The 56,794-nt window shown below is 71.1% G+C and carries 53 protein-coding genes (2 of these 53 only partly in view); 20 read left to right on the top strand and 33 right to left on the bottom strand.

From position 1 onward, the window contains the following. The 4 genes from AB0O28_RS12910 to AB0O28_RS12895 form a co-directional block, all read right to left on the bottom strand. Positions 1 to 1,330, bottom strand: partial view of a serine/threonine-protein kinase gene (locus tag AB0O28_RS12910; RefSeq protein WP_363639456.1) — the 5' portion only. Its footprint begins 29 nt before the window's first position; the window shows 1,330 of its 1,359 coding nt (coding positions 1-1,330); the start codon lies at positions 1,328 to 1,330; the stop codon falls past the left edge of the window. Between the two features lie 43 nt (positions 1,331 to 1,373). Next, a complete protein-coding gene (locus AB0O28_RS12905) occupies positions 1,374 to 2,564 on the bottom strand; it encodes an amidohydrolase (protein ID WP_363639831.1) in 1,191 nt (396 codons plus the stop codon). A gap of 291 nt (positions 2,565 to 2,855) precedes the next feature. Next, complete coding sequence (locus AB0O28_RS12900) at positions 2,856 to 4,028, bottom strand: glutamate--cysteine ligase (protein ID WP_363639454.1); 1,173 nt, start codon at positions 4,026 to 4,028, stop codon at positions 2,856 to 2,858. Between the two features lie 35 nt (positions 4,029 to 4,063). Continuing rightward, positions 4,064 to 4,294, bottom strand: a complete 231-nt coding sequence (locus tag AB0O28_RS12895) for a hypothetical protein (RefSeq protein ID WP_363639452.1) — start codon at positions 4,292 to 4,294, stop codon at positions 4,064 to 4,066. Between the two features lie 94 nt (positions 4,295 to 4,388). Between AB0O28_RS12895 and AB0O28_RS12890 the strand changes: the two genes are divergently transcribed. Next, positions 4,389 to 5,657 carry a D-alanyl-D-alanine carboxypeptidase gene (locus tag AB0O28_RS12890; protein ID WP_363639450.1) on the top strand — a complete coding sequence of 423 codons (1,269 nt, stop codon included), beginning with the start codon at positions 4,389 to 4,391 and terminating at the stop codon, positions 5,655 to 5,657. A gap of 22 nt (positions 5,658 to 5,679) precedes the next feature. On the opposite strand, the gene AB0O28_RS12885 is transcribed toward AB0O28_RS12890, so the two are convergent. Continuing rightward, positions 5,680 to 6,540: an SDR family oxidoreductase gene (locus tag AB0O28_RS12885; RefSeq protein WP_363639448.1), complete on the bottom strand. Its 861-nt coding sequence runs from the start codon at positions 6,538 to 6,540 to the stop codon at positions 5,680 to 5,682. A 128-nt stretch (positions 6,541 to 6,668) separates the two neighbouring features. On the opposite strand from AB0O28_RS12885, the gene AB0O28_RS12880 reads away from it, so the two are divergent. Beyond that, the gene (locus AB0O28_RS12880; RefSeq protein ID WP_363639446.1) at positions 6,669 to 7,274 is read left to right on the top strand and encodes a TetR/AcrR family transcriptional regulator; all 606 of its coding nucleotides are present in this window, start codon (positions 6,669 to 6,671) and stop codon (positions 7,272 to 7,274) included. Positions 7,275 to 7,284: 10 nt separating this feature from the next. Here AB0O28_RS12880 and AB0O28_RS12875 read toward each other — a convergent pair whose 3' ends face one another. The 3 genes from AB0O28_RS12875 to AB0O28_RS12865 form a co-directional block, all read right to left on the bottom strand. Then, positions 7,285 to 8,247 carry a YihY/virulence factor BrkB family protein gene (locus AB0O28_RS12875; RefSeq protein WP_363639444.1) on the bottom strand — a complete coding sequence of 321 codons (963 nt, stop codon included), beginning with the start codon at positions 8,245 to 8,247 and terminating at the stop codon, positions 7,285 to 7,287. A 125-nt stretch (positions 8,248 to 8,372) separates the two neighbouring features. Continuing rightward, the gene (gene trpS / locus AB0O28_RS12870) at positions 8,373 to 9,386 is read right to left on the bottom strand and encodes a tryptophan--tRNA ligase (protein WP_363639442.1); all 1,014 of its coding nucleotides are present in this window, start codon (positions 9,384 to 9,386) and stop codon (positions 8,373 to 8,375) included. A gap of 218 nt (positions 9,387 to 9,604) precedes the next feature. Further along, on the bottom strand, positions 9,605 to 10,918 hold the full coding sequence (locus AB0O28_RS12865) for a hemolysin family protein (RefSeq protein WP_363639440.1): 1,314 nt from the start codon (positions 10,916 to 10,918) through the stop codon (positions 9,605 to 9,607). Between the two features lie 164 nt (positions 10,919 to 11,082). On the opposite strand from AB0O28_RS12865, the gene galE reads away from it, so the two are divergent. Next, entirely contained in the window at positions 11,083 to 12,036 is a 954-nt protein-coding gene (galE, locus tag AB0O28_RS12860) for a UDP-glucose 4-epimerase GalE (protein WP_363639438.1), read from the top strand. Positions 12,037 to 12,117: 81 nt separating this feature from the next. On the opposite strand, the gene AB0O28_RS12855 is transcribed toward galE, so the two are convergent. Beyond that, complete coding sequence (locus AB0O28_RS12855) at positions 12,118 to 12,993, bottom strand: CARDB domain-containing protein (RefSeq protein WP_363639436.1); 876 nt, start codon at positions 12,991 to 12,993, stop codon at positions 12,118 to 12,120. Between the two features lie 128 nt (positions 12,994 to 13,121). Continuing rightward, the gene (locus AB0O28_RS12850; protein WP_363639434.1) at positions 13,122 to 14,549 is read right to left on the bottom strand and encodes an MDR family MFS transporter; all 1,428 of its coding nucleotides are present in this window, start codon (positions 14,547 to 14,549) and stop codon (positions 13,122 to 13,124) included. Between the two features lie 56 nt (positions 14,550 to 14,605). Between AB0O28_RS12850 and AB0O28_RS12845 the strand changes: the two genes are divergently transcribed. After that, positions 14,606 to 15,142, top strand: coding sequence for a PadR family transcriptional regulator (locus AB0O28_RS12845; protein ID WP_363639432.1), 537 nt, complete (start codon positions 14,606 to 14,608; stop codon positions 15,140 to 15,142). 243 nt (positions 15,143 to 15,385) lie between these two features. Here AB0O28_RS12845 and AB0O28_RS12840 read toward each other — a convergent pair whose 3' ends face one another. From AB0O28_RS12840 to AB0O28_RS12825, 4 genes are all read right to left on the bottom strand, one after another. Then, positions 15,386 to 17,872, bottom strand: coding sequence for a transporter substrate-binding domain-containing protein (locus AB0O28_RS12840; RefSeq protein ID WP_363639430.1), 2,487 nt, complete (start codon positions 17,870 to 17,872; stop codon positions 15,386 to 15,388). A 177-nt stretch (positions 17,873 to 18,049) separates the two neighbouring features. Next, positions 18,050 to 19,267, bottom strand: coding sequence for an NADP-dependent isocitrate dehydrogenase (locus AB0O28_RS12835; RefSeq protein WP_363639428.1), 1,218 nt, complete (start codon positions 19,265 to 19,267; stop codon positions 18,050 to 18,052). Positions 19,268 to 19,374: 107 nt separating this feature from the next. Continuing rightward, on the bottom strand, positions 19,375 to 19,659 hold the full coding sequence (locus AB0O28_RS12830) for a DUF3017 domain-containing protein (protein ID WP_363639426.1): 285 nt from the start codon (positions 19,657 to 19,659) through the stop codon (positions 19,375 to 19,377). A gap of 99 nt (positions 19,660 to 19,758) precedes the next feature. Then, a complete protein-coding gene (locus AB0O28_RS12825; protein ID WP_363639424.1) occupies positions 19,759 to 20,928 on the bottom strand; it encodes a citrate/2-methylcitrate synthase in 1,170 nt (389 codons plus the stop codon). Between the two features lie 180 nt (positions 20,929 to 21,108). Between AB0O28_RS12825 and AB0O28_RS12820 the strand changes: the two genes are divergently transcribed. Beyond that, positions 21,109 to 21,768: an FHA domain-containing protein gene (locus AB0O28_RS12820; RefSeq protein WP_363639422.1), complete on the top strand. Its 660-nt coding sequence runs from the start codon at positions 21,109 to 21,111 to the stop codon at positions 21,766 to 21,768. A 303-nt stretch (positions 21,769 to 22,071) separates the two neighbouring features. Here the strand turns inward: AB0O28_RS12820 and AB0O28_RS12815 are convergent, their stop codons facing one another. The 3 genes from AB0O28_RS12815 to AB0O28_RS12805 all read right to left on the bottom strand — a co-directional run bounded on the left by AB0O28_RS12815 (position 22,072) and on the right by AB0O28_RS12805 (position 23,880). Then, a complete protein-coding gene (locus AB0O28_RS12815; RefSeq protein ID WP_363639420.1) occupies positions 22,072 to 22,275 on the bottom strand; it encodes a hypothetical protein in 204 nt (67 codons plus the stop codon). A 553-nt stretch (positions 22,276 to 22,828) separates the two neighbouring features. Continuing rightward, on the bottom strand, positions 22,829 to 23,662 hold the full coding sequence (locus AB0O28_RS12810) for a hypothetical protein (RefSeq protein WP_363639418.1): 834 nt from the start codon (positions 23,660 to 23,662) through the stop codon (positions 22,829 to 22,831). Positions 23,663 to 23,676: 14 nt separating this feature from the next. Further along, positions 23,677 to 23,880, bottom strand: coding sequence for a hypothetical protein (locus tag AB0O28_RS12805; protein ID WP_363639416.1), 204 nt, complete (start codon positions 23,878 to 23,880; stop codon positions 23,677 to 23,679). A gap of 214 nt (positions 23,881 to 24,094) precedes the next feature. Here AB0O28_RS12805 and AB0O28_RS12800 point away from each other — a divergent pair, with 214 nt between their 5' ends. Continuing rightward, positions 24,095 to 24,703, top strand: a complete 609-nt coding sequence (locus tag AB0O28_RS12800; protein WP_363639414.1) for a hypothetical protein — start codon at positions 24,095 to 24,097, stop codon at positions 24,701 to 24,703. A gap of 42 nt (positions 24,704 to 24,745) precedes the next feature. Here AB0O28_RS12800 and AB0O28_RS12795 read toward each other — a convergent pair whose 3' ends face one another. Continuing rightward, a complete protein-coding gene (locus AB0O28_RS12795; RefSeq protein ID WP_363639412.1) occupies positions 24,746 to 26,587 on the bottom strand; it encodes a phosphatidylglycerol lysyltransferase domain-containing protein in 1,842 nt (613 codons plus the stop codon). A 158-nt stretch (positions 26,588 to 26,745) separates the two neighbouring features. Between AB0O28_RS12795 and AB0O28_RS12790 the strand changes: the two genes are divergently transcribed. Next, a complete protein-coding gene (locus AB0O28_RS12790; protein WP_363639410.1) occupies positions 26,746 to 27,996 on the top strand; it encodes an alpha/beta hydrolase-fold protein in 1,251 nt (416 codons plus the stop codon). A gap of 105 nt (positions 27,997 to 28,101) precedes the next feature. Then, a complete protein-coding gene (locus AB0O28_RS12785) occupies positions 28,102 to 28,338 on the top strand; it encodes a hypothetical protein (protein ID WP_363639408.1) in 237 nt (78 codons plus the stop codon). 66 nt (positions 28,339 to 28,404) lie between these two features. On the opposite strand, the gene AB0O28_RS12780 is transcribed toward AB0O28_RS12785, so the two are convergent. The 4 genes from AB0O28_RS12780 to purN form a co-directional block, all read right to left on the bottom strand. Then, the gene (locus tag AB0O28_RS12780) at positions 28,405 to 29,250 is read right to left on the bottom strand and encodes a bifunctional methylenetetrahydrofolate dehydrogenase/methenyltetrahydrofolate cyclohydrolase (protein WP_363639406.1); all 846 of its coding nucleotides are present in this window, start codon (positions 29,248 to 29,250) and stop codon (positions 28,405 to 28,407) included. Between the two features lie 25 nt (positions 29,251 to 29,275). After that, on the bottom strand, positions 29,276 to 29,443 hold the full coding sequence (locus AB0O28_RS12775) for a hypothetical protein (protein ID WP_363639404.1): 168 nt from the start codon (positions 29,441 to 29,443) through the stop codon (positions 29,276 to 29,278). Between the two features lie 127 nt (positions 29,444 to 29,570). Further along, positions 29,571 to 31,112, bottom strand: a complete 1,542-nt coding sequence (gene purH, locus AB0O28_RS12770) for a bifunctional phosphoribosylaminoimidazolecarboxamide formyltransferase/IMP cyclohydrolase (RefSeq protein WP_363639402.1) — start codon at positions 31,110 to 31,112, stop codon at positions 29,571 to 29,573. Further along, the gene (gene purN / locus AB0O28_RS12765; RefSeq protein ID WP_363639829.1) at positions 31,109 to 31,765 is read right to left on the bottom strand and encodes a phosphoribosylglycinamide formyltransferase; all 657 of its coding nucleotides are present in this window, start codon (positions 31,763 to 31,765) and stop codon (positions 31,109 to 31,111) included. Before purN ends, purH begins: the two co-directional genes overlap by 4 nt. A gap of 167 nt (positions 31,766 to 31,932) precedes the next feature. Between purN and AB0O28_RS12760 the strand changes: the two genes are divergently transcribed. Continuing rightward, entirely contained in the window at positions 31,933 to 32,337 is a 405-nt protein-coding gene (locus AB0O28_RS12760; protein WP_363639400.1) for a hypothetical protein, read from the top strand. Positions 32,338 to 32,389: 52 nt separating this feature from the next. Here the strand turns inward: AB0O28_RS12760 and AB0O28_RS12755 are convergent, their stop codons facing one another. The 4 genes from AB0O28_RS12755 to AB0O28_RS12740 form a co-directional block, all read right to left on the bottom strand. Next, positions 32,390 to 34,051 carry a DUF6350 family protein gene (locus AB0O28_RS12755; RefSeq protein WP_363639398.1) on the bottom strand — a complete coding sequence of 554 codons (1,662 nt, stop codon included), beginning with the start codon at positions 34,049 to 34,051 and terminating at the stop codon, positions 32,390 to 32,392. 299 nt (positions 34,052 to 34,350) lie between these two features. Beyond that, positions 34,351 to 35,223: a succinate--CoA ligase subunit alpha gene (gene sucD, locus AB0O28_RS12750; RefSeq protein WP_169985337.1), complete on the bottom strand. Its 873-nt coding sequence runs from the start codon at positions 35,221 to 35,223 to the stop codon at positions 34,351 to 34,353. Next, positions 35,223 to 36,404: an ADP-forming succinate--CoA ligase subunit beta gene (gene sucC / locus AB0O28_RS12745; RefSeq protein WP_363639395.1), complete on the bottom strand. Its 1,182-nt coding sequence runs from the start codon at positions 36,402 to 36,404 to the stop codon at positions 35,223 to 35,225. Before sucC ends, sucD begins: the two co-directional genes overlap by 1 nt. A gap of 157 nt (positions 36,405 to 36,561) precedes the next feature. Continuing rightward, positions 36,562 to 36,963, bottom strand: coding sequence for a cobalamin B12-binding domain-containing protein (locus tag AB0O28_RS12740; protein ID WP_363639393.1), 402 nt, complete (start codon positions 36,961 to 36,963; stop codon positions 36,562 to 36,564). Positions 36,964 to 37,320: 357 nt separating this feature from the next. Between AB0O28_RS12740 and AB0O28_RS12735 the strand changes: the two genes are divergently transcribed. Together AB0O28_RS12735 and AB0O28_RS12730 are read left to right on the top strand one after the other, a co-directional pair. Next, positions 37,321 to 38,208, top strand: a complete 888-nt coding sequence (locus AB0O28_RS12735) for a hypothetical protein (RefSeq protein ID WP_363639391.1) — start codon at positions 37,321 to 37,323, stop codon at positions 38,206 to 38,208. 206 nt (positions 38,209 to 38,414) lie between these two features. Then, positions 38,415 to 39,314, top strand: coding sequence for a hypothetical protein (locus AB0O28_RS12730; protein ID WP_363639389.1), 900 nt, complete (start codon positions 38,415 to 38,417; stop codon positions 39,312 to 39,314). A gap of 210 nt (positions 39,315 to 39,524) precedes the next feature. Here AB0O28_RS12730 and pcrA read toward each other — a convergent pair whose 3' ends face one another. After that, positions 39,525 to 41,798, bottom strand: coding sequence for a DNA helicase PcrA (gene pcrA / locus AB0O28_RS12725; RefSeq protein WP_363639387.1), 2,274 nt, complete (start codon positions 41,796 to 41,798; stop codon positions 39,525 to 39,527). Positions 41,799 to 41,862: 64 nt separating this feature from the next. Between pcrA and AB0O28_RS12720 the strand changes: the two genes are divergently transcribed. The 4 genes from AB0O28_RS12720 (at position 41,863) to AB0O28_RS12705 (ending at position 45,362) form a co-directional block, all read left to right on the top strand. Continuing rightward, positions 41,863 to 42,582, top strand: coding sequence for a PIG-L deacetylase family protein (locus AB0O28_RS12720; RefSeq protein WP_363639385.1), 720 nt, complete (start codon positions 41,863 to 41,865; stop codon positions 42,580 to 42,582). 273 nt (positions 42,583 to 42,855) lie between these two features. After that, positions 42,856 to 43,350, top strand: a complete 495-nt coding sequence (locus AB0O28_RS12715) for a hypothetical protein (RefSeq protein ID WP_363639383.1) — start codon at positions 42,856 to 42,858, stop codon at positions 43,348 to 43,350. Between the two features lie 9 nt (positions 43,351 to 43,359). Continuing rightward, on the top strand, positions 43,360 to 44,526 hold the full coding sequence (locus AB0O28_RS12710; protein WP_363639381.1) for a histidine kinase: 1,167 nt from the start codon (positions 43,360 to 43,362) through the stop codon (positions 44,524 to 44,526). Next, positions 44,523 to 45,362 carry a response regulator gene (locus tag AB0O28_RS12705; protein ID WP_363639379.1) on the top strand — a complete coding sequence of 280 codons (840 nt, stop codon included), beginning with the start codon at positions 44,523 to 44,525 and terminating at the stop codon, positions 45,360 to 45,362. Before AB0O28_RS12710 ends, AB0O28_RS12705 begins: the two co-directional genes overlap by 4 nt. Here the strand turns inward: AB0O28_RS12705 and AB0O28_RS12700 are convergent. From AB0O28_RS12700 to AB0O28_RS12680, 5 genes are read right to left on the bottom strand one after another with little or no spacing between them, the layout of a single operon-like run. Continuing rightward, positions 45,326 to 46,093, bottom strand: a complete 768-nt coding sequence (locus tag AB0O28_RS12700) for a CPBP family glutamic-type intramembrane protease (RefSeq protein ID WP_363639377.1) — start codon at positions 46,091 to 46,093, stop codon at positions 45,326 to 45,328. The genes AB0O28_RS12705 and AB0O28_RS12700 overlap by 37 nt on opposite strands. A gap of 54 nt (positions 46,094 to 46,147) precedes the next feature. After that, positions 46,148 to 46,834 carry a neutral zinc metallopeptidase gene (locus AB0O28_RS12695; RefSeq protein ID WP_363639375.1) on the bottom strand — a complete coding sequence of 229 codons (687 nt, stop codon included), beginning with the start codon at positions 46,832 to 46,834 and terminating at the stop codon, positions 46,148 to 46,150. 59 nt (positions 46,835 to 46,893) lie between these two features. Continuing rightward, positions 46,894 to 48,354 carry a glutamate--cysteine ligase gene (locus AB0O28_RS12690; protein ID WP_363639373.1) on the bottom strand — a complete coding sequence of 487 codons (1,461 nt, stop codon included), beginning with the start codon at positions 48,352 to 48,354 and terminating at the stop codon, positions 46,894 to 46,896. A 43-nt stretch (positions 48,355 to 48,397) separates the two neighbouring features. Continuing rightward, positions 48,398 to 49,036, bottom strand: coding sequence for a response regulator transcription factor (locus AB0O28_RS12685; protein ID WP_363639371.1), 639 nt, complete (start codon positions 49,034 to 49,036; stop codon positions 48,398 to 48,400). Beyond that, positions 49,033 to 50,217, bottom strand: a complete 1,185-nt coding sequence (locus tag AB0O28_RS12680) for a PspC domain-containing protein (protein ID WP_363639369.1) — start codon at positions 50,215 to 50,217, stop codon at positions 49,033 to 49,035. Before AB0O28_RS12680 ends, AB0O28_RS12685 begins: the two co-directional genes overlap by 4 nt. A 134-nt stretch (positions 50,218 to 50,351) precedes the next feature. On the opposite strand from AB0O28_RS12680, the gene AB0O28_RS12675 reads away from it, so the two are divergent. Next, the gene (locus AB0O28_RS12675; RefSeq protein ID WP_363639367.1) at positions 50,352 to 52,322 is read left to right on the top strand and encodes a PspC domain-containing protein; all 1,971 of its coding nucleotides are present in this window, start codon (positions 50,352 to 50,354) and stop codon (positions 52,320 to 52,322) included. Then, the gene (locus AB0O28_RS12670) at positions 52,312 to 52,530 is read left to right on the top strand and encodes a hypothetical protein (protein ID WP_363639365.1); all 219 of its coding nucleotides are present in this window, start codon (positions 52,312 to 52,314) and stop codon (positions 52,528 to 52,530) included. Before AB0O28_RS12675 ends, AB0O28_RS12670 begins: the two co-directional genes overlap by 11 nt. Before the next feature lie 165 nt (positions 52,531 to 52,695). Here AB0O28_RS12670 and AB0O28_RS12665 read toward each other — a convergent pair whose 3' ends face one another. Next, a complete protein-coding gene (locus tag AB0O28_RS12665) occupies positions 52,696 to 52,857 on the bottom strand; it encodes a hypothetical protein (RefSeq protein WP_363639363.1) in 162 nt (53 codons plus the stop codon). Positions 52,858 to 53,172: 315 nt separating this feature from the next. Between AB0O28_RS12665 and AB0O28_RS12660 the strand changes: the two genes are divergently transcribed. The 3 genes in view from AB0O28_RS12660 to AB0O28_RS12650 are tightly spaced (each overlapping or abutting the next) and all read left to right on the top strand, a layout consistent with a single transcriptional unit that may run on beyond the window. Further along, entirely contained in the window at positions 53,173 to 53,709 is a 537-nt protein-coding gene (locus AB0O28_RS12660; protein WP_363639361.1) for a PadR family transcriptional regulator, read from the top strand. Further along, positions 53,706 to 54,521 carry an ABC transporter ATP-binding protein gene (locus AB0O28_RS12655; RefSeq protein ID WP_363639359.1) on the top strand — a complete coding sequence of 272 codons (816 nt, stop codon included), beginning with the start codon at positions 53,706 to 53,708 and terminating at the stop codon, positions 54,519 to 54,521. Before AB0O28_RS12660 ends, AB0O28_RS12655 begins: the two co-directional genes overlap by 4 nt. Further along, positions 54,518 to 56,794: the 5' portion of an FtsX-like permease family protein gene (locus tag AB0O28_RS12650; protein ID WP_363639357.1), read on the top strand. Its footprint extends 351 nt past the window's final position; 2,277 of the gene's 2,628 nt are visible here — the first part of the coding sequence; the start codon lies at positions 54,518 to 54,520; its stop codon lies beyond the right edge, outside the window. The genes AB0O28_RS12655 and AB0O28_RS12650 overlap by 4 nt, the downstream gene beginning before the upstream one ends.

The raw sequence follows: 56,794 nt of genomic DNA, 5'->3' as shown, positions 1-56,794 counted from the left end.
ATCGGGTGGCCTGTTCCCCGTCGCGCGTCACCTCGAAATCGGCCGCGCCCTCGCCCCGCCAGGTGATCGAGACGCTTCCCGGATGACAGGCGTCGCCCTTCACCTGGTCGAGGGTCAGCACGAGCACGTCGCCCGATTCGCGCGCCGGGGTCAGGCGGCCGGAGCAGTGCAGGTCGGCGCCCCACCTCATCCCCGCCGGATCGCCCAGACGGATTTCGACAGGGAAGACCCGTCCGGCCGCCGGATAGCGGGCGACGCCCGTCCACGTGCCGTCGAAACGCCCGGATTCGCGGGCCGTCAGCACCCGCGCGACGCCCAGCACGAGGCCCAGCACGACGAGAACGGCGAGCGAGGCGACCACCGCGACCCGGCGTGCCCGACGCGGTCCACCGGCCCTGACGTGCTCCGCCCGATCACGCTCCGTCAGCCGGTCGTCCGTACCCGGCGCGGTCGCATCGGGCACGGTCGAATCAGGCGCGGCCGGATCGGGCGCGGCCGAATCAGGCACGGCCGGGCCCGCGTGTCCCTGACCGCGGTCGAGCAGCGCGCTCAGCACCTGTCCGGCGTCCGGCCGCTCGTCCGGATCCGCGGCCAGGCACGCCACGACGAGGTCTTTGAGCAGGCCGGAGAGGGGCCCGAGGTCGGGCCTGCCGTACAGGATGCGGGCCATGACGGCCGCATGCGTGTCACCGGTGTAGGCGTGCCGGCCGCTCGACGCGTAGACGAGTGTGAGCGCCCAGCAGAACATGTCCGCCGCCGGCCCGGCCGGCCGCCCTTCGAGCTGCTCCGGAGCGATGTAGGCCGGGGTGCCGACGGGATGCCCGGTCGTCGCGGTGGCGTCGGCCAGGCGGGAGATGCCGAAGTCGACGACCCGCAGCCCGTCCGAGCCGAGGAGCACGTTGCCCGGCTTGAAGTCGCGGTGGACGACCCCCGCCCGGTGGATCGCGGCCAGCGCGGTGGCCGTTCCCACGGCGACCCGATCGAGGTCGCCGCCGGTCCGCGGGCCCGCCGCCCGCACGTGCTCGTGCAGGGACGGACCGTCGACGTACTCGCTCACGAGGTACGGCCGGTCGCCGTCCAGGTCGGCGTCGAGGACCTGGGCGGTGCAGAAGGGCGCGACCCTGCGCACGGCCTCGATCTCCCGGGCGAAGCCACGCCGGGCGGAGGCGTCGTCGAGCCGCGCGTGCAGGAGCTTCACGGCCACCGGCCCGCCCGACACGCCGGCGCCGAGGAAGACCACCCCCTGGCCGCCCGCGCCCAGGCGGCCGTTCAGGCGGTAGTTTCCGAGGCGCCGGGGATCCTCCGGACGCAGGGGGGAGACGTCGGGCATGGCGGCGTACGGCTGGCAGGCTCGGCCGGTCTGTAGACTCGGCTCAGCGGGCGCCGCCCCACAGCGCGGTCAGCGCGGTGGCGGCGAGGACCTTGACGCCGATCCCGATGGCCCGCTCGTCCACGTCGAACAGCGGCCGGTGGATGTCGACCTCGTCGACGGCCCCCGGCGGCCGGGTGCCCAGCCGGGCGAGCGCGCCGGGCACCGACTCGAGGTACCAGGAGAAGTCCTCGCCACCGAGGCTCTGCGGCGTCGGCACGGCCGCTCCGTCGCCGATGATCTGGGTGACCGCGTCGTGCAGCATCTGGATGCTGGTGGCCTCGTTCACCGTGGGCGGCGTGCCGCGCCGGTAGTCGATCTCGGCGTCCACGCCGTACGCGCCCGCGACCGAGTCGAGCAGTGTCTTGACCAGGTCGGGGGCCTGGTGCCAGGCCTCCTCGTCGAGCGACCTGACCGTGCCCTGGGCGACCCCGACGTCCGGGATCGCGTTGGCCACCGAGCCGGCCGAGATCTGGCCCCATACGAGGCTGAGGCTGGAGCGGGGGTCCACGCGACGCGACAGGGCGGCCGGCAACTCGGTGACGATCTTGCTGAGCGCGTAGACGAGGTCCACGGTCAGGTGCGGCCTTGCGGTGTGCCCGCCCGGACCCGCGACGCGGATGCGCAGGCTGTCGCACGACCCGGTGATCGGGCCGGTCCGCAGGCCGACGCGACCGACGTCGAGGCGCGGGTCGCAGTGCAGCGCGAAGATGCGGTCGACCTCGTTCAGGCCGCCGTCGCGCATGACCTCCAGCGCGCCGCCCGCGACCTCCTCACCCGGCTGGAAGATCAGCCGTACCCGGCCGGGGAGGGCTCCCGCGTCGGCCTGCGACGCCAGGAACAGCCCCGCGCCGAGGACGATCGCCGTGTGCACGTCATGACCGCAGGCGTGGCACGCGTTCGGGTTGGTGGAGCGGTAGGGAACGTCCTTCTCGTCCTCCATCGGCAGCGCGTCGATGTCCGCGCGCAGGGCGACCGTGGGACCCTCGTCCCGCCCGAAGTCCACCCACAGGCCGGTCCCGCGCGACAGCGGGTGCGGGGTGAGCCCGGCGTCCGTCAGCCGCTCAGCGATCTTCTCGGTCGTGCGATGCTCGCTGAAGGCGATCTCCGGGTGCGCGTGTACGTCGCGCCGGAACTCGATCAGCTCATCGTTGTGCTCGCGAAGGAATTCCGTCAGCTGCCCTGCCAGGTCGATGCTTCCCGGCACGGCCGCGTCCGGCGTTGCGAGCTTCGATGAGGTGCCCACGGGTCTTCCCTTCTCCGGCGAGCCGTCCCGCCACGGAGCACCGGATCGTCTATATGATCACAAAAAGTCATGAAAAAGCCCAAAGAGGGTCAAGCGGGCATGTCTCGCCACCACTGACCCTCCATTCACAATCCTTCCATGCCGCAGCCCTCCGATACGGCGGATTGCCCAGTATTTACGCCAGACTCCGCACGTATTCAGAACTGAGGCGCTGTTACCGGACATATCAGGCCTACCCCATCAGGTCGCCGATTGCCCGATCTCGCGGTTGGGGTTCGAGGTGACGAACCTGTCCTCGGCGAGCTCGATGACCGTGGCGTCGACCACGTCCTGGAGGGTCCCTCCGTCGGCGAGGATCGCCCGCTGGCGCTCGGATGAGCTCCCCTGCTCCAGCACCTCCGTCACGACCGCCAGTTCGTCGGCGCAGCCGAGCCGCTCGGCGACCGGTTCGAGTTCCCGCTGGAGTTCATACAATACGTCGCGCACCGGCGCCGTGGATCCATGGTCGTCGGTGATGACGTCCGCGTCGAGGCCGTACCGCGTGGCGCGCCACTTGTTGTCGCGCACCACCCACGCGGCCGGATGCGGCAGTTTGTAACCCCGGTCGAGCTGCTGGTCGAACTGCTGGACGAGGCACTGGGACAAGGCGGCCACCATCCCCACCTCGCGCGGCGTCGGGATGCCGTCGAACATCCGGATCTCGATCGTGCCGAAGTCGGGATGCGGCCGGATGTCCCACCACACCTCCTTTATGCTGCGGATCGTGCCAGCCCGCAGCAGCGTGTCCATGTACTCCTCGAACTCCGCCCAGTCGGCCAGCAGGTGCGGCGGGCCCGCCGTGGGCAGCGAGCCGAAGACGATGGCCCGGCTCGACGCCAGTCCGGTGTCCTGCCCGCCCCAGTAGGGGCTGGAGGAGGTGAGCGCGAGGAAGTGCGGCAGGTACGCCGCGAGGGCGTTGACGATCGGAATGACCTTGTCCCGCTCCTTGACGCCCACGTGGACGTGCACACCGAACGTCTGGATCCGCCAGGCGAGCCACTGCATCTCCTCGACCAGCTCCACATAGCGCTGGTTGGGCGCGTAGACCGCGTCGCGCCAGTCGCTGATCGCGTGGGTCCCCGTGCAGGCGAGCGCGATGCCGCGCGGCTCGACGGCCTCGGTCAGCCGCCCGATGCTCTTCCTCAGGTCCTGCACCGCCTCCGCCACGGTGTGACAGACATCGGTGACGATCTCGATCTGCGACTGCATGAGCTCGTGCATGGCCTTGGGCCGCTGGCCCTCGCTGAGGTCGGGAACCGCGGCGAGCACCTCCTTGGCGTCCTGACGGAGATGACGCGTGTGCCTGTCGACGAGCTGAAGCTCCCACTCGACGCCGAGCGTCGCGCCACGCGAGGGATTGAAGTCGATCGCCAAAGCCTGCCTCCATCACGTTCGGTCCCCCGTGACACTCAGGTCACATCGGACATGGTCGTTTCCCGGTCAGCCCTACCCCTCATCCATCCCCGCACGCCGACGGCCCCGAGCACCAGTGCCAGGACGATGTTCACCGCGATGAGCACGCCGTGGACGACATAGAAGGACGTTTCGTGCCCGTCGGCGAGGTTGAAGCCGAGGTTGATCCACTCGAAGATCATGAAAGCGGCGAGTGCCACGAGAAAAATCGATACGCGCCTTGTCATGACTCACAGTATCGGCGGCCTCCCGCGTGGCCCTGTGGCTTATGGGGCATATGTCGCTTCATGCGAAGGCAGTCGAGGCTAGGCTGAGCCATCTATGCGGACGAACCATCGGGTCCTTGCCGCGACCGCGACGACGGCGGGGGTGCTGGCGACGGCGCTGCTCGGCACCCCTCCCGCCGCGGGCGCGCGGGCCGTACCGGAACTGGCGTCGCGGGCGACCGGCACGGCCGTGACCGGGAACGGCACGGGGAACGGCACCATCGGCGGGGACCTGCTCGCCGGCCACGGGATCATCGCACCCGCCGGGGTCAAACCCCCGCCCAAGACCGAGGCCTCGTCGTACGTGATCGCCGACGCCGACACCGGCCAGGTGCTCGCGGCCAAGGACCCGCACGGGCGGTACCTGCCCGCCAGCACGCTCAAGACCCTGACGGCCGTGACGCTGATCCCCAGGCTCGACAAGAACCGCAAGGTCAAGCCGAGCGAGGAGGCCTGCAACGTGGAGGGCAGCGCCGTCGGCATCGTCCCTGAGCCGATCTACAAGGTCGACGACCTCATGCGGGCGCTCCTCATGGTCTCCGGCAACGACGCGGCGGTCGCGCTCGCCGAGGCGAACGGCGGCCTGAAAAAAACGCTCGCGGACATGAACAAGGAAGCCCACAGGCTCCAGGCGAACGACACGGTGGCCAAGACGCCGAACGGCCTGGACGCCCCCGGCCAGCGCAGCTCGGCCTACGATCTCGCCCTGATCGCGCGGGCCGGGCTGGCGCTCCCCGACTTCCGTGAGTACATCAGCACGAAGGTCGCGAAGTTCCCCGCGCCCAAGGACGACCCCAAGAAGAAAAAGAAGAAGCGCCGCGACGATTCCGACGCCAGCGAGTCACCCCGGCCCGCCTACTACGAGATGGCCAACCACAACCGGCTCCTGGGCCGCTACAAGGGCATGCTCGGCGTCAAGAACGGCTGGACCTCCAAGGCCCTGGGCAGCTTCGTGGGCGCGGCCAAGCGCGACGGTCACACGGTCATCGTCGTGATCATGCATCACCCCGGCGGTTTCTGGGAGGAGGTCTCCAAGCTTCTCGACTGGGGCTTCGCCGCGAGAGGCAAGGCGGCCCCGGTGGGCCGGCTGGTCGGGCCCGTGCCCGACCCCACGCCCTCGTCCTCCCCCCTGGCCGTGAGGCCCTCCCCGTCGGCGAGCGCGGACGGAGTGGGCGCGGCCCGGGCACGCGGGGAGGACCCCGCCTCGAAGGGCTCGGGCCCGACCACTCCCCTGCTGATCGGCGGCGGCGCCCTCGTGGTCCTCGCCCTCGGCGCGTACGGCCTGCGCCGGCGCCGTAAGACCACCGGCGACACCGCCGACTAGACAGCGCCATCAGACGGCGCCATCAGACGGCGGGAGGGGCGGGGATGGCGTGCTCGGCGGCGCGGCTGACCTCCTCCCAGCGGGCCCAGGTCTCCATCCGCCGGCGTGAGACGTCGAAGGCCAGGTCGTAGGCCGTGCCGCCCAGCAGCAGCCGCAGCGGCGGCTCGTCGCTGCCGACGAGCCGCAGCACGGCCTCGGCGGCCAGCCGGGGGTCGCTGTCCACCGACCCCTCGGCCCACTGCTTCTCGAGCTCCGCCCGCAGGGGTGCGTAGCCGGGGATCGGCGTGGTCGCGGTCATGCCGCTGTAGAGATCGGTCCAGTAGCCGCCGGGCTCGACGATGGTGAGCCTGACCCCGAACCGCGCGGCCTCCATCGCCAGGGCCTCGCTCATGCCCTCCAAAGCGAACTTGCTCGCGCTGTACAGCCCCGTGGTGGGGAAGCCGCCGAGCGCTCCGATGCTGGAGATCTGCACGATGTGCCCGGACCCCTGGGCGCGCAGCCAGGGCAGGACGGCCTGACTGACCCACAACGCGCCGAAGAAGTTGGTCTCCATCTGGGCCCGGGCCTCGGCTTCGGTGAACTCCTCGATCATCCCCATGGACATGATCCCGGCGTTGTTCACCACGACATCGAGCCGGCCGAAGTGTTCGGCCGCCCGGGCGACCGCGGCGAAGACCGCCGCGCGGTCGGTGACGTCCAGAGGGAGCACGAGCAGCCTGTCCTCGTGTTCGGCGGTCAGGTCCTCCAGTGGCGCGACGGTCCGGGTCGCGGCCACCACCCGGTCGCCGTTGCCGAGCGCGGCCCGGGTGAACGCCCGGCCGAGGCCCCGCCCCGCACCGGTGATGAACCAGACCCGTCCCGAATCGGCGGTCGTCGTATGCATGGCGGCTCCAATCGGGTTGCCATTACTAAACGAGACGTCTCGTCTCGCTTTGTGCGGCAATCATGGCGTCGGCGACGTGCCTATGTCAAGACGGATCGTCTCGTCTCGTTTTTGGTAGGTTCGGCGGCATGACGGCACAGCACGGGACGACCCCCGGCACGAGACGCCGCAGCGAGGCGTCACGACGGGCCATCCTCACCGCGGCGTTCGAACTCGTCGGCGAGGTCGGCTACGCGAAGCTGAGCATCGAGGGGATCGCCGCCCGGGCCGGGGTCGGCAAGCAGACCATCTACCGCTGGTGGCCCTCCAAGGGAGCGGTGCTCTTCGACGCGTTCCTCATGCTCACCGAGGGCGAGGGAGATTCGCCGGCGCTGCCCGACACCGGCGACCTGGAGGCCGACCTGAAGACGGTCCTGCGCGCCACGGTCGCCGAGCTGAACGACCCGCGGTACGACGAGCCGATGCGCGCGCTCAACACGGAGATCCTGCACGACCCCGAGCTCGCCGCGGCCTACGCCGAACGACTCGACGGGCCGATGAAGGAGCTGAAGAAGCAGCGGCTGCGCAGCGCGCAGCGGGCCGGGCAGTTGTCCGGCGACCTCGACCTGGACGTCGCGATCGAGATGCTGTGGGGACCGCTGCTCAACCGGTGGCTCCAGCGCGGCGGCCCGCTCACTCCCCAGTACGCCGACGCGGTCGTGGAGACCGCGCTCAACGGGTTGCGCCCGCGATAGAGGCGCGCGGTCAGGCGGGACCGGTCGTGGGGGTGGTCGCCGGCGACGGAAGCGGGGTGGGCTCCGGCGGCGGGCCGAGCATGGCCGTCGCCGTCCACGCGGCGGCGTAGAGGATCACCCGGGCCGACAGGTTGATCCACAGCAGCAGTCCCACAACCACCGCGAACGTGCCGTACACCGGATTGCGCAGGGTGCCGGACAGGATCAGCGCCGCGAGCTGCTTCAGCACCCCGAAGCCGACCGCGCCCAGCAGCGCGCCCTTGAGCACGACCAGGAACGGCTGTGACGGCTTGGCCAGCCAGCCGAGGATGACCAGGAAGAGCAGCAGGTCGGCGACGAGGCTCGCGGCGACCCCGGCGGCCCAGACCCCGAATCCGGCCAGTGGTGAGGAGCCCAGGCCGAGCCAGCCGGCGACCGTGCTCGTGGCCCCGGTGGCGAACCCGCTCGCGATCGCCGAGACCAGCATGGCCAGGCCCATGAGCACGAGCGCGACGAGGTCGCGGAGCTTGCCGACGAAGTAGTTGAGCGGCGGCTCGCAGGTCATCCAGATGGTGCGCAGGGCCCCGCGCAGGGCGTCCATCGCGCCCAGCCCTGCGTAAAGCAGGCCGAGCAGGCCGATCAGCCCGGCCCGGGCGCGGGCCCCGGCGAGCTGGTCGATGTGGAGCTGCCCGGCGAGTCCTGGCAGCTGGCTGTTGATCGCCTCGGTGAGCGTGGCGAGCGCATCCGGGCGGATCGTCACGACGTAGCCGAACAGGGCGAACGCCAGCGCGATCAGCGGGAAGAACGACAGGAACGCGAAGTAGGTGAAGGCGCCCGCCAGCCGGTCCCCCGCCTGCACCTGGTAGCGCTGCACCGTCCGGATGAGGTGGTCGAGCCAGGGGAAGCGGATCCGGTCGCGCTCGACCCGCATCCGGCCCCATGCCCTGACCTCGTCGACACGCCGCGTGACCCGGTCGACCACAGCCATCCCCATCGGCATGGTGTACCCGGAGAAGACGTGTCGATGCCTGCCGCGAACGCGACCTCACGGCCTCGCCGCGGCGGGCTCCGAGACCGGCGCGGCCGTGCGGTGACCACTACCCTCGGCTCAGGCGCGCTTCAGTCGATGCGCGGCGCGGGGAGAAGACCGAGGCGCTCGCGGACCTGCTCCATCGTCTCGCGGGCCACCGCGCGGGCGCGGGCGGCGCCCGCGACCAGCATCCGGTCGAGCTCGGCCTCGTCGGCCAGCAGCTTCTCCGTACGCTCCCTGATCGGGGAGAACGTCTCGATGACCGCCTCGGCGACCTCCTTCTTGAAGGTGCCGTAGCCCTGACCGGCGAACCGCGTCTCCAGCTCGGGGATCGGCGTGCCGGTCAGCGCGGACAGGATCCGCAGCAGGTTGGTGACGCCCGGCTTGTTCTCCTCGTCGGCGACGACATCGCTGCCGGTGTCGGTCACCGCGCGCATGATCTTCTTGCGCAGGGCGTTCGGCTCCTCCAGCACGTCGAGGATGCCCTGCGGGCTCGACGACGACTTGGACATCTTCGCGGTCGGGTCCTGAAGGTCGGTGATCTTCTCGACCTCCTTGAGGATGTACGGGCTCGGCACCTTGAACGTCTGGCCGTAGCGGCTGTTGAAGCGCTGGGCGAGGTCGCGGCTGAGCTCCAGGTGCTGCTTCTGGTCCACCCCGACAGGCACCTGGTCGGCCTGATAGATCAGGATGTCGGCCGCCTGGAGGATCGGGTAGGTGAACAGGCCGACGCTGGCCGAGCTCTCGCCGTACCGCGCGGACTTGTCCTTGAACTGGGTCATCCGCCCGGCCTCGCCCATGCCGGTCTGGCAGATGAGATACCAGGCGAGCTCGCTGTGCTCGCGCACCTGGCTCTGCGCGAAGACCGCGGCGCGCTCCGGGTCGAGCCCCGCGCCGAACAGCTGGGCGGCGGCGACCCTGGTGCGCCGGCGCAGCTCCTCGGGCTTGGGTGCGACGGTCAGCGCGTGCAGGTCGGCGATGAAGAAGAATGCCTCATGGGTGTCCTGCAGCGCGACGTACTGACGGATGGCGCCGAGATAGTTGCCCAGGTGAAACGAGTCGGCGGTGGGCTGTATACCGGACAGCACGCGAGCAAGAGCCATACGGCAATTCTGTCAGCAGTCGCGGGCTGCCCGTGACAGACGCGGCGGGACGGACGGCTCGCCCCGGCGAGAGGGATCTGTCCGGGCAAGCGGCATGAGAACCCCGCGCGGGTGTCTCGCGACGCCCCGCCGAAGGGCCGCCGCGCAGACATGCCCTCGGCGCACGCCGCCACTCAGCCGGTCGCCACTCAGACGGTCGCCACTCAGCCGGTCGCCGCTCAGCCGGTCGCCGCGGTGGCCGCGTCTTCCGGGGGATTGCGGGTGACGCGGACGCGGGAGACGCGGCGGCCGTCCATCTCCGTCACGGTCAGCGTGACGCCCGGCGCCTCGGCGACCTCGCCGCGCTGGGGCAGGTGGCCGAGGAAGGCCATGACGTAACCGCCCAGCGTCTCGTACGGCCCGCTGGGCAGCCGCACGCCCGTCTGCGCGTGGAACTCGTCCAGGTTGACCAGCCCCTCGACCTCCACGTCACCGGCGATCACGCGTACGGCGTCGCCGCTCTCGTCGTACTCGTCGCGGATGTCGCCCACGAGCTCCTCGACCAGGTCCTCCAGCGTCACGATGCCGTCGGTGCCGCCGTACTCGTCCACGACGATGGCGAGATGGTGGCCCTCGTCGCGCATCTCGGCCAAGGTGGCGAGGACCCGCTTGCTCGCCGGAACGAGCTTGACCGGGCGGATCGGCACGACCTCGCTGATCGGCTCCAGCCGCCCTGTGCGTACCGGGTCGAGCAGGTCCCGCACGTGGACGAAGCCGATGACGTCGTCATAAGAGTCGCGGTAGACGGGGAACCGGGAGTGCGGCATGGCCGCGGCGAGCACGGCCGCCTCGGCGAGCGGGGTGTCCGCCGCCATGAACTCGACCTCCGTGCGGGGCAGCATGACCTCCCTGAGCTGCCGCTTGCCGGCCGCGAACACCTCGGCGATCACGTCGCGCTCGTCCTGGGTGAGCTCCGTGTGGCCCACCACCATGTCACGCAGTTCCTCGGTGGTCATGGCCGCCCTGTCGGCGGAGGGGTTGCCGCCGAGCAGCCGCACGATGCCGTTGGTCGACCTGGACAGCAGCCAGATCACCGGCCTCGACAGCGTCGCGATCCGGTCGAGCAGCGGGGCGGTCATGAGCGACAGGCTCTCCGCCCGCTGCCGGCCGAGCCGCTTGGGAGCCAGCTCGCCGAGCACCAGGGTCACGTACGAGATGGCCAGCGTGACGGCCACGAACGCGACGGGCGCGGCCACGCTCGGCCGCAGGCCCCACTGCTCCAGCACCGGGGCGAACCGCGGGCCCAGCGCGTCGGCGCCGAGCGCGGCCGACAGCACGGTGGCCACGGTCACCCCGACCTGGATGGCCGACAGGAAGCGGTTCGGGTCGCGGGCTAGCTTCTGCACCCGCGCGCCGCGGCGTCCCTCGTCGCGGCTCAGGCGGCGGATCTGGCTCTCCCGCAGCGAGACCATCGCCATCTCGGCCGCGGCGAAGAATCCGCCGATCAGGATGAATATCAGGACCAGGGCGATGGTCACCGCGACGTTGCTCACGTCATCTGTCCGTTCGGGTGTCAGGCAGGCCAGGCCGGTCGTCGCAATCCCCCTGCGACTCGCTGAGATTGCGGCACTGGTGGCATTTAACCCGCTCCTCATGGGAAGCGCGTAAGCTAGGCCTCGTACATACATAATTCAACAGTTTTGAACAGGAGCAAACAGTGAAGCTGCTGGTTACTGGTGGAGCCGGGTACATCGGCAGCGTCGTGGCGGCGCAACTGCTGGAGGAGGGGCACGAGGTCACGGTGCTCGACGACCTGTCGACCGGGCACGCCGACGCGGTTCCGTCCGGGGCGTCGTTCGTGCAGGCGTCGGTCACCGAGGCGGGCGGCGTGCTGTCCGAGGGGTTCGACGCCGTGCTGCACTTCGCGGCCAAGTCGCTGGTGGGCGAGTCGGTCGAGAAGCCGGGGCTGTACTGGTCGCACAATCTCGGCGGCACGCTGGCGCTGCTCGACGCCATGCGGCAGGCCGGGGTGCACCGGATCGTGTTCTCCTCCACCGCCGCCACGTACGGCGAGCCGGAGCGCACACCCATCCTGGAGACCGACCCGACCCGCCCGGGCAACCCCTACGGCGCGTCCAAGCTCGCCGTGGACACCGCGCTCACCGCCTTCGCCCGGCTGTACGGCCTGGGCGCGGTCAGCCTGCGCTACTTCAACGTGGCCGGGGCCTACGGCGAGTTCCGCGAGCGGCACATGGTGGAGACCCATCTGATCCCCAACATCCTGAAGGTGGCCCTGGGCGAACGCGAGTCGGTCAGCGTCTTCGGCACCGACTACCCCACTCCGGACGGCACCTGCGTCCGCGACTACGTCCACGTCGCCGACCTCGCCCGCGCGCACCTGCTCGCCCTGGACGCCTGCACCCCGGGCGAGCACCGGATCTACAACCTCGGCAGCGGCACGGGCTTCTCCGTCAAGGAGGTCGTGGACGTCTGCCGCGAGGTGACCGGGCACCCCATCCCGACCACCGTCGCGCCGCGCCGTCCCGGCGATCCGGCCGTCCTGGTGGCGTCGTCGGAGAAGATCCGGCGGGAGCTCGGCTGGAAGCCGGTCCACACCACGCTGCGTGACATGGTCGCCGACGCCTGGACCGCCGGCACGGAGTCCGCCTGACTTCGAACCCGCCGGGCCCCCTACCCGCCGTGACCTGACGCCGGTGTGAACGGGCGGCCCGGCAGGTGCGGCATCGCCAGGTCAGGCGCGGCGCAGGGCCACCCGCACGCTCGCCTTGTTGTTGGCCGGGCGGCGGTCGCCGTAGCGGCGCGAGTAGACGGTGGCCATCGTCGCCACGGCGTGCGAGGCCCGCGACGGCACCCGGAACACGAGTTCGAGCAGCCCGCGCGACCCCGACCTGATCGGCGGCAGCGAGCACCCCACGAACTGGCGGTTCCCCCGGCAGCGCCCGCCCCTGGCGGACAAAAGCCGGGCCTCGCGCGGCTGGAAGAACACGTAGGCGTCCCGCACGACGCGCGGTCCCCGGTTGCGCACCTCCGCCCTGACCGAGAACCAGTTCCCCGGCCGGACGAACCTGGCCGAGGAGCGGAACCGCATCGCCAGGTCGGCCCCCTCGTCGACCCTGGTGACGGCCTCGGCCGTGTTGTCGGTGACGTCGCCGTCGAGCACCTCGGAGGTCAGGTCGGCCCGCGCCCGCAACGGGCCGTGCGCGCCCGGCGCGATCACCCCCGTGATCGTCATGTCGCCCGAACCGCCGGCCAGGACGTCGTCGGACGAGCGGCAGACGACCTGGTTGCGCGCCCGGCCGGGCTCGCACTCCGCCACACCGACGTTGACGACCTGGAAGTCCTTGGGCAGCCTGACCCGCAGCGTCGGCAGCACGGCGTCCCCCGGGCCCTTGTTGTGCACGGTGACGTGATAGGTCAGCGGCTGCCCCGGCTGCGCCACCTTCGGCGAGGCGCTGATGGCGACCGCGAGGTCGGCCGTGCCCCACGGATTCTCCAACGGTTCCTTCACCGGCACCGGGCGGGGCGCCTCCCCGGTGAAGGCGAGCGCCGGTTGCGGCACTCCGGCGACGAACACACAGACCAAACCCGTGACGACCCTACGACCCACTGCCGCTCCCCCGAACGCTTGAGATCAATTCAACCGTGCCGGGCGGGCCCCGCGCACCGTCCGACACGCCGCGCGGAGCGTCGCCGAACCGCCGTCCCGCCCCGTCTCACGCCCGTCCCACGCTCGTCTCAGGCCGCGACGAGGTCCTGTTGCGGCGCCGGCCTGTCGAGCCGCACGCCACCCCGGGGCAGCAGGGCGAGCGCGAGGAGGGCGACGACCGCGCCCACGACCCCCAGCCAGGGGATGACGGTCGCGGTCGCGGCGGCGTGGGCCGCGGGCAGACCGTGCACGGGCGCCTCCCGCGTCACCACCGACGTGTACGCCGTGCCCGCGACCGCCAGCGCGACCGAGCCGCCGATCTGTCGGAAGAACGTCAGGTTCGCGCTGGCCGTGCCGATGTAACGCGGCGGTACGGCGGTCTGGATCGCCACGGTGAGACCGGACAGCATGGGCCCCATTCCGAGGCCGATCAACGCCATCCAGGTGACGAGCAGCGGGGTCGAGGTGCCGGCCTCGAGGTTCGCGCACAGCGCCGTACCCGCGACGAGGAAGAACGGCGCGATCACCAGCCAGGGCTTGTATCGGCGGGTACGCGAGATGAGGGCGCCGGTCACCGCGCTGCCCACGACCATCGCGAGCATCAGCGGGTAGATGTGCAGCCCCGACGAGGTCGCGCTCAGGCCGTGCGCCTCCTGGAAGTAGCGCGGCAGGAACACCACCCCGGCGTACATGCAGAACGCCGTGAAGAACGACGCGACGTTGACCAGCGAGTACGTGCCGTTCGCGAACAGGTGGAGCGGCACGATCGGCTCCGCGGCCCGCCGCTCGACGAGGACGAACACCACCAGCAGCGCGAGCGCCGCGCCGATCGGCCCGGCCACCGGCCCGCTCGTCCAGGTGTGGCCGTCGATCCCCTTCTCGGTCAGGCCGACGAGCAGGGCGCTGATCGCGGCGCTGAAGACGGCGATGCCGAGATAGTCGGGCCGCGCCCCACCGTGCCCCGGACGGTGCGGCAGCCGCCACACGATGATGGCCACGAGGACGGCGCCGATCGGGACGTTCACGTAGAAGGCCCAGCGCCAGCTCGCGTGGTCGGTGAACAGGCCGCCGAGGAACGGGCCCGCGATGTAACTCAACGCCATCACACCGCCGAGGGCGCCCTGCACCCGCCCGCTGCGCTCCGGCGGGAACAGGTCGATCACCAGCGCCAGCGACAGCGGCAGCAGCGCGCCCGCGCCGAGCCCCTGCACGCCGCGGAAGGCGATGAGCTGCCCCATGCTCTGCGCGACCCCGGACAGGATCGAGCCGAGCAGGAACAGGACCACCCCTACCAGCAGGAGCGGCTTTCGCCCGTACGCGTCGGAGAGCCGGCCGTAGAGCGGGACCGTGACGGTCGAGGTGAGGAGATAGGCGGTCACCACCCAGGTGTAGAGGCCGGTGCCGCCCAGTTCGGCGGTGATCCGTGGCAGTGCGGTGCCGACGATCGTCTGGTCGAGCATCGCCAGGAACATGCCGCCGAGCACGGCGAACAGAAGGAGTCCGTTTCTGGATCGCATATGTCGAAGGTGACATGTAAGAGCAGACATGTCAATCCAGAGGTATAGTGACGGGCATGTCCCTGCGGATCGCTCTTCTCGGCCTGCTCCAGGCCTACGGCTCGGCGAGCGGCTACGACCTGGCCAAACGCTTCGAGAGGTCGGTGGCCCACGTCTGGCAGGCCGGGCACAGCCAGATCTATCCCGAGCTGGCGAAGATGGCCGCCGACGCCCTGGTGACGGTGGAGGCGGAGGGCGTACGGGGGCGCAAGACCTACTCGATCACCCCGGAGGGCCACGCGGAGTTGCGCGCCTGGCTGCTCGGACACGACCCCACGGGTCCGGCGCGCAGCGAGATGGCGCTGCAGGCGTTCCTCGTCCCGCTGCTCGGGCGCGAGGAGGCGCTGGTCGTCCTCAGGCGGATGCGCGAGCACGGGGAACGCAAGCTCGCCGAGTTGGAGGCCCTCCGGGCCGCCAAGCACGCGTCGTCCGTCCCCACGGGGACGGGCAGAGTCAGGTTCGGCGACCTCGCCCTGGATCTCGGCATCCGGCAGACCCGCACGGCACTCGAGTGGGCCGACGACGCGATCGCCGAGATCGAACGTCAGACCTGACTCTCGCGCCCTGACTCTCGCGCCCTGACTCTCGCCGCCCGGCCGCGTCACGACCGCGACGAGGGCCGCCGGAATCAGCAGCGCCGGAATCAGCAGGGCGCGGCAGGGAAACCCGGAGCGCCCAGGCCGACAGAGACCGGCGGGGGGCTCAGCGGCGGGGTTCGGCGGCGGGGCGGGGCTCAGTCGCGGAGCTGGGCGGCAGCGCTCGGAGGCAAGCCTGGGGGGCGGGGTTCGGCGGCGGGCTCAACGGCAGGCGAGCTTGGGCGGAGTGTCCCGCTCGGGGTCGAAGTCGACGTTGCCGAAGTGCTTGCGCAGCAGGTTTTGCATCGTGCCGTCGTCGTACATGCGGCTGATCGCGTCCTCCACCGCCCGGCAGGTCCGCGTGTCCTTACTGGGCAGGCCGACGGCATAGCGCTGATCGGTCAGCCGCAGGCCGAGCACCGACAGCTTCAGGCTCGCCACCCGATTGGCGAAACCGGCGATGATGAGGTCGTCGCCCGGGACGGCGTCGACTTCGCCTCGCGTCAGCAGGTTCATGCACTGGGCGTAGTCGCCCACCGGGAACTGCTCGACGTCCACCTTGCCGGCGACGAACCGGGCGGTGGTGCTGCCGGCGGGCGCGCACATCCGGCGCCCGGCCAGGTCCTTCAGCTTCTTGATCCGCGAACCGGCGAGCACCAGCAGGTCGGCGTGCGCCGTGTAGTACGGCCCGGCGAAGGTGACGGCGTCGTCGCGGTTGTCGTCGTAGGAGTACGTCGCCACGACCATGTCCACCTCGCGGTCGGTGAGCGCGCGCACACGGTCGTTGACGCCGACCCTGCGGAAGGTGATCCCTGTCGCCGGGACATTGAGGCTCCTCGCGATGGACGTCGCGACGTCCACATCGAACCCGCTGAACCCGCTCGCCTGCTCCAGACCGACCCCGGGCACGTCCCACCGCACGCCGATCGTCAGCCGCTTTGTCCGCAGCGCCTTCTCGTACACGGAGGCGTACGTCGTCGTCGACCGCGGGGAGCGCCCCGATGAGACGACGTCGCCGGTGCCGCCGTCCGCGGGCGCGCCACCGAACGGGAAACCGGTTTTGGTGGCGATGATCGCGCCCGCGGCGGCCAGGACGGCGAGCACGGCGGCGAGCACGCCGACGAGAGGACCCTTCCGGCGGCGCCGCACCGGGCTCGGCCCGGACCCCGACGGCACATGCCCCGCCCCAGCGTGATCAGGCCCAGACCCCGACTGCACATGCCCCGCCCCACCGTGACCGGCAACACCGGGGCCGGCCACACCCTGCCCTGGCCCGGGCCCCGCCACACCCTGCCCTGGCCCGGGCCCCGCCACACCCTGCCCTGGCCCGGGCCCCGCCACACCCTGCCCTGGCCCGGGCCCCGCCACACCCTGCCCTGGCCCGGGCCCCGCCAGACCCTGGCCGGGCATACCGTGCCCCGCCGCATCCTGCCGAGGCGCCCCGGGCCCCCGGACGCCGGTGCGGGTCGCATGGGCCCTTACGGCGCCGTGACCGCCGTGGCCGGCACCGTGGAAAGGAACCCCACCGGACCTCGGATCGGTGGGGCCGGAGGACGACGATGCCGCCCGGGACACCCCGGTCGGCGCCTCGTTTCCGGTCTGCCCGGCTGTCCCGGTCAGAGCCCCGGTCCCGGTTGCCATGCCGGTTCCTGTGCCGGTTCCGGTGCCTCCACGCGTCCCGCCCGCCGCCCCGGCGCCTCCACCGGTCCCGGTTCCCATGCCGGTTCCGGTTGCCATGCCGCTCCCGGTGCTCGCGTCACCGGTGCGCGAGAGGCCCTCGCCCGGCATCCCGACACGGCGCGGACCCGTGCGGGTGAGTCGCGTGGCGTCCGGGTCGGCCGCGTGCGCGGCGCCCTCCGACAGCACCACCGTCGACGCGTCGCCCGACGCCACGCGGCCCAGCAGGCGCAGCAGGATCTGGTCGGCGGTCGGCCGCTCGTCCGGCGACTTGCGCAGGCACGCCCGGACCACCCCGCCGAGCGGTTCCGGCAGCATCCCGGTGTCGATGTCGTGATTGAGGATGCGGTTGAGCACGACCGCGATCGAGTTCCCGCCGAACACGACGGTGCCGGTCGCGGCGTACGCGATCGTGGAGGCCCAGGAGAACACGTCGGCCGGGGGTCCGACCTTGCCACCGGAGATCTGTTCGGGCGCCATGTAGGCGGGTGTGCCGATCGCCCGGCTGGTGATCGTCGCGGTCGAGTCGAGGATGCGGGCGATGCCGAAATCCACCACCCGGGGGCCGTCCACGGCCAGCAGCACGTTGTCCGGCTTGAAGTCGCGGTGGACGATGCCCGCCTGGTGGATCGCGGTGAGCGCGGTGGCCGTGCCGACCGCCAGGCGCTCCAGATCCGCCCCGGTCAGCGGCCCGTTCTCCTCGACGGCCTCGCGCAACGACCGCCCGTCGATGAACTCGCTCGCGATGTACGGCGTGTCGCCTTCCAGGTCGGCCGCCAGGACCCGGACCGTGCAGAAGCTCGCCACCCGCTGGGCGGCGCGCAGTTCCCGTGCGAAGCGGGACCTGGCCGTCGCGTCGCCGGAGAACTTGACGTGCAGCAGCTTGACCGCCGCCCGCTCGCCAGCCTGATCCTGGCCGAAGTAGACCACGCCCTGCCCGCCCTCGCCGAGACGGCCGGACAGCACGAAGGGACCGAGCCTGGTCGGATCCCCCGGTTGCAACGGCGCGATCTGCGGCATCCCGTTCCCCACGATTCGGCAAAGTATCGGCCAGCAGAACTTTACGGCCCCCACGCAGCGGTTCCACGGCCCGATACAACGCCGTGACGTCAGGAAAGCGTGACAAAGCGACGAGCGGCCCCTACCGCGAGGTAACGGGAAAGGGGCCGCCCGGAACGTCTCCGGGGGCCCCTGCCGGGTGAAGCGGCGTTACAGCGCCATCTTCTTCTTGAGGTTCTCGTCGAGCGCCGCGAGGAAGTCCTGCGTGGTCAGCCACTCGGCGTCGCCGCCGACCAGGAGCGCGAGGTCCTTGGTCATCTGGCCGCCCTCGACGGTCTCGATGCAGACCTGCTCCAGCTTCTCGGCGAAGCCGATGACCTCGGGCTGGTTGTCGAGCTTGCCGCGGTGCTGCAGACCGCGGGTCCACGCGAAGATCGAGGCGATCGGGTTGGTGGACGTCGGCTTGCCCTGCTGGTGCTGGCGGTAGTGCCGGGTCACCGTGCCGTGCGCCGCCTCGGCCTCCACCGTGCGGCCGTCGGGGGTCATGAGCACGCTGGTCATGAGACCGAGCGAGCCGAAGCCCTGCGCCACCGTGTCCGACTGGACGTCGCCGTCGTAGTTCTTGCAGGCCCACACGTATCCGCCCTCCCACTTGAGAGAGGCGGCCACCATGTCGTCGATCAGGCGGTGTTCGTAGGTGATCCCGGCGGCCTCGAAGTCGGCCTTGAACTCGCTCTCGTACACCTCGGCGAAGATGTCCTTGAACCGGCCGTCGTAGGCCTTGAGGATCGTGTTCTTGGTCGACAGGTAGACCGGGTAGCCGCGGCTGAGGCCGTACCGCATGGAGGCGCGGGCGAAGTCGCGGATCGACTCGTCCAGGTTGTACATCGCCAGGGCGACGCCGGCGCCGGGGAAGTCGAAGACGTTGAGCTCGATCGGCTCGCTGCCGTCCTTCGGCGTGAACGTCAGCGTCAGCGTGCCCTCGCCGGGAATCTTCAGGTCGGTGGCGCGGTACTGGTCGCCGAAAGCGTGACGGCCGACGACGATCGGCTTGGTCCAGCCGGGCACGAGCCGCGGGATGTTCGACATGATGATCGGCTCGCGGAAGATGACGCCGCCGAGGATGTTACGGATCGTCCCGTTCGGGGACTTCCACATCTTCTTCAGGCCGAACTCCTCGACCCGGGCCTCGTCCGGCGTGATCGTCGCACACTTCACGCCCACGCCGTACTGCTTGATGGCGTTGGCGGCGTCGATCGTGACCTGGTCGTCGGTGGCGTCGCGGTGCTCAATGCCGAGGTCGTAGTACTTCAGGTCGACGTCGAGGTAGGGAAGGATCAGCTGGTCCTTGATGAACTGCCAGATGATCCGGGTCATCTCGTCGCCGTCGAGCTCGACGACCGGGCCCGCTACCTTGATCTTGGGCATGCGTGGGGTTCCCCTTCTGATTTAACTGGCCAGCACGTCCTTTTTGAGGCTTACTGGCCGTTGAGGCTATCGGACGGGTGTGGTAAGTCCGCGACGAGGTCGTGTCCCTACGAGTCGTGCAGCCGCAGCAGCATGAGCAGCGAGCCGATGACGAGCGCCGCGCCGAACGCCGCCAGCGTGAGCGCGTCCATCCGCCTGCTGCGCACCGCGAGCGCGCCCGCCCGCCGTTCGGAAACCGTCACCCGGACCAGGGATCCGGCGAGAAATCCGAATCCCATGATCGCACCGCCCGCTGGCGCCGGCACACCCAGGCCGATCGCGCACAGCCCGGCGGCGGCGACCACCGCCACCAGCAGGTACGGCCCCCAGGCCGTGCTCTCGCTCGTTCTCACATCTCTCCCAAGCCTGCCACTGCGATACGCGGCGCGTTCCTTCCTGGTGCCCTTCCCGCCGATCCTTGCCCCGGGCAAAGCTCGTCGGTCGCCGCACTGTCACCGCTCGTCGATGGGCACCCACTTCTGGTCGCGCTCGCCGATGTACTCGCTGTCCGGCCGGATCAGCCGGTTGTCGGCGTGTTGCTCGATCACATGGGCGGTCCACCCGGACATCCGGCTGACCGAGAACACGGGCGTGAACAGGTCCGTCGGAATACCGAGATAGTGGTAGACGGTCGCCGCGTAGAAGTCCACGTTCGGATACAGGTGCTTGTCCGCGAAGACGACCTCCTCCATCTCCCGGGACATCCGGAAGTAGGTGTCGTCACCCGATGCCTCGGCCAGCTCCTGCGACATCCGCCGCAGGTGTGTCGCCCGGGGGTCCTCCGTCTTGTAGACGCGGTGCCCGAATCCCATGATCTTCTCGCCCGCCGCCAGCTTCTCCCGTACGGCCTGCGCGACACCGCGTGGGTCCAGCGCTTCCAGCGTACGCATGACCTGCTCGTTCGCACCTCCGTGGAGGGGGCCCTTGAGGGTGCCGACGGCGGCCACGATCGCCGAGTGCATGTCGGACAGCGTCGCCGCGCACACGCGGGCGGCGAAGGTGGAGGCGTTCATCGTGTGGTCGGCGTGCAGCACCAGGCAGGTGTCGAAGATCTCGACTTCGCGCCGCTCGGGGCGGCGGCCGGTGATCTGCAGCAGGAAGTTCGCCGCGGTGCTCAGCTCGGGATCCGGCTCGGGGATGTCCGCTCCCGTCCTGGCCGCGTGGTAGCGGGCGACGAGGACCGGCTGCTGCGCCGTGAGCCTGGCGGCCTTGCGGCGGTTGGCGTCGGCGGCGTTGGACTCCTTGTCCGGGTCGTCGGCGCCGGCCAGCGAGACCAGCGTGCGCAGCGCCTCCATGGGCGCCTGCTTCGCGGCGATCTCCGAGATGTGGCTCTCGACGAGCGCGCCCAGCGTGCGGCCTTCGGTCAGTTCCGCGCCGTAGTCGGCGAGCTGCTCGCGGGTCGGCAGTGCGCCACGCTGGAGCAGGTGGGCCACCTCTTCGAAGGTGACATGGCCGGCGAGGTCGTGGATGTCGTATCCACGATAGAAGAGACGGCCGGCCCTGCCGTCGATGTCGCTGAGCGCTGTGGAGGCGGCGACGACGTCGGCGAGACCTTTGGCGGGCTTGTCCTCCCGGGGGGTTCCACCCCCCGAGTCCCCCGCGCTCGAGGAAGTCTGCTTCATAGTGTTTCCTCCGCTTATCTCCGCCCGAAGTCTACCCGTGAGCAGGTAAACCGCCCCTCAAAGGTCCAGACCAATTTCAGGTTTGATTCTGCTCGCGGCAAAGGCGATTCCCCCTCGCCACGGGTGGGTAAGCCGCAGCTATAGGGAAAGTAACGGCGGGCTACCTGGGGAGGAACTGCCGTGGAGGGGCCGTTCATTCGGATCGAGGACAGCGGCGAGGTGGTGCCGCTGCGCCCCGACGTCACCACGATCGGCCGCGGCCGAGGCGTGGACATCCGGCTGGCGGATCCGAGCGTGTCACGGCTGCACGCCGAATTCGTCCGTCGCGGGCCCTACCTGTACGTCGTGGACCTGGGCCTGTCGCGCAACGGCACACGGGTGAACGGCAGGCCGATCGCCAGGAGGGTGCTGGACGACGGTGATGTCGTCTCCTTCGGAGCCGCCCGGGCCCGGGTCGGCGGGATCCCGCGCGAGGACCTCGCCCCCGAGGTCGAGTTGCGCCGCGCCGCCGCGCCGGAGCTCACGCGCCGGGAGGTCGACGTGCTCACGTCGCTCTGTCGTCCCGCGTTGTCCGACGAGGCGTTCGTGGCGCCCGCGACGGCCCGGGAGATCGCCGACGACCTCGTCGTCACCGAGGCGGCGGTCAAGCAGCACCTGCTGCGGCTGTACCAGAAGTTCCGCATTCCGGAGGGCACCAACCGGCGCACCCGGCTCGCCAACGAGGTCGTCGCCCTCGGCCTGGTGCGGCCCACACCGGTCGTGCCGCCGCAGCGGGCTCCCGGACCGGCCGAGCCCGAACCACAGCCGCAGCCGCGCCCCGCGGGTCGCCGGGCCTCCTGACGCCACGCCGAGGTTCGGGGCCGTCCGAGCCTCGGCCGTGGAGTGGAGCGTTCCGAAACCCGGCGCCGCCGGGACGTTCTCCGCGGCATGCCCGTGTTCCGGCGGAGACGACCGATCCGGCGAAGCACCCCACCTGGCGATGCCCTGGTGGGGTGCCGGGCGCGCCCCGACTCGGCATGTCTTGAGCGACACCGTGTCGCGCCAGGTGCCTGATGGGGGCGGCAGTGCCGCGCCCTCCGGCCGGCATGCCCGGACCGGGCAGGCGCGGCGAAGAGCGCCGCCCCCGCCGATCGTCGTCATGCCTCAGCGAATCACTCGTGCCAGCGCCTCGAGGAATGCCTGCGGATTCCGCACCGCCACCCGATAATGCTCGCCGCCCCGCCCGCCGAGCTCGACGGCCAGCATCCCCATCGGGACGTCGTACCCGCCGCCCAGCAGGCGGGGTCTGCGGCCCGTGGCCGGCGGCTGGAGCATGATGTCGGCGACGGGCACCGTGTGACGCCCCACCCGCAATGTCCGGGACGTCAGAATGATCGCCCGCGATGCTCAGCCCGCTCGTGTCGGCGCCCTGCAGGACGACGGCCAGCGCGAGATCGGTGGAGTCGACATTCGGGAGGACGGCCATCGTGAATTTCGGACCGGCGGTGTCAACGTCTGCCACTCGCACAACCGGACCACGTTCACGATCCCGCAATTCTTCCCCTCCCACGGGCCGTAGGTAGGTGTAGTGACGTTCTCCCGGTCTTATACCGAGGCTGCGATCCTCCCTACGCAGAGCGCGCCTGTTCTGGACGAGTTCCGCGGTGACTCCACCCACCCTCAGCTGCGTTTGGGAATCGAGGGCGATGTACCCGCTTTTCAGCACGTCGGGATGGGAAATTGACGCCTCCGGCAACCCTTCGGCGCAGAGCGTAGCCTCCCGAGGAAAGCTCATAATCCTGAGAGACACCTCTCCGTATGAGCCAGCCCTACCCGCCAGGAGATGAAAGAGATCTCGCCGCTCATGGCGGTGAGCGGGTTTTTGCGATACAAGCTCGAACATGAAACCCGACATGTCACCTCACCGTTCCACAGGCACAGGGAGTTGATTGGCGCTGGGCAGAAGCTCGGCGATCAGCTCCCAGACGCGCGGGACCTCGATGAAAACCAGCCGGAGCTCTCTGACGGGCGTGACCGTCCCGGGCAGGATCGGCTCGGCGGGACGCTCACGTAGCCAGTAGCCGAGGGGACCGCAGCCCAGCACCGTGATGCCGCGGATGTCGGTGCCCTTGCCTTCCCGGTTGTTCCATGCCGCAGTCATCCGCCAGTTGCCGTTGAGGTGCAACAACAGGTGAGTGAAGACCGTCGGTTCGGGATCGGCGAGCCCACCCTCTGCGGCCAGCACCGCACGCAAGTGCTCGGCGGCCTCCCCCACGTCGTCGGTGCCCACTTCGGCGAGCGTCACGAACCCGGCGTCCATGACCCCGATCGTCGTGGTGACGACCGGAGCCACGGGCGGCTTGGCCTCCCTGTCGCGCAGGCCCACGGTCCGCGCCAGCGACCACACCAACGTGCTCAGGCCGGTACGGACGTACTCCGACTCGATCTCACCCGGCCACCCCTCGTACACATAACAGGCGTCATTGCCGATGACCGCACCGTGGTTCGTCACTCCCTGGCCGCCGGTCATCTCGATTTGGACGAGCACGATCGGCTCGGCAAGGACGTTCGCCAGGTCAGCGAGCTCGGGAATAACGGCATTGTCCTCATTGATCAGGCCAGCGGCCTGCAACTCGTTCCGAGCATCGATCAAATCGGCTGTGACCGACGCACCCTCATAGAAACAGCCGAGAACACCCAGATGTGCGGGTCCGAGCCGAAATCGGTCACGTGCACTGCCGAAGGACGGCAACACTCGATCTCCCTGCGCTAGTCGAACGGATTGAGGCTGGAAAAGACCTTTTTGGCTCCGTCACCGATCGCGTTGCCCACCTTCTTCGCACCGGCTTCGATATCGTCCCAATGTTCGACGACCTTCGCGCCGAGATAGACGGAACCCGTGATGACCGTAGCGCCGACGGTCACCGGATCAGGGCATACCATCGCTGCGGTGAGAGAGGCGTTGAATCCCACCTCGGCGACATCCGCGATATAACCGGCGCCGTTGCGCCTGAAGGCTTCTCTGGGATCACCCTGCGAGATGACATTGACGGCACTGCCCGCCTGGGCCCCTGCCGGAGGCCATGATCAGCCGCGACAGTCGGGCCGTACGGTCCGAATCACGCCGAACCAAATCCGCGATCACCCACTCAAACGGTACGTCCGGCAATCGACGAGGGGCGTTCCGATGCGCAAGGTTCTGATCACACTGGCAGCGGCGGCGGCGGTGAGCATCACCGCCGGAGGGCAGGCGATGGCGGCCACGACCGCCCTGCCCAAGGGCTTTCTGCTGGACGAGGCCAAGGTGGACGGCCCGCGCAGGCCCTGGGAGCACCTGAAGCTCACCGACAGCCGGAACAAGCCCATTGAGGTGAACCCGTGCGATCGCAGAACCGCCCGCGACGGCCGCAGCGCGAGCCGTACGTTCACCTACACGGCGGAAACCGTCTACCGCAGCGAGCAGGTCGTGCTCTACCCGTCGGAGCGGGCCGCGAAGGCCGCGATGAGGTCCGTACGCGCCGATCTGGCCAAGTGCGGCACGGGAGGCAGCGGTCCTAGCCGTTACTCGTACACGTGGAAGAGCACCGACATCGGTGACGAGGCCCTCCGGGTCGGCGGCTTCTTCTTCGAGAACACCACCCGCTCCGTCATCGTCCGCAGGGGCAGCGCGGTGGCGGTCTACGTCAGGACCGGCGGGGTGACCAGGAGCCTCCCGGTCTCCCGGTTTCGTCCGCTCATCAAGGACGCCGAGACGATGGCCGCCAAGCTCTGCGGCCTCCCCGGCGTCTGCCGGTAGGCCCGGCGCCCGCGCACCGGGCAGGACCCGGTAGGGCGCGGGTCAGGCCGTTCTGCGGCTCCCCGGTCCACCGTCCGGCCCGGTGCTGTCGCCGGGGCCGCTGTCCGGCCCGGCGCTGCCGGCCGCGACCGCGCCGGGCAGAGGACGGGGAACGGGAGTCCGCCGGCGGCGCCGCCGGAGCAGGGCGCTTCCTGAGCCGATGCTCGGCATCGTGAGGAACGCCTCCGCCTGGAGCGCGGAGACACCGATGCGCGGCAGGTCGCGAGTGTTCGGGTAGACCAGGAACCTCGGCTCCCACATCGGCCGGAACTTGGCGTTGAAGCGATACAACGACTCGATCTGGAACCAGCGGGACAGGAAGACGAGGACGGCGCGCCAGGCGCGCAGCACCGGCCCCGCCCCGAGCCGCTCCCCCCGCGCCAGCGCGGAGCGGAACATCGCGAAGTTCAGCGACACCCTGGTCACGCCGAAGTCCGGCGCGGCCTGCAGCGCCCTGACGATCAGCAGTTCGTTGAGCCCGGGGTCGGCCTCGCGGTCGCGCCGCATGAGGTCGAGCGAGATGCCGTCGCGCCCCCAGGGCACGAAGTGCAGGACGGCCCGGATGTCCCCGCCCGACTGGTCGTCACCCTCCGGTGCCGCCGCCCGATGGGCCGTCACCACGAGGCAGTCGGCGTCGGCGGGGTCGCCGAACCGGCCGAGCGCCATGGAGAAGCCGCGCTCGGTCTCGGTGCCGCGCCAGTGGTCGGCGGCGGTGCGGATGCGCTCGCGCTCCGCCTCGCTCATGTCGCCGGCCCGCCGCACCCGGCAGGTGTAGCCGAGCCGCTCCACCCGGTTGACCATCTGGCGCACGTTGCGCATGGCCCGGCCCTCCAGCGTGAAGCCGGCCACCTCCACGACGGCCTCGTCGCCGATCTCCAGGGCGTCCAGGTCGCCCTCCCTGGTCCACACCTCGCCGCCGGTCTCGCTGCACCCGATGACGGCCGGGACCCACGCGTGCCGCCCGGCCTCCTCCAGGAACCGCCCGATCGCGCCGGGCCAGGCCTCCGGGTCGCCGATCGGGTCGCCGCTGGCCAGCATCACCCCCGCGACGACGCGGTAGGCCACGGCGGCCTTGCCGCTGGGTGAGAAGATGACGCTCTTGTCGCGACGGAGTGCGAAGTATCCGAGCGAGTCCTGCCGGCCGTACCGGTCGAGCAACCCGCGCAGGCGCTCCTCGTCGTCCTCGCTGAGCGCGGCGGCCGGTCGTTCCGGCCGCAGGGCGAGGTAGATCGTGGTCACGGCGGTGAGCACGCCGAGCCCGGCGAGCGAGAAGGACACCAGGTCGGCGACTCGCTCGGAGGTGTACGCCACCGGGCCGTCCAGGCCGACCAGGCCGAACACGACGTGCTGCATCTGGTCGCCGAAGCCCGGGTCGCCGACGACGGTCCTGGGGTGCGAGTCGACGATGACCCAGCCGAGCACCAGGTCGAACGCGCCGAGCACGAGCAGGTTCCACAGCGCGCGCCAGCGGGAGCGCGGGTCCGACAGGGCGTAGAACTCCCGCCGGTTGACGAGCAGCACCACGAACAGGAGCAGCGACACCGACGCGGCGATCGGGTGCCCCCAGCGCAGCCCCTCCAGCGCGGTGCCCACCGGCAGCAGCACCACGACCGCACGCCAGGCGCGAACCTTACGCCGCCTGAGGGCGTGGGCCAGCATGATCAGCAGGATTCCCACCACCAGCGACGCCGACACGGCGAGCGTGGTGACGCTGCCCGGCAGGACGCTCGCGATTTCGCTGATCCGGCTTACCCGGAAACGCGGGAAAACGCCCTTGACGATGTCCAGAATCCCGATAAGCAGGGCGGCGTACGCTGCCGCTGCCGGAACCCATGGACGCGCCATTCCCCTGGGGGCGGTATCTGTCCGACGGCTCACGGAAGCAGACCTTAAATGGTGATATCAACTTCCGGAGCCAAGATTCCCATCCTTAACCCCGACCTTACGTCTGTCGAGTACCTTTACATGGCCGACGCCACGGGGGACGTCAGGAAGAGGCCGGAGTGGAACTGACAGCGACAAAAGTGCAGGTCCTATTCGTCGCGCTCGCCCTCGCCGGACTGGTCGCGACGGTCTGGCTGTGGCCCCGGTTGAGCGGTCCGTCCTGGCGTTCGATCGCCGCACGGACGGGCGTGCTGGTCGCGGACCAGGCCCTGCTGCTGCTCGCGGTCGCCGTCGTGATCAACGCGTACTTCGGGTTCTTCGGCTCGTGGGGCGACCTGCTTGGCACGAACGCGGCCGACGCGCCGGCGATCACCGCGGGTACGGCGGCCGGCGGGGCGGGCCTCGTCCGGGTGCTCGGCAGCAGGCGGGTCGAGGTCACCCGGCCCAAGCCCGGCCTGCCCGCGGGTCGTCTGGAGCAGGTGACGATCAACGGGGCCCGGACCGGACTGAGCTCATCGGGGTACGTGTACCTGCCACCGCAGTATTTCGACAAGAAGTACGCCGGCCGGCGCTTTCCCGTCATCCTCGGGCTGACCGGCTATCCGGGCGACGCGGAGAACCTGGTCACCCGGCTCAACCTGCCCACGCTCACGGCGAGCTCGATCCTCGCCCACGAGATCGGCCCGACCGTTCTGGTGCTCATGCGTCCCACCGTCGCACCACCGCGGGACACCGAGTGCGTGGACGTGCCGGGTGGCCCGCAGGTCGAGACCTACTTCACCTCGGACGTGCCGAAAGCGATGGCCGCGACGTACCGCGTCGGCTCCGGCGCCGCCAACTGGGGAGTCCTCGGTGGGTCCACCGGAGGCTACTGCGCGCTCAAGATGACCATGCGTCACCCCGAGGCGTTCTCGGCCGCGGTGTCCCTGTCCGGTTATTTCCACGCCCTGACGGACATGACGACGGGCGACCTGTTCGGCGGGAACCGAAGGCTTCAGGACGAGAACGACCTGATGTGGCGCCTGGCCAACCTGCCTGCCCCTCCCGTGTCGGTGCTGGTGACGAGCAGTCGTCAGGGCGAGTCGGACTACCAGGCGACCGAGCGGTTCCTGTCGGCCGTGAAGCCGCCCATGCGGGCGTCCTCGCTGATCCTGCCGAGCGGGGGCCACAACTTCGCCACCTGGAACAGGGAGCTTCCCCAAGCCCTGCCCTGGCTCGCCCAGCAACTGCACGCGCCCGCGCAGACGCCGTCGCGGCCCACGAGCGCGGAGGGTCCCAGGCACCTCGCCCGCGAAGCACCGCGACGCCCCGCTCGGCGCCCTCACCCTGGCCATCACGCTCCCGCGCGCAAAGTCGCGAAGAAGCGGTAGCCGGGGGGAGGACGTGAGGGCGCCGCGGAATCCGCCTGGCGACGGACGCGAGATCAAGGACAGCTTTGACGACCGCGGAGGGGTGCCGCTCCTACTGTCCGACCCATGATTTTCACTACGAACGCGTTCCGCCGCGCAGCCGCGGGCGCCGCTCTCGTCCTGTCCGCTCTCGCCGTCCCCGCCACCACGGCGCAGGCGGCCACCCCGCCCGCCGCCACCGCGACCGCCTCGGCCGTCTTGGGCCCCTATTCGGACCTGCGCTGGTGCGCGCCCCTGATGAACACCTACAAGGGCTCGTACTGCTTCCTGCGGAACGGCCGCTGGTATCTGTACGTCCCGTAACCGGCCGGCAGACGGGGCTTCCCGGCGCCGCCGAGCGGCGCCGGGGCGATCCCGCCGAGCCGCGGATCAGCGCCGCTCAGCGGCCTCGACGACGTTGGCCAGCAGCATGGCCCGGGTCATCGGCCCCACCCCGCCGGGGTTGGGGGCGACGAAGCCCGCGACCTCGCGTACGTCGGGGGCGACGTCGCCGGTGAGCTTCCCGTCGACCCGGGAGACGCCCACGTCGAGCACGGCCGCGCCGGGCTTGACCATTTCCGCGGTGACGAGGTGGGGCACCCCCGCCGCGGCGACGACGATGTCCGCCCGGCGCACGTGGGACGCCAGATCCTGGGTGCCGGTGTGGCAGAGCGTGACGGTGGCGTTCTCCGCGCGGCGGGTGAGCAGCAGGCCCAGCGGACGGCCCACGGTGATGCCCCGGCCGACCACGACGACCTCGGCGCCCTTGAGCGGCACGCCGTACTCCTGGAGGAGGACCACGATGCCGCGCGGCGTGCACGGCAGCGGGGCGTCGACCATGTGGACGAGCCTGCCGAGGTTGACCGGGTGGAGACCGTCGGCGTCCTTGGCCGGGTCCATGCGCTCGATGAGCGCCTGGGTGTCCAGGTGACGCGGCAGCGGCAGCTGGACGATGTAGCCGGTGCAGGCCGGGTCGGCGTTCAGCTCGTCGACCGCGGCCTCCACGTCCGCCTGGGTGGCGTCGTCCGGAAGGTCCTTGCGGATGGAGGTGATGCCGACCTCCGCGCAGTCGCGGTGCTTGCCCGAGACGTAGATCTGGCTGCCAGGGTCGTCGCCGACCAGGATCGTGCCCAGGCCGGGGGTGATCCCCCGGGCCGCCAGGGCCTTCACCCGCTCCGCCAGCTCACTCTTGATCTTGGCGGCGGTCGCCTTGCCGTCCAGAAGCCTCGCGGTCATGGCACTCCCCGTCCTTCCAGGTGGTCTACTGTCCCCCCTCGCGGCGCTCGATGATCCGGCGGGTGAAGGGGATGAACTCCACGACCCGCCAGCCGAAGTAGGCGGCCAGCGCGGCGACGGGCAGCAGCGCGATGGGGCTGTTCCACACGCCGTTCATCGTCGCGAAGGAGCTCATGATCGTACCAAGGGGCATGGAGGGGCTCCGTGGGGAGGAGGGGTGGGGCGCTTCAGGCTAACCGCCCCACAGGGGTGATCGTGCCGTTTTCACCCCATCCATCCCAACAGTCGCCCCTCCATGGCGATACGTCCGGCCTTCTCGATCAGTGGAAGAAGTGCCGCGTCCCGGTGAAGTAGAGCGTGATGCCCGCCTCCTTGGCGGCCTCGATGACCAGCTCGTCGCGGATCGACCCGCCCGGCTCGACGATCGCCTTCACCCCGGCCTCCGTCAGCACCTGCAGGCCGTCGGGGAACGGGAAGTACGCGTCGGAGGCGCCGACCGACCCGGTCGCGCGCTCGCCGGCCCGGGAGACCGCCAGCCGGGCCGAGTCGACCCGGTTGACCTGGCCCATGCCGACGCCGACGGTGGCGCCGTCGGAGGCGAGCAGGATCGCGTTGGACTTCACCGAACGGCAGGCCCGCCAGGCGAAGGCCAGGTCGGCCAGCACCTCGGGCGAGGCCGCCTCGCCGGCCTTGAGCTCCCAGGTGGAGGGGTCGTCGCCGGGCGCGTCCGCCCGGTCGACCGTCTGCACGAGCAGGCCGCCGTCGATGCGGCGGAACTCGGCGGCGTTCGACGGCCCCTCGGGGCAGGCGAGCAGGCGGATGTTCTTCTTCTCCCGCAGCACCTCGAGCGCGTCCGCCGCGAACGACGGCGCGACCACGACCTCCGTGAAGATCGGTGCGATCTGCTCGGCCAGCTCACGGGTCACCTCGCGGTTGACCGCGATCACCCCGCCGTACGCGGAGACCGGGTCGCACTCGTGCGCCTTGCGGTGTGCCTCGACCACGTCGGCGCCCACGGCGATCCCGCAGGGGTTGGCGTGCTTGATGATGGCCACGCACGGCTCGGCGAAGTCCCAGGCGGCCCGCCAGGCGGCGTCGGCGTCCACGTAGTTGTTGTAGGACATCTCCTTGCCGTGGAGCTGCTCGGCGTTGGCCAGGCCGCCCTTCTCGCCGGTGTAGAGAGCCGCGCCCTGGTGCGGGTTCTCGCCGTACCGCAGGGCCGCCTTGCGCTTCCAGGCCGCGCCCATGAAGGACGGCCAGTCGCCCTCGGGGGCGTACACGTTGGCGAACCAGGACGCGACGGCGACGTCGTACGCGGCGGTGTGCGCGTAGGCGGTGGCGGCGAGCCTCCTGCGCTCGGTCAGTGTGAAGCCGCCCTCGGCGGCCGCGGCCAGGACCTCGCCGTACGCCGCGGGGTCGACGACCACGGCCACCGTGCCGTGGTTCTTGGCGGCGGCGCGGATCATCGCGGGGCCGCCGATGTCGATCTGCTCGACGCACTCGGCGTCGGATGCGCCGGAGGCGACCGTGGCGGCGAACGGGTAGAGGTTCACCACCGCGAGCTGGAACTGCTCGATCTCCAGCTCCTCCAGCTGCTTGACGTGGGAGGGGTTGGCGCCGTCGGCGAGCAGTCCGGCGTGGACCCGCGGGTGGAGGGTCTTGACCCGCCCGTCCAGGCACTCGGGGAATCCGGTGAGCGACTCCACCTTGGTGACCGGCACGCCGTAGGAGGCGATCGCGGCGGCGGTGCCGCCGGTCGACACGATCTCCACGCCCGCGGCCTCGAGCCCCCGCGCCAGGTCTTCGAGACCTGTCTTGTCGTAAACGGTGATCAGCGCACGGCGGATGGCGATGCGGGTCACTTCGTGGTCCTTCCTGATGTTGAACCTTGAGCGGTATGTCCTGCGACGTTCCCCGACCCGAGGCGGACCGCCCGCCCGGTCAGGGTCCAGCCCTCGCGGGCCATGCGTCCGACCGTCTCGACGAGCAGCCCGCGCTCGACGGTCTTGATGCGCTCGTGCAGCGACTCCTCGTCGTCCCCCTCCCGCACGGACACCGCCTCCTGGGCGATCACCGGGCCCGTGTCCACGCCCGCGTCGACGAGATGGACCGTGCAGCCGGTGACGCGGACGCCGTACGCGAGGGCGTCGCGGACCGCGTGCGCCCCGGGGAAGGCGGGCAGCAGCGCCGGGTGGGTGTTGACGACCGAAAACGCGCCCAGCACGCGAGGGCCGAGGATTTTCATGAACCCGGCGGAGACCACCAGGTCGGGCTTGTGGTCGGCGATGCGCTCGGTCAGCCTCTCGTCCCACTCCTCACGGGTGGGGTGGTCGCCCACCCGCACCACGAACGTGGGAACGCCGGCGCGCTCGGCCCGGGCCAGGCCCTCGATGCCGGTACGGTCGGCACCGACGGCCACGACGGTCGCGCCGAAGGCGTCGTCTGCCGCCGCGTCCAGCAGCGCTTGCAGGTTGGTCCCCGATCCCGAGACGAGGACGACGAGCCGGAAGGACAGAGCGGAACTCCTTCGTGAGCTGCCTTCGTTTTGCAGGTGATTACCGGGAGATGGTTCCTTAGAGAATGGTCGAGCGTGGAGGGACGTCCCTCGACGCAGCTAAAGCGTATCGGGCGCCGGCCATCACGACTTACGACGGGCTATGCGGAACGCGAGGCGAGGAGACCGTGACAACACCCCTACAGACGCCGGCCCCTACCACCGGGGGGCGCAGGGCTCTCATGCTCGCCATCATGGCGCTGGTCTTCACGCTGATGCTGCCGGCCGCCGGGCTGGCGTTGTCGATTTTCGCGATCGTCATCGCGATCCGAGACCTGCGCCTGCTCAACCGCGAACGGCGCGGGATCGGCATGGCGACCGGGGCCGTCGTGCTCTCGTCGCTCGCGTTCGTCCTGGGCATCGTCACCGCGGGATTCCAGCTCTACTTCTCCGACGAGCTCAACGCGTACAACGAGTGCCGCAAGGGCGCGGGCACGGTGTCGGCCCAGCAGGAATGCTCCGACCAGCTCATGCGCGCGTTCGAGCGGAAGATGGGCGTGGCCTGGCCCACCGGCGTCCCGGCTCCCGCCTGACCACACGAGCGCGTGAGAGCCGTCCGCGCCGTCGCGGACGGCTCACGACGGATCAGTCGCGGTCCCAGGCGTAGGGATCGACGTAGATGACATGACCCCCGCGGTCGTCGGTCTCGTCGACGATGTCCTTGCGCGGCTTCGGCGGGGGGCTCGGGGCACGACGCTTCACGGCCGGTTTGCGCGGGATTTCGGAGATCCGCGGGGTGGCCCCGGGCCGTCGTGCGCTCATGTCGTCGAAGGTCTCCGCGGCCGCGGCGGCATGCTCGTCGGTCCAGTCGTCCCTGATGACCGGGATCGGCTGGGTGTCCGCCTCGGTGGCGTCGAGCCAGTGGCCCGGCAGGTGGGCGCCGCGGGCGGGCCGCACCTTTCCGGCCGCCTTGGCGATCACGGCGCCGGCCTTCCGCACCGGCTCGGGCGCGGTGGCCGGCCGCCGGGAGATCAGCCACCAGTTGGCGATGCCCGCCGAGATGCCGGCGGCCACGCCGACCTCCAGGGTGACCGACAGCGCCACCTCCCAGGGCGACGGCCCCACCGCGGCCAGGCCCGCCCCGCCGAGGGGGCCGCCCGACAGCGCGGCGAGCGTACCGGCGACGAGTCCGCAGGTGATCCCGCAGACGAACCCCCACAGCGGCGCGGCCTCGATCGAGGGGGTCGGCGCGACCCTGGCCGTCACCACGCCGGCGACCGCCCCGGCCGCGAACGGCACCGCGATCACGCCCATGACCCAGGTGGGCGCCGCGCCGGACGACGGCAGGGCGCCCAGGAGCGGCAGCATGGGCACCGCGCTCAGCTTGATCCCGGTGGGCGCGACCAGCGTCCCGGCGCCCACCGCGAAACCCGGTCCCGAGATGTACGCCATGCCCCAGATCACGGCGTTGAAGAAGTAGAGCACCTCCAGGAGCAGGAGCAGCACGCCGCCGACCACTCCGGGACTGAGGACCTCCGACATCTGCTGGATCCGGGGGAAGTTGACCACCACGGCCCCGAGGACCAGCACGGCCCCGGCCACGAGCATCAGCGCGACCGCGACGGCCGTACCGGCCACGAGCGACCGCGGCCGCTCGGGCAGCAGGCGCAGCATCGACCGCCACGGCCCGATCGTGCGTGCGGTGGCCACCGACCCGGTGACGAAGGCCAGCAGCAGGTGGCTGACCAGCGCCTCCCCCAGGGACGGCTGCATGATCTCGTTGCCGGAGACGAGGGCGATCACGCCCGCGAGCAGCGCGTACGGCGCGGCCAGCGAGATGCCGGCCTGGGCGATGAGCGCGAGCTGGGCGCGACGCCGGGCGTTCTCGACGTCGCGTGGCGTGCCCTTGGGCAGCCGTGCGGGCATCCGCACCCGCAGGTCGGCATCGCGCGCCATCCACAGGCCCGCCCGGTAAAGCAGTGCCGCCGGCAGGAGCATCAGCCCGATGGGCAGCAGGCCCACCCGGCCGCCGGGGATCGCGAAACCGGCGTGGTGCGCGGCGAGCCAGAGCTGACAGGCCGTACGGAAGACGCCGGGAAGGCCCTCTCCGAACGGCCCGCGGGGCGCGGCCATCCAGCCGATGAGGGTGAGCGTGGTGAGCACGGCGAGACCGACGCCGAGTGTCGACACCGCGGCCAGCATGCCGGAGACGGGGAGCGGACGGCGGGTCTCCTCGTCGTCGCCGGCGCCCATACGGCCGAGCACGGCGCGGGGAGCGGTCCTGAATTGATCGAGAAGGCCCGTCACGCTACCGCATCATCCCAGCCCCACGGTCTTTCTCCACGTCGCCACGCCGCCCACCCACCCAGATTCGCCGCGATCTTGCGGTTTGCCGCACATCCGCCGCCCCAGCCGGGCATGCGTCTTTCGTGATCGTGCAGAGGGACTGCGATCGGCCTCATACGCATCGTGACCTTGCGCTTCATCGGGAAGCGCAAGGTCACGGATGACGGAACCGCCGGCAGGAGCGCCGGTCGCGCGGCGACATCGAGATCACCGACGGTGGTGGCGCAGGCCAGGGGACCCTCCTGCGACGAACTACATGATCACGACGACATGATCTCGCGCATCAGGCGGGCGGTCTCGCTGGGCGTGCGGCCGACGCGGACGCCGACCTTCTCCAGGGCCTCCTTCTTCGCCTGGGCGGTGCCGGCGGAGCCGGACACGATCGCGCCGGCGTGACCCATGGTCTTGCCCTCGGGCGCGGTGAACCCGGCCACGTAGGCGACGACCGGCTTGGTCACGTGCTCGTCGATGTAGGCCGCGGCGCGCTCCTCGGCGTCGCCGCCGATCTCGCCGATCATCACGATCGCGTCGGTCTCCGGGTCCTCCTGGAACGCCTGGAGGGCGTCGATGTGCGTCGTGCCGATGACCGGGTCGCCGCCGATGCCGACGCAGGTGGAGAAGCCGATGTCACGCAGCTCGTACATGAGCTGGTAGGTCAGCGTGCCGGACTTCGACACCAGGCCGACGCGGCCCTTGGTGGTGATGTCGGCCGGGATGATGCCCGCGTTGGAGGCGCCGGGCGAGGCGATGCCGGGGCAGTTCGGGCCGATGATGCGGGTCTTGTTGCCCTTGGAGACGGCGTACGCCCAGAACTCGGTGGTGTCGTGGACCGGCACGCCCTCGGTGATGACCACGCACAGCGGGATCTCGGCGTCGATGGCCTCGCGGACGGCGGCCTTGGTGGCGGCCGGGGGCACGAAGACGACGGACACGTCGGCGCCCGTCTGCTCCATGGCCTCCTTGACCGTGCCGAAGACCGGCAGGCCCTCGTGCGTGATGCCGGCCTTGCGGGCGTTCACGCCGCCCACGACCTTGACGCCGGCGGCGAGCATGCGGCGGGTGTGCTTGGTGCCCTCACCACCGGTCATGCCCTGAACGATGATCTTGCTGTTCTCGGTGAGCCAGATAGCCATTACGCACCTACCGCGGCGAGCTCGGCGGCGCGCTTGGCCGCTTCGTCCATGGTGTCGACCAGCTCGACCCGCGGCAGCGCGGCGTCGGCCAGGATCTGCCGCCCGAGGGCGGCGTTGTTGCCGTCCAGGCGGACGACCAGCGGGTGGGTCACTTCCTCGCCCCGGCTCTGCAGGAGCTGGAAGGCCGAGACGATGCCGTTGGCGACCGCGTCGCAGGCGGTGATGCCGCCGAAGACGTTCACGAAGACCGACTTCACCGACGGGTCGGACAGGATGATCTCCAGGCCGTTCGCCATGACCTCGGCCGAGGCGCCGCCGCCGATGTCGAGGAAGTTGGCCGGCTTGGGCTGGCCGGGGAACTCCTCGCCCGCGTACGCCACGACGTCGAGCGTGGACATGACCAGGCCCGCGCCGTTGCCGATGATGCCGACGTTGCCGTCGAGCTTCACGTAGTTGAGGTGCTTCTCCTTGGCCCGGGCCTCCAGCGGGTCCTCCGCGGCCTTGTCGACGTACGCGGAGTGCTCCGGCTGGCGGAAGCTCGCGTTCTCGTCGAGGGTGACCTTGCCGTCGAGCGCCTTCACCTGGCCGTCGGCCGACAGGATCATCGGGTTGACCTCGACGAGCGAGGCGTCCTCGTCGACGAAGACGGCCCAGAGCTTCTCGATGAGCTCGGCGGCGCCGTCCAGCGCCTGCTGCGGCAGGCCGCCGGCCACCGCGATCTCGCGGGCCTTGGCGCGGTCGACGCCCGTCAGCGGGCTGACCGGCACCTTCGCCACCTTCTCCGGCGCGGTGTGCGCGACCTCCTCGATGTCCATGCCGCCCGAGGCCGAGCAGATGGCGAGGAAGGTGCGGTTGGCGCGGTCGAGGAGGAAGGAGAAGTAATACTCCTCCGCGATCTGGCTGGCCTCCTCGATCAGGACCTTGTGGACCGTGTGGCCCTTGATGTCCATGCCGAGGATCTGCGTCGCCTTCGCGTGCGCGTCGGCGGCGTCGTCGGCCACCTTCACGCCGCCGGCCTTGCCGCGCCCACCGGTCTTGACCTGGGCCTTTACGACAACGCGTCCGGTGAGCTGCTCGGCAGCCGCCCGCGCCTCCTCCACGGTGTGCGCGACGATTCCGCGCGGCACCGGGATGCCGTACTCCGCGAAGAGCTCCTTCGCCTGATGTTCGAACAGGTCCACGAGGGTCCGTCCCTTTTGATGTCCGAGGCCGGGCGCCGTCGTCCCGCCCGGCGTTTCCGCGCATGAAGCCTAGTCCCCGTACGAGCGTGACCGCGTCGTCGGGTCCCACCGGAGCCTTGCCAACAACCCTCAAGTACGGCAAGGTTGGGCAAAATACCTAAACGGTGGCTGGAACCGCCGAACGGACCCATTCCACGATCTCCTGCGTTGTGGATCCGGGGGTGAAAATCCGCGCGACGCCCATTTTGGCCAGTTCGGGGATGTCGGCGTCGGGGATGATGCCGCCGCCGAACACGACGATGTCCTCGGCGTCCTCCTCGCGCAGGACCTCGAAGAGCCGGGCGAACAGCGTCATATGGGCGCCGGACAGGATCGACAGGCCGATCGCCGCAGCGTCCTCCTGGATGGCCGTACGGACGATCTGCTCCGGCGTCTGGTGCAATCCCGTGTAGATGACCTCCATGCCCGCGTCGCGCAGCGCCCGCGCCACCACCTTGACTCCGCGGTCGTGCCCGTCGAGCCCCGGCTTCGCGACGACGACCCGAATCCTGCCTGCCATGAAGACCTCCCGCAGATGGTGCTCGCTGCCCGAAGCGTAACCGCCGCCCGGAGCCCGGCACCGGAACGGCCCCTCGTCAGCCGCCCATCGGGCGTTCCCGCACGCCGTCGAGGAATCCCCGCCTCTCCCGCGTGACCATCGTGCGCATGGCCACCGTGAGCGGGTCGTCGCGCCCGAAATCGCCGCGTCCTTCCATATTTGCGCTTTCACAGCGAAATATAATCAATCCGCATATCGCGCCACTAGCTCGAGTCTTACCCAGAAATCCGGATTATCGTAACTTTTCCGTGATCATGATCCGCAAGAATTCCCGGGCTGCCCTCCTGATCTTGAGGGCACCTACGGGAGGAAATCACTTTGAAGCGAGCATTCATGGCGCTGGCGTGCGCCGCGACGGCCGCGCTCGTGGCGCCCGCCGTCGCCGCCCCCGCGCAGGCTCACACCACGGGCAGCCAGGCCCGGCCCCTCGACCCCGTGGCCGCTCTCAGGAAGCAGTTCGTCCCCGGGCACGGCGTCCGTTTCGCATCCTCGGCAACGATCGACTTCGGCGGCATGACGACGCTCAGGTCCACCGCTAAGGGCGCCCTCGCGTTCGGCCGCTCCGGCATCGCGGCGTCCGACGTCAGCCAGAAGATCGACTACGGCGCGCTGCTCGAAGACAAGGACCTGAAGGGCGCCGACAAGCCCACCCGGACCATCACCATCGGCCGCACGGCCTACACCAACGGCGGCGTCTTCTCCAGCCTGTTCCCCGAAGGCAAGAAGTGGCTGCGCTCAAGCGGTGACGCCCGGGTCGGCGTGCTGCGGGGCACCGGCGAGTTCGTCGACCCCCTCGACTGGCGCACCCTGAAGACGGTGCTCGCGACCACCAAGGCCAAGAGCGCGGGCGGCGTCGTCAACGGCGCGAAGACCACGCTCTACCGGGGCACGATCACGCTGAAGCGGCTCGCCGAGATCGAGCCGAACCTGAAGAACGGATTCAGCGCCTCCGAAGCCAAGAGCGTGGTCGGCTGGAAGATGTGGATCGGCGCCGACCAGCTCGTTCGCAAGATGCAGACGTCCTTGACGATGAAGCTCCGGTTCAAGAAGACGACCATCGAGGTCGACGCGACTAACGTCACCTCGTTCGTCGGCTGGGGTTCGAGGGTCACGGTCAAGGCGCCGCCGAAGAGCCAGGTGGCACGCCTGTCCGACCTCCTCGGCGACGTGCCCGACATGCCGGACACCATCAACCTGGGCGACTGAGCCGCGCCCGGACACGGATGACACCGCGCGGCCGAGCCCTCCGCGCGGTCCGTGACAGCGGCGACCGGCCCCCGGGTGCCCGCCACCCGGGGGCCGGTCGCTCCCCATTAGAAAATGTGAATTTTCGTGACTTGCGTGAGATCACGAGCCATGGAAATTCCCGGGCTGCCCTTCTCACGTGAGGGCAGGTACTGGAGGAATCACTCGTGAAGCGAGCACTGATGGCGCTGGCGTGCGCCGCGACGGCCGCCCTCGTGGCGCCCGCCGTCGCCGCCCCCGCCCATGCTCAGATTTCCACTCGGGCCCAGACCCCGGCCGACCCGGTGGCCGCGCTGCGCGCGCAGTACGCCACCGGCCACGGCGTGCGATACGTCGCCTCGGGCACGATGAGCGTCGCCGGCGTCACGGCCATCACGTTCACCGGGAACGGCGGACTCGCCTTCGGCCGGTCCGGCCTCGTCGCCTCCGACAGCAGGCAGACGATCAAGTACAGCAAGCTGCTGAAGGAGGAGAACGACAACCTGAAGGACGCGGAGAAGCCCCTCCGCGCGATCGTCATCGGCAAGACGGCCTATCTCTCGGGCGGGGTCTGGACGAGCCTGCTGCCCGAGGGCAAGACGTGGGTGCGTCTCCCCGGCCAGCGGCCGGGCTCCTCGACGAGCCTGGGCGAGTACGTGAACCCCGCCGACCTGCGCAACCTCAAGGCGGTCCTCGCGACCACCAAGGCCAAGGGTCCGGGCGGCAGCGTCAACGGCGCGAAGACCACGCTTTACCGCGGCACCATCACGCTGGCGCAGCTCATGAAGGTCAGTCCGGGCATCAAGGACAGCTTCGGCGGCGTCGGGTCCAACCCCGCCAAGACCGTGGTGTCCTGGAAGCTGTGGATCGGCGCCGACCAGCTCGTTCGCCGCGCCTCGGCCACCGCCGACCTGCCGATGAAGGTCGACAACGACTCTTTCACCGTCACCCTGAGCGACGTCACCACCTTCGCCGGCTGGGGCAGGAAGGTCACGGTCACGGCGCCGCCGAAGAGCAAGGTCGCCAACCTGGCCGACCTCGACGGCGACGTGCCGGACACGCAGGGCACCGTCGTCCTGCCCAACTGAACAACCGGACGACCCGTCAGGCAGGGCCGGACACCGCGCGGCCGAGCCCCCCGCGCGGCGTGAAACAGAGGCCGGGCCCCGGGTGGTGACCACCCGGGGCCCGGCCGCTCCGATCCGCGACGGCGAGGCCGGGCCTGCCGAGCGAAACCCGCCGGCCGGACCCCGCCGATCACAGCTGCCGATCACAGCTGCCGAACAGAGCCCGCGCGATCAGAGCTTGTCGATGGGGGCGTAGGCGAGCAGTAGGGTCTTCTCGCCCTCGCTGCCGAAGTCGATCTTCACACGGGTCTTCTCGGCCTGGCCGTCCACCGACACCACCGTGCCGAGCCCGAACGTGTCGTGGGTGACCCGGTCGCCCGGCGACAGGTTCGGGATCTGCCGGCCGCCGGTCTTCTGCGCGGGAGCCGTACGGGGGGCCGGGCGTGAGGTGGCGGCGGACCAGGCGGTCTTGCCGGGGTCGCCACGCCAGTCGACCAGGTCGCCCGGCACCTCCGACAGGAAGCGCGAGGCGGGGTTGAACGACGGCGCACCCCAGGCCGAGCGAACCGCCGACCTGGACAGGTAGAGCCGTTGCTTGGCCCGGGTGATGCCGACGTACGCCAGCCTGCGCTCCTCCTCCAGCTCCTTCGGGTCGCTCAGCGAGCGCATGTGCGGGAAGACGCCGTCCTCCATGCCCGTGAGGAACACCACGGGAAACTCCAGGCCCTTGGCGGTGTGCAGGGTCATCAGCGTGACGACACCGCCGTGGTCGTCCCCCTCCGGGATCTGGTCGGCGTCGGCGACCAGCGAGACCTGCTCCAGGAAGTCGACGAGCGTGCCCTCCGGATTGGCCTCCTCGAACTCGGCGGCCACCGAGATCAGCTCGTTGAGGTTCTCCAGCCGGCTCTCGTCCTGCGGGTCGCCCGAGGTCTCCAGCTCCGTCCGATAGCCGGTGGCGCTCAGCACCTCCTCCGCCAGGTCGGACAGCGGTAGCTCCTTGCCGCGCAGCTCGTCCAGCATCGTGACGAAGTCGCGGATCGCGTTGAGCGAGCGGGTGGCCACGCCCGGCGCCTCGTCGGCCCGGCGCAGCGCCTCCCAAAAGGCGATCCGCTCCCGGTTGGCGAACGCCTCGATCATCGCCTCGGCGCGGTCGCCGATGCCGCGCTTGGGCACGTTGAGGATGCGCCGCAGCGACACCGTGTCGTTCGGGTTGGCCAGGACCCGCAGGTAGGCGAGCAGGTCCTTGATCTCCTTGCGCTCGTAGAACCGCACCCCGCCCACGACCTTGTACGGCAGGCCGGTGCGGATGAAGATCTCCTCGAACACCCGGGAGGCGGCGTTGGTGCGGTAGAAGACCGCCACGTCGCCGGGGGTGACGCCGTGGTCGTCGCTCAGCCGGTCGACCTCCTGCGCGACGAACATGGCCTCGTCGTGCTCGTTGTCGGCGACGTACCCGATGATCTTCGATCCCGCACCCTGGTCGGACCACAGGTTCTTCGGCTTGCGGCCCTCGTTGCGGGAGATGACGGAGTTGGCGGCGTTCAGGATCGTCTGCGTGGAGCGGTAGTTCTGCTCCAGCAGGATCGTCCGCGCGTCCGGGTAGTCGCGCTCGAACTCCAGGATGTTGCGGATGGTCGCGCCGCGGAAGGCGTAGATCGACTGGTCGGCGTCGCCGACGACCACCAGCTCGGAGGGCTCGACGCCCTCGCGCACCACGTCGCCGTCGGCGGTGCGCACCTCGGGCCGCCCGACCAGCTCGCGGATCAGCGTGTACTGCGCGTGGTTGGTGTCCTGGTATTCGTCGACCATCACGTGCCGGAACCGCCGCCGGTAGTGCTCGGCCACCTCGGGGAAGAGCTGGAACAGCGTGACCGTCAGCATGATCAGGTCGTCGAAGTCCATCGCGCCGGCCTCGGTGAGCCGCCGCTGGTAGGTGCGGTACGCCTCGGCGAGCGTGCGCTCCAGGTGGGTCGAGGCCCGGTCGGCCGCCGTCTCGTAGTCGATCAGCTCGTTCTTGAAGTTGCTGACCTGGGCCGAGAATGACCGCGGCGGGTAGCGCTTGGGGTCGAGGTCGAGCTCGCGGCACACCATCGCCATGAGCCGCTGGGAGTCGGCCTGGTCGTAGATGGAGAAGCTGGAGGTGAAACCCAGCCGCTTCGCCTCGCGCCGCAGGATCCGTACGCAGGCGCTGTGGAACGTCATGACCCACATGGCCTTGGACCGCGGCCCGATGAGCTTGTCGACCCGCTCCTTCATCTCGCGGGCGGCCTTGTTGGTGAAGGTGATCGCGAGGATCTCCCCCGGCTGGACGTCGCGCTCGGCCAGCAGGTACGCGATGCGGTGCGTCAGCACCCTGGTCTTTCCGGAGCCGGCCCCGGCGACGATCAACAGCGGACTGCCCTGGTGGGTGACGGCGTCCCGCTGCTGCGGGTTGAGGCCGTCGAGCAATGGATGAGTGGCGGCTCGGGTGGACACCCTCCTTAGGTTATGGCCGCACGCCGACATTCGGAGCCCACTCGCCTGGCAAGTCCCGTTTAAGGTGATGTGCCGGAACACGAGGAGGCTGCTGGTGCTGGACGAGGCGGAAATCAAAAAAGTGCTGGTGGTCGTCGCACACCCCGACGACATCGACTTCGGCGGCGCGGGAACGGTCGCCAGACTGACGGACGCGGGCGCCGAGGTGACGTACTGCCTGGTCACGGATGGCGACGCGGGCGGATTCGACCGGGCGCTGGACAACGGCGGCATGGCCGCGCTGCGCCGGGCCGAGCAGACGGCCGCGGCCAAGTGCGTGGGCGTCGGCGACCTGCGCTTTCTGGGCTACCAGGACGGCATGGTGGAGCAGACGCTCGGCCTGCGACGGGACATCACGCGGGTGATCCGCCAGGTGCGGCCCGATCTCGTCATCACCTCGACTCCCGAGCGCAACTACGAGCGGCTCGGGCCCACCCACCCCGACCACCGGGCGGTCGGCGGCGCCACCCTCGACGCCGTCTACCCCGACGCGCGCAATCCGTACGCCTTCCCCGAACTGCTGGCCGACGAGGGCCTGGAGGCCTGGACCGTCCGCGAGGTCTGGCTCACGGGCGGGATGACGGTCGACCACTACGTCGACGTCACCGCCACGGTGGACCGCAAGATCGCCGCTCTGCGGGCGCACGAGAGCCAGACCTCGCACGTCCCCGACCTGGACGGCATGGTCAAGGGCTGGCTCTCCGGCCACGCCGCCGCCGCGGGCCTTCCCGAGGGCTCGTACGCCGAGGGGTTCCAGCGGGTGATCACCGCCTGACGACCAGCGGATCGCGTGATCACGCAGGACGTACGCGCGGGCGGGCGGCCTGCGGGAAAGAGTGCACGATCATGCGAGACGTAGGCGCGGGAAGCCGGGGTGCTGCGGGAAAAAGCGCGCGATCGCGGACAGGCGCAGGTCACGGGCCATTCCTGCGACAAACCGCGAGATCACGGAGGAAGAGGGGTGGCGCGTCCACCCGAGGGTGGAGATCGGCTGATTTCCACCCTCGCGCCGATCCGGGCAGAGGCCGATCTCCCTACGGTCATGGGCATGGACAAAGCACAGATCGTCGTCATCGCCCTGGCCGCCGTCGCCTTCGTGGTCTACCGGCAGATGACACCGCGGCCCGCCGCCAGGCCCGTCGGCCTGATCATCGCCGTGGCCATGGTCCTGGGCGGGCTCGCCTCCGACGGGGACAAGCTCGTCGACCCCCTCCACCCGGTGCTCGCCGTCACCCTGCTCGTGGCGGGCCTCCTCGTGGCCGCCGGTCTCGGCGCGCTGCGGGCGGCGACCACCCGGGTCTGGCGCGACCAGCACGGCGTGGCGTGGTCGCAGGGCACCCCCATGACCCTGCTCGCCTGGGCCGGCTCCATCGCCGTCCGGGTAGCGATGATCTTCTTGACCACCGTGCTCGGCATCACCTCACCCCAGGGCTCCATCCTCCTGTTCATCGGGGTGACCCTCGGCGTCCAGTTCCTGATGATCGCCCGCCGGGGGAACGCGCTGCCCCACGCCGCCGTACCCGCCGCTCAGACGGCCCGCTAACGTCGGGGCGTGCCCAGTCGTGACGGACATGTCCAGGCCGGCCCGGAATCCCGCCGCAGAAACGCGATCGCCGGCGCGTGCCTGTCGACGGCGGTCACCGCGATGGTGATAGGCGGGCAGGCGACGTCTCCACCGGGATTCGGCCTGGCGGGCGATCGGCTCGCCGTCACCGCGCTGACCGCCGTCATCGCCGTCGCCCTGGCCATGACGATCGCGCTCCGGCTGCTGCCGGTCGTTCTCCCGCGTCGCTGGGACGCGGGGCGCGCGCATGCCGTTCTCCTCGGCCTCGTCATCGTGCCGGCCCTCTCCCTCGACGCGCTCTCGAAGGGCGGCAGCCCGGCCATCGCCGTGGTCATGTTCGCCATGGGGACGGCGGCCGTGCGGCACCCCCTCAGCCGGTCGCTGCCGTTGCTGCTGCTCGCTCTGGCGGGCCTGGGGATGGTCGCCACCGGCGTGTTGTCACCCGTGGTTCCCGCCGGCGCGACCGACCGCGCCGTCAGCCTGGGCGTCTCGATCTGCGTGGTCTTCACGGTCGCCTACGCGATCAGGCAGCGCAGGGCCGCCACGGCCGCCCAGGCGGGAGAGGCCGTGCTGGCCGAACGGGCCAGGATCGCCAGGGAGATCCACGACATCCTCGCGCACTCCCTGTCGGCGCAGATCGTGCACCTGGAGGGCGCCCGGCTGCTGCTGCGCGCCGACCGCTCCCAGGAGGCCCTTGACCGGGTCGAACGCGCTCGCGAGCTGGCCAAGAAGGGTCTCGAGGAGGCGCGCAGGGCCGTGGCCGCGCTCCGCGACGACGCCCAGCCGCTGCCCGCCGCGCTGGACGCGCTCGCCGAGGAGTTCCGTGACGCGACCGGCGAGGAGTGCGCCGTCGTCGTCTCCGGGCACGAACGCCGCCTGTCCCCCGAGACCGAGCTGGCGATGGTCCGTACCGCCCAGGAGGCCATCACCAATGTGCGGCGGCACGCCCCCGGCTCCCCCGTCACCGTACGGCTGAGCTTCGGCGACCGGGAGTGCGAGCTGGAGGTCGTCAACCCCCCGGGTGACGGGCGGGGGACACCGGGAGGAGGATACGGACTCGTGGGCATGCGCGAACGCGCCGAACTCCTGGGCGGCACCCTGGAGGCCGACGATACCGAGGACGGCTTCCGGGTCCGGCTGCGGGTGCCGGCGTGACCGCCCGCGTGCTGGTGGTGGACGACCAGGCCGTCGTGCGCGACGGGCTCGTCCTGCTGCTCGGCCTGCTGCCGGACATCGAGGTGGTGGGGTCGGCGCCCGACGGCGAGACCGCGCTCCGCCTGGTCGCGGACGAACGGCCCGACGTGGTGCTCATGGACCTGCGCATGCCCCGCATGGACGGGGTCGAGGCCACCCGGCGGATCCGCACCGGGTTTCCGGGCACGCAGGTCGTCGTGCTGACGACGTACACCGACGACGAGTCGGTCTTCGCCGCGCTGCGGGCCGGGGCGCGCGGCTTCCTCACCAAGAGCGCGGACGCCGAGGAGATCGCCCGCGCGGTGACCACGGTGATGAACGGCGACGCCCAGCTCGACCCCGGCGTGCAGCGCCGGCTCCTGAACACCGTCACCGGCGCGGGCGGTGACACCGGCACCTCGCCGCCCGGCGAAACGCCCGGGCCGGCCGCCGCACCGGATCACCGGTCCCGTTTCTCGCCGCGCCACGCCCGCGAGGCGCGGCGAGCGGGCCGCACGCCGGGAGCCGGGACCTCGCCCGATGCCGGCACGTCGCAGAGCTCCGGAACATCGCCGAGCGCCGGGACACCGTCCGGTGCCGGGACGTCGCCGGACGGGCTGACACCGCGCGAGGCGGAGGTGCTGCGGCTGATCGCCCACGGGCTGACCAACGCGGAGATCGCCGCTCACCTGTTCATCGGCGAGGCGACCGTGAAGACGCACATCAACAACCTCTTCGCCAAGATCCGGGTGCGCGACCGGGCACAGGCGGTCGCGTACGCCTACCGGACCGGGCTGGCCGACCCCCGCGAGGGCTGATCCAGGCGGCGGGCCGCCCTGGCGGCGGCATAGCCGAGGGAGTTCGTCGCCAGGTGGAGCAGCGCGGGTGCGAGCAGCCCGGCGCGGTGGCGCAGCGCGTGGAACACGAGCCCGGCGAGCGCGGTGGACGCCACTGTCCCCGCCACCAGCCGTCTCGTCTCCACTGGGCCGCCCCGCCCTGCGCCCTCGTTCGGGGTCTCCCCGGCGGCGAGACGGCCGAGTGCGGCGTTGGCCCTGGCCATGTCCATCGCGGGCAGCACGTGCCACAGCCCGAACAACGCGGCCGAGGCGGCGACGGCCGCACACGGCGCGAGCGAGCGTCCGAGCAGGGCGGGCAGCGCGCCGCGGAAACCCACCTCCTCCAGCAGCACGGTCCCGATGGGCACCTGCACCAGAGCCTCCTCCAGCACCCGGCGGCGCGACAGCGCCAGCGCGCGCTCGTCGTGGAACAGCGCGCGGGTGCGCGGGTGGGCGAGGCCCGCCGCGTAGACGGCCGCGACTCCGGCGGCGAGCGCGCCCCCGGTCACGGCCCCGGCGCGGGCACCGTGGAAGCCGAGATCATGCCAGGTCAGCCCTTCCCCGCGGGCGATCAGCACCAGTGTGCCGGTCGCGACCGCCGAGGTCAGCGGCGCCCACCGCCGGGCGACCCGGTTGTTGAGCACGTTCGCCGCCATGAGCACGCCGAGAGCGCCGCCCAGCGCACCCGCCCGCCTCGCCCGGTTCGTCGTCACGTCGCCATGCTCCCATCGCCGCCGGGGCGTACGACGCTCCCGGCGACCGCCGCCTCAGCAGGTGCCCGCCCCCTCGGTATAGCCGTCGGCGAAGTACTGCTGGCGCTGCCGCGGGGTGCCGTGGGCGTCCGGCGCCCACCAGATGTCGGTGGGATCACCCGCCGCCTGGAGGTTGACGAGCAACTCCTCGTCGTCGCCCTGATCGGCGCTCAGCGCCCCCACGCGGATCAGCCCGCTCAGCGCGGCGCCCGCGTAGCAGTCGGCCTGAAGCTCCCGCTGCACGTTGAACCGGAAGTCCTCGACGAGCTGGGCCTGCACGGCGTGCCCCAGCTCGTGCGGGATGACGACGTAGACCGCCCCGTCGCCCAACTGGTCGTACATCGCCTTCAGCCAGGCCTCGTCATAGGCGATGAAATGGCCGTACGGGCAGTAGAAGGCGTTTTCGGGCACGGCCGACTGCCCGCCGCAGTCGGGGCCGTCGTCGCCCCGGTAGGCCACGAACCGGGAGATCGGGCGGTAGGTTCCCCCGCTCTGCCGGAAGCGCTGTGCCCAGAACCATTCGGTGAGGCACCGGGCGAGCTTGACGTCGCCGGGGAAGTCGTCCCCGGTTCCCTCACACGGCGTGCCCCGCGACGCCGCGTCCCCCGGCCGCGCCCGGTCCGGCGGCGAGCCGGTGAGCGTGCCACAGGACGCGACGAGGACCGCAAGGAGCAGGAGCACGGCCAGTGTTCGGCGGGTCATTTTCAGGTGAATACCCATTTAGGCGGCAAAAATTTGCGCCGTCGCCGAACGCGACAGTTTTACATGCCCCAGGTGTGCACGGGCTCGTTGGTGTGCATGTGCTGCAGGTAGCGAAGCGTCATGCGGCGCAGCGCCTCGTGGTCTCCGCCGAACGCGCGGGCCGCCCTGACCTGCCAGTCCGCCCCCGTACGGCCGGTCACGCAGCGCCGCTCGATGATGCCGAGCAGCCGGTCGCGCTGGACCGGGTCGACCTCCCACAGGTCGAGCCCGTGATAGGCCATGGGCAGCAGCCTGCGCAGGATCAGCTCGGCGGCGGGCACCTCCCCCAGGCCCGGCCAGTAGAGGCGGGCGTCGAGGCCGTACCGCGCCGCGTTGCGGAGGTTGTCCTCGGCGGCGGCGAAGGACATGCGCGTCCACACGGGCCGCTCGGCCGACGGGAGCACGCGCATGAGCCCGTAGTAGAACGCGGCGTTGGCCGCGATGTCGGCCACCGTCGGCCCGGCGGGCAGCACGCGGTTCTCCACCCGCAGGTGGGGCACGCCGTCCGAGACGTCGTAGACGGGCCGGTTCCAGCGGTAGACGGTGCCGTTGTGCAGCCGCAGCTCGTGCAGCTCGGGCACCCCGCCCTCGTCGATGACCCGCCTCGGGTCCTCCTCGTCACACAGGGGCAGCAGCGGGGGAAAGTAGCGGACGTTCTCCTCGAACAGGTCGAAGACCGACGTGATCCACCGCTCCCCGAACCACACGCGCGGCCGCACGCCCTGGGCCTTCAACTCCTCGGGCCGGGTGTCGGTGGCCTGCTCGAACAGGCTGATCCTGGTCTCGCGCCACAGCTCCTTGCCGAACAGGAACGGCGAGTTGGCCGCGACCGCGACCTGCGGGCCGGCGACGACCTGGGCCGCGTTCCAGTGGTCCGCGAACGTCTCGGGGCTCACCTGCAGGTGGAGCTGCACGCTCGTGCACGCCGCCTCGGGGGTGATGCTGTCGGCGTAGGTGTCGAGCCGGTCCACCCCCTCGATCACGAGGTGCAGGTCCTCGCCGCGGGCGGCGAAGATCTGCTCGTTCAGCAGCTTGTAGCGGGGATTGGCCGACAGCGTCCCCTCGCTGACGTCGGTCTCACGCAGCGTCGGCAGGATGCCGACCAGCATGAGCTGCCCGCCGACGCGCGCCGCCCGCTCCTGCGCCCGGTTGAGGCGCAGCCGTACGGACTCCTCCAGCAGGCGGCTGCCCTCGCCGGACAGCACCTGCGGCGGGATGTTGATCTCGACGTTGAACTGGCCCAGCTCCGTCGCCCAGTCGGGCTCCGCGATGGCGGCCAGGACCTCCGCGTTCTTCATCGCCGGCTCGCCCCCGGAGTCGACCAGGTTCAGCTCGATTTCCAGGCCCATCTGAGGCCGGTCGAACCCGAACCGCGACTCCCGCAGCATCTCGGCCAGGACGTCCAGCGACAGCTTCACCTTGTCCCGGTAGCGGCGGCGGTCCTCCCGGCTGAAGGAGACGGAGGGTACGTCACGGCCCATTCAACGAGCGTCGCACGCCGAGGGCCGGTAGCACCAGACGGGGTCAGACCAGACGTCGTGCGGTGGCCCAGCGCGACAGCTCGTGGCGGTTGGACAGCTGCAGCTTGCGCAGCACGCTCGACACGTGCGTCTCGACGGTCTTCACCGAGATGAACAGCTCCTTGGCGATCTCCTTGTAGGCGTAGCCCCGGGCGATCAGCCGCAGCACCTCGCGCTCCCGCTGGGTGAGCGAGTCGAGCTCCGGGTCGATGGGCGGGGCCTCCGTCGAGGCGAACGCGTCGAGGACGAACCCGGCCAGCCGCGGCGAGAACACCGCGTCGCCCTCGGACACGCGGGTGATCGCGTCGGTCAGCTCCGTGCCGCTGATCGTCTTGGTCACATAGCCCCGGGCGCCGCCCCGGATGACCCCGATCACGTCCTCGGCCGCGTCCGACACCGACAGCGCGAGGAAGCGCACCTGGGAGCCCGAGCCGAGCACGCGCCGCAGCACCTCCTGGCCGCCGCCGCCCGGCATGTGCACGTCGAGCAGCACCACGTCGGGCTCCAGCTCGGCGATCGCCTTCACGGCCGACTCCACGTCCTCGGCCTCGCCGATCACCTGGATCGAGGGGCCCAGCTCGGCCCGTACGCCGGACCGGAACAGCCGGTGGTCGTCGACGATCAGCACCCGTACGGTCTTCATTTTTCCCTCTTCATGGTCAGCATGACCTCGGTTCCGTCGCCGGGCTCGGTCCTGACCCGGGCGCTTCCCCCGTTGCGCTCCATCCTGCCGACGATCGACTGGCGGATGCCCATCCGGTCTCCGGGGACGTCGTCGAGCACGAAGCCCTTGCCCCGGTCCCGGACGAACACCGTCACCTCGTCGGGCTCGACCTCGGCGTAGACGGAGACAACCGGAGCACCACTGTATTTGCAGGCGTTGACCATCGCCTGCCGGGCGGCGTGCAGCAGGGCCACCAGGCCCTCGTCCAGCTCGCAGTCGCCCACGCAGACGACCTCGATCTGCACGCCGTGGGCGTCCTCCTCCTCGGCCGCGACCCGCCGTACGGCGGCGGCGAGAGAGGCGTCGGCGTCCTGCTTGGGCTGGTAGAGCCAGTTGCGCAGCTCCCGCTCCTGCGACCGGGCGAGCCTGGCGACCTCCCGCGCGTCGTGCGCGTTGCGCTGGATCAGGGTGAGCGTGTGCAGCACCGAGTCGTGGACGTGGGCCGCCACCTCGGCCCGCTCCTCCTGCCTGATGCGCTCGGTGCGCTCACGCTGCAGCTCCTTCACGAGCGAGGCCAGCCAGGGCGCGGCGATCATCAGCATGCCGCCGACGACCACCGCCGTGAACACGAGCCCGGTCTTCGCCTTGGCCAGCTCGCCGCTCGCGGCCAGGAAGCCGATCGCGCCCACGACGACGAGCAGCGCCCCGATGCCGGTGCGCACCCAGGTCGTGCTGACCTGCTTGACCGCGCCGGACATCCACCGCTGCCGCCGCCCCGGGTCGGCCTGCTGCCACAGGATCAGCGCGCCGATGCCGCCGACCGCGATCGGCCAGGTGCCGAACCCGCCGCTGGAGGCGCCCGTCAGCCAGGCGAAGCCCGCCAGCGCCAGCCACAGCACGCCGTACGAGGCGAGCTGGCCCCACTCGCGGGCCGGCTCGGGTCCCTTCACCTCTTCCTTGGGGGTGAACATCCACAGCGCGGCGTACGCCACGAGGCCAAGCCCGTCGACGACGGTGAGCAGCACGAAGGCGAGGCGCAGCACGACGGGGTCGAGCCGCAGCTGGGCGGCGGCGCCCTGCGCGACGCCCGCGACCACCCGGCCCGAGAGGGGCCGGACCATCCGGGGGTACGCCGCTGGGGCGTTAGGCATCTCAGACATCTCGGGAAGCATCGTCACACGTCACAGAGCATGAGCGCATCAGGGCATGCCCTGACGCCGTCCCTGAGGGGTCGGGGACGAGTCAGGGGTTCCCCCGATGGCAGGGGTATGGCCGTCGAGGCCAGGATGGGACCATGACCGAGGCACCACCGACCCCCGCTCCCGACTCCGCCGGCACGCCCGAGCCCGAGAAGGTGCTGAGCCGTTCCCGCGACGGGCGCATGATCACGGGCGTCTGTGCGGGTCTCGGCAGGTTCACGGGCATGGACCCCGTGCTCTTCCGGGTCGGTTTCGCGGTGCTGGTCCTCGCCTCCGGCATCGGCGTCATGCTGTACGTCGCGGCGTTCCTGCTGATGCGCCAGCCGGGCGGCGGCCCCGGGCACCTGGAGCAGTGGACCCGGCGGCTGTTCGACGCCGAGACCGTGCTCGCGCTGCTCGCCGCGGTCTTCGCGTTCGGCCTGATCATCAACGTCGCCTCCGGGGGGATCAACCGCGGCACGATCGTGGTCGGCACGCTGCTCGCCATCGTGCTGATGGCCGCCCACGCGCGCGGCGTCGACCTGCTGACGATGGCCAAGTCGATGCCCGACCGGGCGACCGGACGCCGCGGCATGACCCGGACCCCCTCGAACTTCGCGCCGTTCGCGCCCTTCACCCGGCCTCCCGCCCGGGAGCCGTACGGGCCGGGAGCGCCGGCGCAGGAGACACCGCTACGCGAGACGCCGGCGTCACAGGCGCACGCGTCACAGGACCCGCCCAAGGACGTCGCGGGCCACGGCCCGGCCGCCCCCGGCGCGGCAGCGGACGACACCGCGATCCAGGACGCGATGGTCCAGGAGACCGCGATCCAGGACCCGGCCGGAAAGGACACCGCGGGGAAGGACACGGCCAAGGACACGGCCGGGGACACAGCCGCGGACGACACCGCGATCCACGACACGATCATCCAGGACCCGGTCGCGGCGGACAGGGCCGCCGACGACACGATCGTCCAGGACGCCGTCGCCGAGGACACGCCTGCGTCGGCCGGGCGGGCCGACGCCGACCCGCCGACCAGGCCCTTCGAACCCGTCGCCCGCCTGGCCGCGGAGCCCGCCCCCGACGCGTACACCCCGGGCCCGAGCACTCCCGGACCGGGCGTTTCCGGGGCGCCGGGCGGCTGGGCGTCCGGAGCACCGGGGCCCTCCGTCTCCGAGGCTCCGGCCGGCGACGGGTACCGGCGGCTGTCGGACCTGGCCCGTGAGGCGCGAGCGGGCGCGTACGGTCATGGCGCCCGGGAGCCCCGGCAGCACCGTACGGGCGGACTCGGATCTGGAGGACACGGATCTGGAGGACACGGGGCCGGAGGGCACGGATACGGAGCCGGGGAGCCCTTCGCCCCGCACGGCCCCTACAGCAGGCCGGAGGCGTACCAGCCCTACGCTTCGCCCTACCCGCCGAGCCCGTACGGACCGCCTGTGCCCCCGCCTCCGCGGCCGGCGAAGCCCAAGCGTCCCAGGTCGTTCGTCGGCGGCCTCACCATCTGCCTCGCCCTGATCGTTGGAGGGATCATGGTCACCATGCAGCGGACCGGCTCCGGCTCGGTCGGCCTGCCGGTCGTCGGCGGGGCGGTCCTGGTCACGATCGGGGCGGGCCTGCTCGTCGCGGCGTGGTTCGGCCGGGGCGCGGGTCTGATCGCCACCGGGACGATCGTAGCCCTCGTGCTGGTCGGCAGCTCGACGGTGAACGGCATCCCCCGCAAGGTCGGCAACTTCGTCTGGCATCCCGTCGGCTCCGTCCAGTCGCCCGGCACCTATGAACTGGGCCTCGGCGAGGGCAAGCTCGACCTGAGCGACGTGACGCTCAGGCCCGGCGTCCGGCTCAGGTTCGACGCGTCGGTGTCGCTGGGACAGCTCACGGTGATCGTTCCGACGTCCGCCCGCGTGGAGGTGCACGGCTCCGCCAAGCTGGGCGAGGTGAAGATCGATCACAGGGTCGAGGACGGCACGGACGTACGGTTCGACCGCGTCCTGGAGCCGGAGACGCCCGTCGAGGGCGACGCCCCGACGATCGAGTTGCACGTCAAGGCCGGACTCGGCGACGTGGAGGTGCGCCGTGCGGCCTGAGTCCCACCCTGAGTCGCAGCCCGAGCGCCCGCGCCGGGTGCACCGGACGAACTGGATGTCCCTGCTGTGCGGCCTGCTGTTCATCGGCATGGGCATCCGCTACCTGACCGGGCCGGATCCCGACGCGGTCGTCATGGCACCCATCCTCGTCGGGGGTCTCGGGTTCGCGGCCTTCGTCGCCATCCTCGCCAAGGCCATCCGCCGCTGACCCGCCACGGCGGGTCGGTGGGGTCGGCGTCCCCGGTGCGGCAGGGGCGACGGCGGGGGTGACGGCCCCGCTGAAAAAATCCCGCTTCGGGCTTCCCCCATGGTGTGCCCACGGGTGAGGTCACCTGGCACGGCATCGCCCACCTGGCCGCGGGCGGCATCGGCTTCACTGCCTGGCCGCCGCCTGCTTCGTCCTCGCCCGCCGCTTCGCCCGGGACGGCCGCACCGCCTGGGCCCGCCTCTCCGCGGCGACCGGCACCCTGACCGCCGCCGGGTTCCTCACCGTCGCCGCCGGCGCCGGCGCCGTCTGGGCCAACCTCGCCTTCACGGGCACCGTCATCCTCGCCTGGGCCTACATCGGCGCCCTGGCCGTCCACGCCTACCGCAACGCCTGATCATCCCGGGGCCGTACGTCCGCGAACCCACGGCCCCGCGCCGCAGGCACCCGTCAACGGCCGTACCCGGCGAGAACCGGGTGATCGAACCGAGTCAGGCGGACCGAATCCGCCGGACTCGGTTCGTTGGCGTCCCTGGCGACCCGCCCGGCCGCGACGTCGCGGCACATGCGCGGCTCAGCGCGGGCGTCGCGGTGGTTCCGGTTCCAAGTGGCGCCACGCATACTCAGTATGCATACTAAGTATTCATGTCGGTGCGACACGGCCTGCTCGCCCTGCTCAGCCAGGGCCCGCGTTACGGCTACCAGCTCAAAACCGAGTTCGAGGCGTCCACGGCGACGACCTGGCCACTGAACATCGGGCAGGTCTACACGACGCTGTCCCGCCTCGAACGCGACGGCCTGGTGTCCCGCGACGACCAGGACGACCAGGACGAGCAGGGCCGGGTCCGGTACGCCATCACCCAGGACGGCCGCGACGAGCTCGGCCAGTGGTTCGCCAAACCCGTCTCCCGGACCGACCGGCCCCGTGACGAGCTCGTCATCAAGCTCGCGATGGCGGTCACCACTCCCGGTGTGGACGCGGCGTCGGTCATCGCGGTCCAGCGATCCGCGACGATGCGCGGCCTGCAGGAGCTCACCCGCGCCAAGCGCGGCCTCGACGCGTCCGCGGAGGCCGCACAGCGCCTCGTCCTCGACTCGATGATCTTCCACGCGGAAGCGGAGCAGCGCTGGCTCGACCACTGCGAGGCCCTGCTCATCCGCCCTACCAAGGAGCATCCGTGACTGAACACCACCCCCCGGACCGGTTACCCGTTCCGGACGGCGAGCCGATCGTCCGTCTCGTCGGCGTCGTCCGGATCCACGGCGAGGGGCCGCACGCCGTGCCCGCCCTCGCGGGCGTCAGCCTGGACGTGCGGGCCGGCGAGCTGGTCGCCGTCATGGGACCGTCCGGGTCCGGCAAGTCGACCCTGCTGAACCTGGCGGGCGGGCTCGACCGGCCGACGGAGGGGTCCGTGCTCCTCGAAGGCCGCGAGTTGAGCGCACTGTCGCCCAAGCGGCTGGCGGAGCTGCGCCGCCGGAGCGCCGGCTACGTCTTCCAGGACCTCAACCTCATTCCGTCGCTGACGGTGACCGAGAACGTCGCGCTGCCACGCGAGCTGGACGGCGTCCGTGCCGGGACGGCCAGACGGGAAGCCCTGGAGGTGCTGGAGGAGGTCGGCCTCGCGGACCTGGGCGACCGGTTCCCCGACGATCTGTCGGGCGGGCAGCGGCAGCGGGCCGCCATCGCCCGGGCGCTCGTCGGCGAGCGCCGCCTGCTCCTCGCGGACGAGCCGACCGGCGCCCTCGACACCCGGACCGGTGACGAGATCATCCAGGTGCTCCGGCAGCGCGCCGACGCCGGGGCGGCGGTGCTGCTGGTCACCCACGAACCGCGGTACGCCGCCTGGGCCGACCGCGTCGTCTTCCTCAGGGACGGACGGATCACCGACTCGTCCGGCACGGACGACGCGGACGGCACGGACGACGCGGACGGCTTGGGCGGCACGGGCGGCTTGGGCGGTACGGGCGGCTTGGGCGCGGTGAGCGCGCGATGAGGGGCCTGCGCGCGGCGCTGCGGATCTCGCGCCGCACCGCCTGGCGCTCCAAGGGACGCAGCGCGCTGATCCTCGCGATGCTCGCGCTACCCGTCGCCGTGGCCACCTTCGCGCTGACCGCCCTGTCCACCATGTTCGCCGAGGAGCACGGGAACTACGCACTCGGCCGGGCCGACGCGCTGGTGCAGGGCGCCCACGGGGTGGAGATCAGCCATGACGCGTGGGGAGGGGAGATCCACGCGGAGCGGCGCACGAACGTGACGCCGTACACTCGGGCGGAGATCGCCGGGCTCCTCCCCGGCAGCCGTCTGATTCCGATGTCACAGCAGTTCGTCCGTTATCTCGCCCCCGGAGGCTACGAGACGGGCACCATCCGGCAGGTGGATCTGCGCGACCCGATGTCCCAGGGCACCTTCCGGCTCACGGAGGGCAGGCTCCCCGCCGCTCCCGGCGAGGCCGTCATCTCCGTCCCCAGGCTCGACGCGCAGGTGAGGCCGGGCGCGACGCTTCTCGCCGGGGAGGAGCGGCGTCCGCTGCGGATCGTCGGCGTCGCCCTGTTCTCGCCGACGGGGATGTGGCCCGACGTCGTCGCCTTCCCCGGCAGCCTGCCCGAACCCGCTTTCGAACTCGCCAATCCGAGTCACATGACGCACAGCTGGCTCGTGGACGCACCGCGCCCGCTGTCGTGGGCCGACGTCCGGCGACTCAACGCGCGCGGCCTCCTGGTCGTCAGCCGGGCAGAGGTCGAGCGCGCTTCGGCGGCCGAGCCGCGCTACGACCTCAGATTCGACTCCTCCACCCTGCCCGTGCTCCCGTGGACCGGGATCGCGCTGTTACAGGTCGTCCTCGCGGCCGGGCCCGCCTTCGCCGTCGGCCGGCGGCGCAGGGCCCGCGAGTTCGCGCTGGTCGCCGCGCAGGGCGGCTCCCCCGCGCAGCTCCGCATGATCGCTTTGGCCGACGGCCTGCTCTTCGGCGTCGCCGGCGCCGTGGCCGGGGCCGCGATCGGCATCGCCGCGGTGCCGCTCGCGATGCCCGGTCTCGAACTGTGGGCGCAGTCGCTGGCGGGCCCGGTCACCGTCCTGTGGACTCCGGTGGCGCTGATCGCGGTGCTGGGCGTCGTCGCCGGGCTGCTGGCCGCCCTCGCTCCGGCCATCGGCGCGGGCCGTACGGACGCGGTGGCGGTGCTGTCCGGCAGGCGTGAGCGGCGCCGCGACCGGGCGGGCCGTCCGCTGCTGGGGGCGGTGCTCGTCGTCGCGGGCGTCCCGGCGACGGCGGTGAGCGCCGGGCACGGCGTCCACTGGATCGCCGCCTCGGCGCTGCTCACCCAGCTGGGGCTGGTGGCCCTGGTGCCGGCCCTCGTCGCGATGGTCGGCCGGGTCGCCGCCCGGTTCCCCCTGCCGCTCCGCTTCGCCGCCAGGGACGCCGTACGCAACAGGGGCCGTACGGCGCCCGCCGTCGCCGCGGTGATGACCACGGTCGTGGTGCTCACCGCGGCGGGCATCACCTGGGCGACCGCGCTCGCGCACAGGCCGACGCTCGAGCGTGACCAGCCGCAGGGCCCGACAGGCGCGTTGCAGGTCACCGGATCCGATCTGACCCCGCAGCTGTGGGACCGCGTCCGCGCCGTCATACGGCGGGAACTCCCGGCGGACGTGCCGCTCGTGGAAGGGCGGGCTCTCGCGACGAAGGCCGGCCTGCCGCTCGGGGTGAGCCTGGCGGCGCCGGTCACGCGGAGCGATCTGCCGCACCGCACCCTGGACGGGGAGAGCGGAGGGCTCCTGGCCGGAGACGAGAGCCTGCTGCGCTACATGCTGGGACGCGAGGATCCGAGGGCGGTGGCGGCGCTGCGCGCGGGAAAGGCCGTCGTGCTCAATCCCGCGACCGTCCACGGGGACAGAATCGAGGTACAGCTGATGAGCCGGGACGCGACGGCCCTGAGCGAGCCCGTGTCCCTCTCCCTGCCGGCCGTCGGAGTGCCGCCCGCCGGTCAGGGCTGGGCGCGTGCGGTGGTCGCGCCGGAAGTCATCGAGAAGGCGGGATACGGCACCGTCACCTCCGTGCTCGCGGTGAACCCTGCGGACTATCGGACGCCGCGGGCTACGGCGGACCGGATCGCCGCGGCGGTGGAGGCCGTCACGTCCCACGCGGCGGTGCGGCTCGAGTCGCCGCGCGGGCCCGCCGAAGACTCGGTGGTTCTGCTCGTGCTGGCCGTCGCGGCCGCCGTGCTCGTTCTGGGAATGACGTTCGTCGCGACCGCGCTGGCCGCCGTCGAG

This window comes from Microbispora sp. NPDC088329 (assembly GCF_040685655.1).
Classification (GTDB): Bacteria; Actinomycetota; Actinomycetes; order Streptosporangiales; family Streptosporangiaceae; genus Microbispora.
This window is presented reverse-complemented; position numbering and strand designations above follow the sequence as displayed.

Excerpts from the sequence above, each read along its gene's own strand:
- AB0O28_RS12895 (WP_363639452.1), bottom strand. The coding sequence starts at position 4,294 with ATGACAAGGCGCGTATCGATTTTTCTCGTGGCACTCGCCGCTTTCATG.
- AB0O28_RS12890 (WP_363639450.1), top strand. The coding sequence starts at position 4,389 with ATGCGGACGAACCATCGGGTCCTTGCCGCGACCGCGACGACGGCGGGG.
- AB0O28_RS12885 (WP_363639448.1), bottom strand. The coding sequence starts at position 6,540 with ATGCATACGACGACCGCCGATTCGGGACGGGTCTGGTTCATCACCGGT.
- AB0O28_RS12880 (WP_363639446.1), top strand. The coding sequence starts at position 6,669 with ATGACGGCACAGCACGGGACGACCCCCGGCACGAGACGCCGCAGCGAG.
- AB0O28_RS12875 (WP_363639444.1), bottom strand. The coding sequence starts at position 8,247 with ATGGGGATGGCTGTGGTCGACCGGGTCACGCGGCGTGTCGACGAGGTC.
- trpS (WP_363639442.1), bottom strand. The coding sequence starts at position 9,386 with ATGGCTCTTGCTCGCGTGCTGTCCGGTATACAGCCCACCGCCGACTCG.
- AB0O28_RS12850 (WP_363639434.1), bottom strand. The coding sequence starts at position 14,549 with ATGCGATCCAGAAACGGACTCCTTCTGTTCGCCGTGCTCGGCGGCATG.
- AB0O28_RS12845 (WP_363639432.1), top strand. The coding sequence starts at position 14,606 with ATGTCCCTGCGGATCGCTCTTCTCGGCCTGCTCCAGGCCTACGGCTCG.
- AB0O28_RS12835 (WP_363639428.1), bottom strand. The coding sequence starts at position 19,267 with ATGCCCAAGATCAAGGTAGCGGGCCCGGTCGTCGAGCTCGACGGCGAC.
- AB0O28_RS12825 (WP_363639424.1), bottom strand. The coding sequence starts at position 20,928 with ATGAAGCAGACTTCCTCGAGCGCGGGGGACTCGGGGGGTGGAACCCCC.
- AB0O28_RS12800 (WP_363639414.1), top strand. The coding sequence starts at position 24,095 with ATGCGCAAGGTTCTGATCACACTGGCAGCGGCGGCGGCGGTGAGCATC.
- AB0O28_RS12795 (WP_363639412.1), bottom strand. The coding sequence starts at position 26,587 with ATGGCGCGTCCATGGGTTCCGGCAGCGGCAGCGTACGCCGCCCTGCTT.
- AB0O28_RS12785 (WP_363639408.1), top strand. The coding sequence starts at position 28,102 with ATGATTTTCACTACGAACGCGTTCCGCCGCGCAGCCGCGGGCGCCGCT.
- AB0O28_RS12780 (WP_363639406.1), bottom strand. The coding sequence starts at position 29,250 with ATGACCGCGAGGCTTCTGGACGGCAAGGCGACCGCCGCCAAGATCAAG.
- AB0O28_RS12775 (WP_363639404.1), bottom strand. The coding sequence starts at position 29,443 with ATGCCCCTTGGTACGATCATGAGCTCCTTCGCGACGATGAACGGCGTG.
- sucD (WP_169985337.1), bottom strand. The coding sequence starts at position 35,223 with ATGGCTATCTGGCTCACCGAGAACAGCAAGATCATCGTTCAGGGCATG.
- AB0O28_RS12740 (WP_363639393.1), bottom strand. The coding sequence starts at position 36,963 with ATGGCAGGCAGGATTCGGGTCGTCGTCGCGAAGCCGGGGCTCGACGGG.
- pcrA (WP_363639387.1), bottom strand. The coding sequence starts at position 41,798 with ATGTCGGCGTGCGGCCATAACCTAAGGAGGGTGTCCACCCGAGCCGCC.
- AB0O28_RS12715 (WP_363639383.1), top strand. The coding sequence starts at position 42,856 with ATGGACAAAGCACAGATCGTCGTCATCGCCCTGGCCGCCGTCGCCTTC.
- AB0O28_RS12695 (WP_363639375.1), bottom strand. The coding sequence starts at position 46,834 with ATGACCCGCCGAACACTGGCCGTGCTCCTGCTCCTTGCGGTCCTCGTC.
- AB0O28_RS12690 (WP_363639373.1), bottom strand. The coding sequence starts at position 48,354 with ATGGGCCGTGACGTACCCTCCGTCTCCTTCAGCCGGGAGGACCGCCGC.
- AB0O28_RS12685 (WP_363639371.1), bottom strand. The coding sequence starts at position 49,036 with ATGAAGACCGTACGGGTGCTGATCGTCGACGACCACCGGCTGTTCCGG.
- AB0O28_RS12680 (WP_363639369.1), bottom strand. The coding sequence starts at position 50,217 with ATGTCTGAGATGCCTAACGCCCCAGCGGCGTACCCCCGGATGGTCCGG.
- AB0O28_RS12675 (WP_363639367.1), top strand. The coding sequence starts at position 50,352 with ATGACCGAGGCACCACCGACCCCCGCTCCCGACTCCGCCGGCACGCCC.
- AB0O28_RS12660 (WP_363639361.1), top strand. The coding sequence starts at position 53,173 with ATGTCGGTGCGACACGGCCTGCTCGCCCTGCTCAGCCAGGGCCCGCGT.